Raw genomic sequence first — 57,671 nt, forward strand, 5'->3', positions numbered from 1 at the left:
TGGCCCAAGCACGGCGTAGCCGGCTCACCCGGGGCGGAGCTGCATCCCAGGATTCGAGGGCTGGGCATCGCCCATCACTTCAAAAAAGGTCAGTATTCTGCCGCCTACTCCGGATTCGAAGGCATCGAAGACAACACCGATCGGATCCAGAGCAGGGACGAGTTCACTGCAGCCAGATTATCCGGTGTCACCCTGGCCGACGCCCTGGCACAAGCTGGCGTCGACCAGGTGGACGTTGTCGGCATCGCCGAATCCCACTGTGTCAAGGAGACCGCCCTGGATGCCGCGAAACTCGGTTACCAGGTCACGGTCTTCGAGGATCTGACAGTCCCGGTCAGCGAGGATCAGGGCGTTGAGGCCCGAAAGGCCATGGCCCAAGCGGGCATTCGTCTGTTTTCCTCCAACGACGACTAAGGGCAGCGGCAGCGGAATTCACCAAGGCTGAATGGTGGGGCCTACGGTGAATTCCGATACATTGGTGTCCTCAGGCTGATCAATGGCGAAGGCCACCACCTGTGCCACCCGTTCGGGATCAATCTGGTAGCTGTCGTAGGTCTTGTTCATATCGGCCAGGGTCTGCTTGTCCGTGATGGTCCCCAGCAGTTCAGTCTTAATGGCCGCAGGATAAATAGTAGAGGTACGGATGTGTGTTCCCTCCTGGGCGGACTCCATCCTGAGCACCTCCATCAGATCTCGCAGGCCCCACTTGGTTGCTCCATAAACCGCTCCTTCCGGGTAGGCCTTGAGCCCAGCCACCGAAGAAGTGGCAATGAACTGCCCGTGACGCTGCCCGATGAACTCCGGCAGGGCCGCAGCAATGCCGTACAGTGCGCCTTTGAGGTTGACGTCAATGGTCCGATCCCACTCGTCCACATGGAGGGCCGACAAGGGCGAGTTAGGCATGAGCCCGGCGTTGAGGAATACCACGTCCACTCCACCGAACTGCTTCTTGGCGAAAGCCACGAAGTCCTCATTGGCCTGCCGATCGGTCACATCCAACGCCATGGAGGCCGCCTGGCCACCAGCCTGAACGATGTCGTCGACAATTGTGTCCAGCCGATCCTTACGGCGAGCGCCCAGCACCACCTTGGCCCCTCGCTGTGCCAACAGCCTCGCCGTGGCCTCACCTATGCCGGAAGAAGCTCCGGTGATAAGCACTGTCTTGTTCTCAACAGTCATAACAGTCCCACCTTTCCTTGATCTTCAATCGGCCTGATGGTACAACTTCGAGTCGCTGGAAGTGCAAGTCTTGCTACAGCCAAGTCCGAACCAACAATCGTGACCAAATGCGTGGCATGGGGCTGAAACTATTGAGAAGGACAGATCAGTCAGGACTGAGCTGGCCGGGCACATGTAGAATCGACGCAGTAATCCACGAAGAAAGGCGGCCGCACTGCCATGAGCGCAAGGAACCAGAGTCGCACTCCTTTTTCCCTCCTGATGGCGGTCTATGCCGGGGACACACCCTCCTTCGTTGCCCGTGCATTGAAATCCGACACCATTGAACAAACCCTCATGCCCAATCAGGTCGTCATTGTGCGCGATGGTCCATTGGGCAAAGAACTGGGCCAACTGGTTGATCAGTACCCGACTGAGCTGAAGAGACACTTGCTTCAGGCCGACAGGGCCGAGGAAATGCCCGAGTTTACAATCGTGCGTCTGCCGACCAACAGAGGACTCGCCCACGCACTGAATCTCGGGTTGAAGTCCTGCAAGTACGAACTGGTGGCCCGGGCGGACAGCGACGATATCTCCCTCCCATCGAGATTCAGCATTCTCATCCCCCTGTTGGCCTCATCGGGTTTAGATGCCCTGGGCAGCGCCATCCAGGAGTTTGCAAACGACGAGCACACTCCCGGTCGGATTCGCTATCTGCCAGGAGGAGGATCCGGACTTCGGACATATGCCACCCTGCATTCCCCTTTGCACCACCCCAGCGTGGCATTTCGCAAAACCAGCGTGTGCAAGGTGGGCGGTTATCCGGAGAATACCGGGCGCTTTGAAGATTACCGTCTTTGGGAAACCATGCTGGTCAGCGGCGAACATATCGGCAACATCAAGGAACCTCTTGTCCTATACCGATCCGATACGGCTATGTATCACCGCAGGGGCGGCATGCGCATGTTTCGGGACGAGCTGCGCCTGCAAGCCGATTTTCTGCATGATGGCTTCATCAGCCCTATACAATATGTCAGAAACATCCTCATCCGCGCCTGCTACCGTCTGTTGCCCGACCAAGTACGCAGCTGTCTGTATGCCATCATGACCACCCTGCTCAACCGGCTCCATGGGAAGTCGGTGAATGACAGCCGAAAGAGGTGAATCATGCAATCAACCCTGATGACCTGGCAACAATCCTTGCCGCTCTTGCTGTTCATCATCGCAGCCCTGTATCTACCCGGCTGCCTGCTGGTGGCAGCGCTGGGCAACCGTAAACCCATCTTCGTGGCGGCGCTTGGCCCTGTGGCCTCCATTGCACTGGCCGGCATTGATGGCGTGCTCTTCCAGCCGCTCGGCATATCCTGGAGCTGGCGCTCCTATGGACTTTCGGCCGTAATGCTCATTATCGTCATTCTTCTGGCACGCCAACTTTTCAATCATTTTCGTAATTCAGATGAAGTCGGCCGAGAATCCTGGGTACCGACTACCAATGTCGGAAAAACCAAACCTCGATTGAGGCACTTCCTTCCGGCACTTCCGGCAATCATCGGCACAGTACTGGCTGCTTGCAACATCGGCATCAGACTGATGCACGCCGCACCTTCGCCTGATCAGGTCACGCAAAATTACGACTCGGTCTTCCACTACAACGTAGTGGCACGAACTGTGCTCACTGGCCAGGCTTCATCACTGCATGCTCTTCCGCCCATCAGGGAAATATACCCAATCGCATTTCAGCAGTTCGCTGCCATGGGCGCGATGGCCTACAGACCTGCCACCGCAGTCAGCGCCGTCACCTGCACTTGGCTGGTCTTTGCTGCTCTGATATGGCCGATTTCCATGCTCTTCCTGATCAGAATCCTGCTGGGCAGACATGCCTGGAGCGATCTGCTCACACCGGTACTCGCCTCATGCTGCGCGGGTTTCCCCTTCCTCTTGCTGGATTGGGGCACCTTGTATTCCATGTTCGCCGGTCAGGTCATACTGCCTGTTTTCGTCGCGCTTACCTGGGCTTGGTGTACAGACGGGTGGCGGGAAGGCCGCCGATCCCTAGCCGGCCTTGCCTGGATTTTTCTCAGTGTCGTTGCCGTTTCCTTCTGCCATTTCAGGGTCATGATGACCGGCGCTCTTCTTGTACTGCCAGTGATTCTCATCTGGCTGATCAGGTCAGGAAGGCAACTGGCCCAAACCAACAGGCACCGTTTCCGTCTAGTCGCCGGGCTGTTGGCTGCCGGATTCCTGATCCTACTGGCTACAGGCCTCAAAATCTTTCACAACCTGTACCTGCGTGGTCCTGCCCGGAAAATATCGGATCATCTCAACGGCGGCCCGGCACAACCCACGGAAGACCTGCCATCCGCCATAGTGCGCTTTCTGCTGGGACAGCCCATTGATTCAGGCAGCCGTCGGCTGCCGGTCTACTGGCCCCTGGCCCTGGCCCTGATCCTGGCCCTGATTGTCCTCTGTCTGCACCACAGCCGAAAGGACATGCTCCTAGTGTCCTCCTTCATGCTGCTGGGCCTGGTCTTCGTCGCCTGTGCAGGCACCCACGCCGATTGGGCCAAGATCCTTACAGCCCTGTGGTACAAGGATCAACGCCGACTGTTCTCTGCCTGGCCTGTAGTAGCCATACCCATCATGGGCATGGCCTTGGAGCATGGCATAGGAGCCTTGAAAAGGTATACGCCTCAGGCTGAGAAAATGATATCAATGCCAATTATGATGTTGGCAGCCACGGTAGCTGTTCTGATCTGCGCCGTGAATCCGCAGTTGGACTCCATGGAGAAGACCTTGGGCTCAACATATGCCTTCGCAGCCAACGACGCCGATGCCCCGATGCTGTCAACCGACGAATTCCTGCTGATGAAGAGAATGGGCCGCCATGTCTCGACCAGCGAGCAAGTCCTGTCCGATCCATGGAACGGCAGCGGCTACATGCTGGCTGTCGGTGGCACCACACCCTTCTACGCCCATCTGAACATGAATTGGGACCAGGACCATGCCTATCTGGCCACAAACTTCGAGCACATCGACTCAGACCCGCAGGTGTGCAGGATCCTGACCGATCATCACATCGACTGGTATGCGGATATGGGCGGACCATACGTTGCCAACGACCCCCAGCATCAGATCTTCAATGGCCTTCATCCCGTCCCGCAAGCCCTCCAACTGGTCGACAGCCAGGGTCGGGCGAAGCTCTACCGAATTACCGCCTGCCGTCCCTGATCGACACGGTCTATCAGTGCCTGAGCTTCGGATTCCTGGGCAAACAGATCATGGTTGCTGCCAGGGCGTGTAGCCAAGCCGACTTTTAATCCTCGAGACAAGCAATGCAAGATCAGTCGCCGATCATGCGCCCTAATAAAGGTAAGAAGCCACCGTCTGCCAGTAGCAAGGAGCAGTGCAAGAAATTCAATCGTTGTGAAATTGCCCCTGCTGAATCGGAACATCCATATCTTGTTGCGCACCTCGTAAAAGAAGCGAGAACCCGGGTCGGCATCACTGGAGCCAAAGACCTTGGTCTTATGCCATACCCGACTGGCGGGAACGTAATAGCCGATACCCGTTTTCAGCAGTCTGGTGGTGTATTCGAAGTCGTCATTCCAAAGGAAGAAGGCGGCCCGTGGCAGGGTTCCTGCAGCTTGGATGGCCTTGACGTTCACCAGGCAAGAGACAAAGGACAAGGAGCGGACCTGGTAGGCATGGGCGCTGGTCTGCAACTGCGGCCTGCCTCTTCTGATCGGCAGACGTCGACGGGGCTTGTTCATCCCATGTACCCTGCCGTCCGTCCACACAGCCTCAGAGCCCAAAACAGCAGGCCAAGAGCCATTATCGCTATGAGCCTCGCAGGCAGCATCCAGCAAACCAGACAGGGCATTAGGCTGCGGCACCACATCGTCATCCATCAGCCACAGATAAGCTTCGCACTGATGAGGAATCTTCGCCAAGGCCGCTGCCATTCCAGCCACAAATCCCCCTGCACCGCCCATATTGTGATGCAAACGGATCAAGTCAGGCTTCAAGGGGTGTGACAAGACCACGTCCACCGGTCCGTCCTCGCTGGCATTGTCGACGACAAGGACCTGATCAGGCTTGCGGGACTGGCCACTTATGCCATCCAGGCACTCCTGAAGGAGTTTGGAGCGGTTGTAGGAGACAACAACAGCGACTACAAAAAACCTCATAGTCTGCATTGTAACGATAGGTAAGGGTCAAATATTGAACTATAATTAGTTCTTAAATTTCCCATAGTGGACATTCAGAACAGACGAGCCGCAGATCAATGGGAGCATACAAACCAAGCAGCAGTTGGCTAGTCCCGATTCCGCGAGAGGAAGGTCGCAGTCATGTCGACCACACCGACACAGCCCTCATCACGAAAACAGGCTGTCTATCCATACCTGATCGTGCTCTCGGGCATCGTCTTCACGGCCATCCCGGTATCGCTGGTCTGCAGTTGTGCGGGCATCTTCTTCACTCCTGTCAGCAGCTACTTCCATGTTCCCAAGGCCGCATTCACCGGATATTTCAGCATATTCAGCATCACCATGGTCATCTTCCTGCCGGTTGCCGGATGGCTGATGCACCGCTACGATCTACGCATAGTCCTGACGGCAAGCACCATCCTGGCCGGACTGGGCTGCCTGGGCATGTCCCGATCATCCGCCATGTGGCAGTTCTATCTATGCGGAGTGGTTCTGGGAATCGGCATGCCGCCCATACTCTATTTGTCAGTGCCCACGCTCATCAACGCCTGGTTCCGCAAACGGGTCGGGTTCTTCATCGGTCTGTGCATGGCCTTCACCGGCATAGGCGGGGTAATCTTCAACCAGATAGGCACCATGATCATCAGGTCCGCCCCTGATGGATGGCGGCGGGGATACCTGGTCTTTGCCATTCTGATTCTGGTGGTCACCCTGCCCTTCACCATTTTCGTCATTCGCGGCACGCCCGAACAGATGGGTCTGCATCCCTACGGCGCCACCGACCAGGAGCCTGCTGCGGCTGAGGCTGCCTCCAACAGCGCAGACACTGGAAGCAAAGACAAACAGGACTCAAAGCTTGCCGCGTCGACCGTGGGCATGACCGCTTACCAGGCCTTGCGCGCCCCTGCCTTCTGGGCGCTGGCGCTCTTCTGCGGCCTGATCACCATGAATCAGACCATCTACCAGTTCCTGCCATCCTATGCGGCATCCCTGCCATCCATGGCAGCATACACGGGCCTGATAGCGTCCTCCTGCATGGCCGGCCAGGCTATCGGCAAGATCATCCTGGGCATGGTCAATGACGGCAGCATCGTGGGCGGGCTATGCCTCGGCATCGGCGGCGGCATTCTCGGTGTCTGTCTCATGGTCGCCTTCCCCGGATTGCCCGCACTCCTCCTGCTGGGGGCCTTCGCCTTTGGCCTGGTCTACGCCTGCACTACAGTGCAGACGCCAATCCTGGTTACAGCGGTCTTCGGCTCGCGTGACTACACCAACATCTATGCCCGCATCCAGATGGTGGGGTCCCTGGCCTCAGCCTTCGCCGCTCTCTTTTGGGGCGCCATCGCTGACCAGCCCCATGGCTACCTCATCATGTTCGGCCTGAGCATCCTGATTATGGTTGCGGCCTTGCTCCTGGGCATTATCCCCCTGAAAGGTACACGCAAGTCGGTCACCCAAACCGCCTGACCGAGCCCTGCAACCAACAGCCTCCGCAACATCCCGATTTTCGTCATGCGCCGACAGGGGACGACAGACCGCCGCTATAGGGACCTCACGTTCCGCAGAGAAGCCGGGCCGCCCAGCTAGATCCGGGGGCTTGTCACCATCGCCGGCCTCGGTCTTGACCGACCTGTAGATCATCACCTCCAACGCCATCCGCTCACCTCTGACCGCAGCTATGGCAATAAATCCATAAGGGAAGAATCGTTCGTTCACCGGATCTCCAGCCATATGCATCGACGACCGTACAATCTGCAAATGCAGCTGCGAAGAACTTTTCTACCACAATACGACAAGTACATATACAAATAACCAAGCCCGATTTTTGAACCTGTCTCTACTTGTGCAATAACATTATCTTTACTACACTTACATTTGACATTGACGTGACGTTCTGGCCAAAACAACGACGTAGTAGGTTCCGGGCGGCCTCTTCTCCGGTTCATGGTTCAGTCGTCCATCATCACGTAGACGGCAAGGAGGCTTGTCTAGAATATGAAACGCATCATATCCATGGCCCTGGCGACAGTATTCGCCTTGGCCACCGCAGGGGCCGCGGATCCGGCCTTCGCAACCACGGGGAGTCAGCCCTACCACGCCAATGCTCCGTCAACCCTGGCAACAGGATCAGGGACAAAAACCAGAGCTGCTGGCACCAATCCACGGATCACTCCCGTCAATCCTGCAGACCACAAATGGACTCTGGACTCCTCCACCACCAAAGGCGGCGAGGTGCTGGAAAAGTCCAATGGCTGGCTGCACTTCAAGGCCTCAGCCGCCAATGGCAATTCCACGACAGCCAGCGAGCAGTACCCGGCCATCGCCCTGGACGCCACCACCTACGACTTCACCAGCCCAGGAGCTCTGACCTTGACCATGAGCTCACCCCAGCCTGGCACTGAGAACAGGTTCGGGTTCTACCTCGGGTATGCCAATCCCAACTCCGGTCTCTTCATCGGCTATGACTCGGGCGGCTGGTTCTGGCAGCGCTACGGCGGGGACGGCCAGTGGTACACGGGAACCAGACTTCCTGCACCGGCCCAGGATACCCCGACCACGATAGGAATCACTTGGACTGGTCAGCGCGCAGGACTCACCGTGGACGGACGTGCTGCTTTCGAGGATGTCGACTACGGCCCAATGGCTGGCGCGCTAACCGGAAGGTTGGCCATGAAGGCTGGCGTTTACCAAAACCAGATCACTGACGTCAAGCTCAAGCTCAAGGAAGACCCGGCTGATCTGCATTCGGTCGTCGGGCGAATCGTTGATGCAGACGGCGGAGCCATCGCCGGAGCCAAGGTCCATCTGACGGGAGCTTCGACATTGACAGACGTCGAAGGCGCCTTCACCCTGGAGCAGATCAAATCAGGCAGATACACCCTACAGATCGGCAAACAGGGCTACGAGGACGTTACTAAGGACATACAGGTGGACCGTGCCGACCTGAATCTGGGATCCTTGCAGCTGAACAAAGCCACCCCAGAGGCCAAGGTCACCCTGAGCACCCCCGAGATGAGCGTGCAGGTCAGAAAGCACTTCCCCTCAGTGGTTCAATACACCATGACCAAGCTGGACAACAGGGTCATGTACGGCCGACATCAGGATCTGCGTCGTCTGAACATCAATGGCATAGACATGGATCTGACTGATTCGGACGTGACTTTCACCCAGCAAGGGACAGACAAGGCCACCTACCAGCTTCACGCCCGCATGCCCGACCAGAATATCGATGCCACCGTGACAGCGGTCCTCTGGCTCAAGGCCAACACCCTGCACCTGGACATCACCAAGATCGAAAACGGTGCCGGAGAAGACCACCCCATCCAGACCATAGCCCTGCCCGGGCAGGATCTGGTATCCGTCAGCAGCGATCAGGACGGAGCTCAATTCACAGGTGCACGCATGTCCTCGAATACCCAGGTACCTGGCGACACCACCTTCCCCATCACTGACGACACCGCAGTCGATCCCAACAAGGCCGATTACACCTACGGATTCGTCTCGGGAGGATCGCTGAGCGCCGGGCTATGGAGCAACAGCGAACATGACGGCACCACGGCGGGCAGCTCAATGTCCGGAGGCGCTCGAAACACCCGCGTGCTCACAGACGTCAGCAGCGTTCATGGATCAACATCCCTCGGACTGTCCAGCCCTGCCTGGTACTACCATCGCCAGGTCCGGGACTCCAAGAACCGCTCTTTCACAGTCGCACAGACCGAAATGCCCAAGATGGCCGTGGCCATCACAGGCGACGAGAATCAGGACGGCAGGGTCGACTGGCAGGACGGGGCCATCGCCTACCGAGCCATCATGAACAACCCTTACGGAGCCCAGGAGGTGCCCGATCTGGTTTCCTGGCGAATCGCCATGAACTTCGGAAGCCAGGCCCAGAATCCCTTCCTCAGCACCTTGGACAATGTGAAGAAGGTAGACCTTAACACCGATGGGCTGGGTCAGTCCGTCCTGCTCAAGGGCTACGCCAACGAGGGGCATGATTCCGGCCACCCGGACTACGGGGACATCGGCACCCGGATGGGCGGCGCCAAGGACATGAACACCCTGATGAAGGAGGGAGCCAAGCATGGCGCCCGCTTCGGCGTACATGTCAACGCCGACGAGATGTACCCGGAGGCCAAGGCCTTCAACGAGGATCTGGTCCGCCGCCGGGCTGACGGCAGCCTCCAATACGGATGGAACTGGCTTGATCAGGCGGTCGGCATCGACGGCATCCACGACCTGGCATCAGGCTCCCGCCAAAGCAGGTTCGGCGAGCTTAAGAAAAAGGTCGGCGACAATCTGGACTTCGTCTATGTGGATGTCTGGGGCAATCAGACCTCCGGCAGCGAGGATTCCTGGGAAACCCGCAAGCTCTCGAAGATGATTACCGACAACGGCTGGCGAGTAGCCACCGAATTCGGCGCAGCCAACGAATATGACGCATCCTTCCAGCACTGGGCGGCTGATCTGACCTACGGAGGCTACACCAGCAAGGGGCAGAACTCCCAGGTCATGCGTTTCCTGCGCAACCATCAGAAGGATAGCTGGGATGGCGACTACCCCTCTTACGGGGGCGCAGCCAACGCCCCACTTCTAGGCGGCTACAGCATGAAGGACTTCGAAGGCTGGCAGGGCCGCAACGATTACGATGCCTACATAGCCAACCTTTACACCCATGATCTGTCCACCAAGTTCATCCAGCACTTCATGGTGACTCGCTGGGTCAACAATCCTCTGGACCAGCAGTCCCCCAAGGATCCTTCAGCCAACAACGGCCAGGAGCGGATAATCCTGAAGGACGACCTGGGTCACCAAGTGATCATCGACCGTGGTTCCAACGATCAGTCATCATCGGCCTACCGCGAGCGCACCATCACCCTTGACGGCCGAACCATCCTGCAGGGAGCGGTCTCGCCCGGCGACGGCAGTGGCCAAGGAACCGAGTCCTACCTGCTGCCATGGCTCTGGGACGCGAAGACAGGCAAGCCACTGTCTGTGAGTAACCAGAAGCTTTATCACTGGAACACCCGCGGCGGCACGACCACCTGGACCCTGCCCGACTCCTGGCACGATCTGTCTGCAGTCAAGGTCTACCGTCTGAGCGACCAGGGCAAGACCGACCCATTGGATATACCCGTAGTCAACGGGCAGATCACTCTGAACGCCAAAGCGGAAACTCCCTACGTGGTTCATCGCGGTGCCTCGGCCAATCCGGACATTTCCTGGAGCACAGGTTCCCATTTGGTCGACACAGGCTTCAACGGCGGCAAGAAAAGCCTTGAGGACAACTGGCAGACCAAGGGCTCCGGGAGCGCCACCATCGTCAAAAGTGCTTCCAGCAATCCCATGCTCAAGCTGGATGGCCGAATCGAATCGTCACAGACCATAAAGGATCTGGAGCCTGGTGCACGTTATGCCCTCTATGTGGGCGTGGATAACCGAAGCGACGGCCAGGCACGCCTGGAGGTCCGCAGCGGCGACCAGGTGCTGGCCACCAACTCCACTGGGCGCAGCATAGCCAGGAACTTCGTACAGGCCGATCCCCACAACACCAACTGCGCCACGGTAGACGGCAGCAGCCTCTTCCAGAACATGTACGTCTTCTTCACAGCGCCGGATCAGGGCAATCCGATTCTGACCCTTTCACATCAAGGTGAGGGATCCGCCTACTTCGACAATCTGCGCCTGGTGAAGAACGGGTACCAGGGTCTGGAAACCGACGCAGATGGCGGCGTGAAGACCTTGACCAATGACTTCGAGCACAACGCTCAAGGCATATGGCCCTTTGTGGTCTCGGGCGCAGAGGGCGTGGAGGACAACCGTGTCCATCTGTCCGAGCTCCACGCCCCCTACACTCAGGCGGGCTGGGACGTCAAGAAGATGGACGATGTGCTGCAAGGAGATTGGTCGATCAAGATCAACGGGTTGACTGAACGTAACACCTTGGTCTACCAGACCATTCCCCAGAATGCCCGGTTCCTGACCGGAGCCACCTACCGAATCTCCTTCGACTACCAGGCCGGATCCACCGGCTCCTACGCTCTGGCCATTGGGCAGGGCGAGTTCGACCCGGCCCGCACCCAGCTGAAACCCTTGGAGAAAGCCCTGGGCACTACGGCCCACTACCAATTCGAGCTGACTGGCGGACCTCGGGATTCCTCTTGGTTCGGCATCTACTCGACCGACAAGGCACCCGACCGCCAGGGTACATCTGGCGATGCGGCCAACTTCGGTGGGTATCAGGACTTCGTCCTGGACAACCTGCGCATCGAGCGGCTTCCGGACACGTCCAAGACCCAGGAAGAGGCCCGAGCCAAACTCAAGCAGGTGCGTGATCGCTTCGACGACAGCCGCGCAAAGTACAGCGACCAGGCTTGGCTGACCTACCTGCATACGGTGGATCAGGCCCGTCTGCTGATCGAAAAGGACGGCTCGGGACCGAAGGACTGGTCACATGCCTACGGAATCCTGACGGCCCTTGAGGACTACATGGCCACGGCACCTGGGTCGCAAGCAAGCGATGGCTGCGACATAGCCAAGGATAAGTATGCAGTCAGCGCAGGCAGTGAACAGCCCGATGCCGGCGGTGTCGAGGGACCAAAGGAGTATGCCCAGGATGGCAAGCCCTCAACCTACTGGCACACCAAGTGGGGTGCAAACGCCCTTGAGGACGGCTCAGCCTGGTATCAATTCGACCTGCAAGAGCCCACCACTGTCAATGGACTGCGTTACCTCCCCCGGCCGGGCGGCGATTCGGCCAACGGCAAGATCAAAGGCTACAAGATCACTCTGACCCGTAGTGGACAGTCGGAGCCGGTAGAGATAACCGGCACCTTCGACACGCAGACTACCTGGCAGAAGATCTCCTTCACCCCGGTATCCAATGTGATCAGAGTCAGATTGACCGCAATCGAGACCACGGGCCAAAGCAGCTCGGAAGCCAACCATTATGTATCGGCAGCCGAGCTTCGTCTGACCACCGATTGCACCCTGCCGACCTTGGCGGAACCTGTAGACAAGGGTGAGCTGCAGGATCTGGTGAATCAGGCTGCAGGACTCAAGGAGGCGGATTACACTCCAGACAGCTGGAAGACCTTGCAGGATAAGCTAGCCACAGCCAAGCAGGTGTTGGCCGACGAGCAGGCCACGGCCTATCAGGTGGCCTTGGCCGCCGCCAATCTGCAGACGGCCATCAGCAAGCTTCAGCCCGCAATACCCGGAACCGGCATAGGTGGTATCGGCAGCGGATCAGATACCGGAAAGAATCCGATCACCGGCACAGGCAATGGTTCTGGCCTCGGTGGCGGCAAGGGGAATACACAGCAGAAGCCAACCCATCCCAATGCTCACGGGCAGGACGGATGGCTATCGGCGACAGGCGTCGCGGTGACCTCCCTGCTGGTCGTAGTTATGCTCGGGCTGACGACTGGTCTCCTCCTGACCAGGCGCAGTCAAGGGAAACGAAGTTAACTAATAGCAGCAACTCTGGCTGAAAGGGACGGCGAGGCCTTATACCCCGCCGCCCCTTTTTGTATCTCTAACATGCAATTACAGCTGATACAAATTTATCAACAAGTAAACACCGACAGCCATGACCGACATGAAGGCGACAAAACCAAGACCATGGCGGGGAATTGATTTAGTGCCCAGGTAAGGAAGACCGATCCATGAATTGTAAATAGTGTTGACAATTAGACCTAATGTGTTAATCTGAAACTGGTCGTCTGGTGACGACGACGGCCATTTACCGTAAAGGAGCGGGAAATGATATCTGAAGGGAAACGACTACTCGCTGCGGTGACGTCTCTGGCGGCCCTGAGCATCGCCCTGTCGGGCTGTGGTTCATCGGGGGCGTCAAAGTCCTCATCTGAAAGTGAGTCTTCCAAGTCGGACGAAAAAGTGCAGATCACCTACCTGCATCGGCTACCGGACAAACCGAACATGACCCCCGTCAATGACATCGTCGCGCGGTGGAACAAGTCCCACCCCAACATTCAGGTCAAGGCAACCAAGTTCAACGGCAAGTCAGCCGAGATGATCAAGAAGCTGGAGACCGATGTCAAGGCCGGCAACGCACCGGACCTGGCCCAAGTGGGCTATGCCGAGCTGCCGGAGGTCTACACCAAGAGCATGCTGGAGGACGTGAGTGCCGAAGCCTCCAAGTACAAGGACAATTTCTCCCCCGGTGCATACAAGCTTATGGGCATTGATGGCAAGATGTTCGGCCTGCCGCAGGACACTGGCCCGTTGGTCTACTTCTATAACAAGGCCGAATTCGACAAGCTGGGCATTTCAGTGCCCACTTCCAAGGACGAACTGATCGAAACCGCCAAGAAGGCGGCTGCACAGGGCAAGTACATCATGTCCTACCAGCCCGACGAGGCCGGCAACATGATGCCAGGCCTGGCCGGTGCCACCAAGCCCTGGTACACCGTAAAGAACGATGCCTGGGTGGTGGACACCCAGACCGACGGCTCCAAGCAGGTGGCCGACGTTTATCAGCAGCTGCTGGACGCCAAGGCTGCTCCAACCAATCCACGCTGGGACCCCTCTTTCGATGCCTCACTCAAGAACGGCCAGCTTATCGGTACTGTGGGCTCCGCCTGGGAGGCACCTCTCATCGTTGACACCATGGGCGATACCGGCAAGGGTGAATGGCGCGTAGCCCAGCTGGGAGACTGGTTCGGCAACTCAGGCAAATCCAGCCCCGACGGCGGATCCGGCGTCGCTGTTCTCAAGGGCAGCAAGCATCCTGAACAGGCCATGGAGTTCCTCAACTGGTTCAACACCCAAGTCAAGGACCTGACCTCCCAAGGTCTGGTACTGGCTGCCACCACCGAGGAAGCGAAGACCCCCGAGAGCTGGTCATCCTACTTCGGCGATCAGGACCTCATGAAGGAATTCGCCACCGCCAACAAGAACATGGGCGACTTCACCTACATGCCGGGCTTCTCCTCGGTAGCTGCGGCCATGACAGAAACTGCCGCCAAGGCTGCCACCGGGCAGGCCAAAGTCGCTGACATCTTCTCGCAGGCACAGACCACCTCCATAGCCACCCTCAAGGACTACGGCCTGGCCGTCGCCAAGTAATCGACACCATCAGGACCGAGCGGGACCATTCCCGAGATTTGGGACCCGAAGCCGGTGAACGTGTTTCGGGTCCCAAACATGCTCGGTCATTATCTCATTTCTCTTCAAGACAAGGACAGGTGTACCCAGAATGAGTGCTACACGGCGGTCGTCAGCTGCCCGACCAGGCAGGGCGGGACGCTCGGATGCGGTGAAACGTGCCGAACGCACGGGTTGGGCTTTCATGGCCCCCTTCGGCATCCTGTTCATCGTGGTCTTCATCATCCCTATCATCTATGCCATTTACTCCAGCTTCTTCCAGGACGTCGCCTCGGGTGGCGGCGCCTACGGGGGCGGAACCATGGTCAATAAATTCGTGGGTCTGGCCAACTTCAGGTATGTGGTGACCTCGGCCGCCTTTTGGTCGGGAATCGGCCGTGTGCTGATCTATACCCTGATCCAGGTGCCCATCATGATTATCGCCGCCCTGGCCCTGGCCATGGTGCTGGATTCCTACATGGTCAAGCACGTGACCCCATTCCGTCTAGGCTACTTCCTGCCTTATGCCATCCCCGGGGTGGTCGCATCCATCATCTGGGTCTTCCTCTACAATCCGCAGATCTCACCCATCGTCAAGGGCCTATCCTCCATAGGCATCACCGTAGACTTCTTCGCCGGCAAGGTCGTCCTGGCATCCATGGCCAACATCACCACTTGGACCTTCACCGGGTACAACATGCTCATCTTCCTGGCAGCCCTGCAGGCCATCCCCCATGATTTGTACGAAGCGGCCCGCATAGACGGGGCCACCGGCTGGCAGATCGCCCTGCACATCAAACTGCCAAATGTGCGCGGCGCCGCCCTGCTGGCCATGCTGCTCTCCATCATCGGCACAATCCAGCTCTTCAATGAGCCCCAGGTCATGCAGACAGCCGATCCGGGCATCTCCAACTCCTTCACACCCATGATGATGGCCATGAACACCTCCCGTGGGACCTTAACCCCCAAGGGCAACGGACCAGCCTCGGCCATTGCCATCGTCATGGCCCTGATTGCCGGCGTGCTGGCCTTCCTCTACGCCTGGATTGAAAGGAAGGTGAATGAATAATGCGCATCTTTCACTCAAGAAGCGGTTCCACCCAGGAACTGCCACGTTCCATGCGCCCTTCCCACCTGGCCAAGATCATCACCGTGGCCGTCCTGATCATCACCCTGATCTACTTCCTCTTCCCCATCTACTGGGCCGTCATCGCCTCCACCAAGTCGCCTTCCCAGTTGATCGGCAGCAATGGCATCTGGTTTGCATCGAGCCTCAAGGACCTACCCGACGCCATTGCCACCAACTACAGCAAGCTGCTGGGCTGGACACATGCCAGATTCTGGCAGTGGGTTGCCAATTCGTTGATCTACTCGGGCGTATCCGCAGTGATCGGAACCATCGTCTCGGTCATGGCCGGCTATGGAACAGCCAAGTTCAACTTCCGCGGGAAGGGCATAGCGATGGCCGTCGTCATGGCATCCCTGCTCATGCCTGCAGCGCTGATGACCATTCCTCAGTACTCCATCTTCCAGGCCCTGCATTTGGACAACACCATGCTGTCCATCATCATCCCCTGCTCGGTCTCGCCCTTCGGGTTCTTCCTGGGAAGGGTATATGCGCAGAGTTCAGTGCCCACGGAACTGCTGGAAGCAGCCAGGATTGACGGAGCCGGCGAGGCGCGCATCTTCTTCACCATTGTCCTCAGACTGCTGGCACCGGCCATGGTGACCATCTTCCTCTTCCTGTTCGTGGCCACCTGGAACAACTTCCTGCTGCCATTGATGATGCTCTCCGGCGAAGGGCTCTACCCGGTGACCCTGGGTCTGTACGGCATGGTCTCCCTGCCCACCTTCAACGACAGAGGAGCCCTGATGATGGGGGCCCTGCTGGGCGTGCTACCGGTCATCATCCTCTTCCTGTGCCTGCAGCGGTTCTGGCAGGCTGGCCTTGCCGCCGGCTCTGTCAAGGGCTGAGGCTCACCCACCAACCAATTCATACATCCGCGAAGGAGCATGTTGATATATGAGCACCACAGGCCGATTCACCTTGCCTGGCGAGGAACACTTTGTCAAGCAAACCGAGGAGCTTTGCCAAAGGTGGGGGGCGGATGCCATCCGCAATTCCGACGGCACCAGTCTGGACAAAGAACTGCTCGGGCTGGGAAAGAAAGTCTATAGCGCCTATTTCCCAGCCAGGGGCTATAACGAGTGGATCCGCGAGCATATGGACGAGACACCTCAGGTCTTTCTGCTGACGGATCGAGTCCTGGCTCAGAACGGGCGGGTCGACATCGATCTGATGTCCGGCTTCTTCGACCAGCAATTCACCCCCAACCGCGACGACGACCCCCACCGATACTGGGAGGTGATCGACCGGACCACCGGGGCGGTGCTACCCGACGAATCCTGGAATCTTGACCCTGACTTGGACCGCGTCCATATCGAGGGCGCCATGCCAATGCATGAATACACAGTCACTTTCCTGGCCCGCATCATCTGGGATCCTGTGGAGATGTACAACCACCTGACCAACGACTGGGGCGATCGGGAGCACCAGATTCCCCTGGACATCTACCACCCCGCCACCCGCGACTTCGCCATGAAGGCCTTCGCCCGATGGCTGAGGGACAACCCTTCCACCGACGTGGTTCGCTTCACCACCTTCTTCTATCAGTTCACGCTGCTCTACGACCAGCATCAACAGGAAAAAATCGTCGACTGGCTGGGCTACGCCTGTACGGTCAGCCCTAGAGCCCTCGAGGATTTCTCACGGGAATATGGATACCGTCCACGTGCCGAGGACTTCGTTAGGGACGGCTCCTACAATTCCTCCTTCCTGGTCCCCACGCGAACACAGCGCGACTGGATGGATTTCATCAGCCGTTTTGTAAGGGCCAATGTGGCCACCATGGTCGACATGACCCACGCAGCCGGTAAGGAAGCCATGATGTTCCTAGGCGACCAGTGGATCGGCACCGAACCTTATCGGCCCGGGTTCTCCGATCTCAAGCTGGATGCCGTGGTCGGATCCGTCGGTGACGGAACCACCCTGCGCATGATCGCCGACATCCCCGGGGTCCGTTACACCGAGGGACGCTTCCTTCCATATTTCTTCCCCGATACCTTCCATGAGGGCAACGACCCCAGCATCGAGGGCCTGGACAACTGGAGGAAGGCCCGCCGGGCCATTCTGCGCAGTCCCATATCGCGCATGGGCTACGGCGGCTATCCTTCGCTGGCTATAAAGTTCCCCAAGTTCGTGGACACCGTGGCGGCCATCGCGGAGGAGTTCCGCGACCTGCACCGACACACAGGCAGCCGTCCTGCCGCCACCCAGCTGACCGTGGCGGTGCTCAACTCCTGGGGGGCCATGCGCTCCTGGATGGCCTACACCGTGGCCCATGCCCTGCCCAACCAGCAGACTGCCTCCTACTACGGCATCCTGGAAGCCCTCTCCGGCATGAGGGTCTCCGTCCGCTTCATCAGCTTTGACGGTCTTCTGAGTCAGGGCGTGGATCCGGACATCGACGTCATCATCTGCGGCGGGCCGGAAGGCACCGCTTTCAGCGGCGGAACAGTCTGGAAGAACCCCGAGTTGGTCCGAATCCTGCGCACCTGGACGGAAAACGGCGGCGGTCTGATCGGAGTCGGCCAGCCCACGGCTCTGGACTGGCAGGGACGTTTCTTCCAGCTGGCTGACATATTCGGCGTGGATCAGGAGCGCTACCGGACGCTTTCTGTGGACAAACACTTCTCCCCAACCATACAAGACCACTTCATCACCCATGACCTGCCGGGGAATGCCCCTGCTGACTTCGGCCACCCGATTCTCGACACCTACCCTATCGATGGACATACAAGCCTGCTCAGGGCCGATGGCGGTCAGGTCCAGCTGGCGGTGCGTGACTACGGCAGCGGACGCGGAGTTTATCTGTCTGGACTTCCCTATTCGGCAGTCAATGCCCGCCTGCTGGAACGAGCTCTGTTTTGGGCGGCCCACAAGGAGGAGCGGTACCGGAAGTGGAGCAGCGACAATCCTGAATGCGAAGTGGCCGTCTTTCCTCAGTCGGAAACCTTCTGCGTGATCAACAACAGCGAAATGGCGCAGAGGACAGAGATTCGACTTCCCGGTGGAGCAAGCCGAGTCCTTGACCTGGGCCCCTCTGCCATAGTCTGGCAGCCGTTGCCTTCGGAAAAGAGGGATAATGAAGATTGATGAGAGCGCACTGCGTCAGGTGGCAGAACACTTCGCCATGGAGGGCAACCTGGAGGACGTCACCCCCTATGGCAACGGGCATATCAATGTCACCTACCTGGCCAGGACCGACCGGCACCGGTACATCTTGCAACAGATGAACACGACGGTCTTCCCCGACACTGCGGCTCTGATGCACAACATCGAGCTGGTCACCGACTTCCTGCGCTCGCAGGGACAGGAAACCTTGGACATCGTACCCACCGACCAGGGCACCTCCTGGTACCGAAACGCCCAAGGGGCCTGGCGGGTCTACAAATTCATCGAGCACACCCGATCCTACGAGATGGTGCCCAACCCCCAGGTCTTCCGCAACGCCGGAGATGCTTTCGGGCGGTTCCAGAATTATCTGGCCGACTTCGATGCCTCCCAGTTGAACGTGACCATCCCCCATTTCCATGACACGCCCAAACGCTTCCGTAACCTGATGACCGCTGTCGAGGATGATCGCCGAGGCCGGGTCAGGGAATGCCAGGAGGAGATTGACTTCTTCCGACAGCGCGCAGACCGTTACGGCATCGTGATGGAGGGCCTGGCAGATGGGACCATACCCCTGCGGGTGACCCATAACGATACCAAGCTCAACAACATTCTCATGGACGAGACCACCGGCCGAGCCAGGGCAATCATCGATCTGGACACGATCATGCCCGGCTCCATGCTCTTCGACTTCGGGGATGCCATACGCTTCGGGGCCTCCACTGCGCTGGAGGACGAGCAGGACTTGGAAAAGGTGCACTTTGACACCGATCTTTTCCAGGCCTACGCCCAAGGGTTCATTGGAGCGGTCCGCTCAAGCATCACTGATCGGGAGGCCAGTCTGCTTCCTCTGAGCGCCTTGCTGATGACCGAGGAATGCGGCATGCGATTCCTGACCGACTACCTGCAGGGAGACATTTACTTCGCCGTCGCCTATCCTGAGCACAATCTGGTGCGCTGCCGCACCCAGGTGACCCTGGCCCGTCAGATGGAAAAATCAACAGATCAGACTGCCAGCATGGTCGGCCAGGTCATGGAGGCCACCAGATGAGCCCACAGACCGATTCACGGGAGTCCGAAAAACAACCTGCCCTGGATGCAGACCTGGATGCCCTTCTGGACTTTGCCCGCCGACATCTGGAATTGGACGAACGCGACACGGATTGGACGCGCAATCGCCTGCTGGCACTACTGGATTTGGACTCCTATACTCCTAGCGACCGAGCTTCCGCCCGTCAATCGACAAGCCAAGGCTCCACAGCCGAAGAGATCACCGACCTGCTGGCGGCTTTTCGCCGGGATGCCCACGCTGCGGGTGTATTCACAGCCGATCGGGATGCAGCGGTCACTGATCGCCTCATGGGCCAGATCACGCGTTCCCCATCCCAGGTGGCTGACAGGTTCGCCGCCGTTGAGGCAGAAAAGGGATCCATGGCCGCCATGCGCTGGCTTTATGACTACGGGATCGCATCGACCTACATCAAAAAAACCGACCTGGATCGCAACCCCAGGTTCGAATCCCAGGGCCTGATCATCACCATCAACCAGGCCAAACCCGAGTTCCGCACCATGGCCAAGGCTGCAGCCGGCAATCGGGTGGGCAGCGGTTACCCGGCATGCACCATATGCAGGACCAACGAAGGCTTCGCCGGACGAGGCAGAAGCACCCTGCGCACTCTGGGCATGACCCTTGGCGGTCATCCCTGGTTCTGGCAGTTCTCCCCCTACGGCTACTTCGACCAGCACGGCATCTGCGTCAACGCCGAACACAGACCCATGCGTGTGGACCGGGAGACTTTTGGCAATCTTCTGGACTTCGTGGATCGTTTCCCAGGCTACTTCCTGGGCTGCAATGCCGCCCTGCCGGGAATCGGCGGGTCGGTGCTGGCCCACGACCACTACCAGGGCGGAGGGGAGATCCTGCCCCTGCATAAGGCGCCAGCCAGAATGGCCATGTCCCTGCCGGGCACGTCTGGCATGCTGATCGAGATTCCGGACTGGCCAGGCACGGCCATCCGCCTGATAGATCATGACCGGGAAGCCATCATCGAGGTAAGCGACCTGATCCGGCGTGGCTGGATCGATTACTCAGACGAAGCTCTCAACATCCGCCCACAGGGTCCCCGGGGCCGTCAATCAGCGCTCTCACCCAGTGTGCTCATCACTGAGCGGGGATACGAGATGAACCTGATTCTGCGCAACAACGGGGTCAGCGAGCAGTATCCGGACGGCATCTTCCACGTTCATCCTGAGTTCTACGCCATCAAGCAGGAGCCCATCGGATTAATCGAAGCCCAGGGTCTCTTCGTTCTGCCAGGTCGCTTGGTGCCGCAGCTGACGAGACTTGCCCGGGCCCTGGAAGATGGCGAGGATCTTCCAGAGTCCTTGAAAGAATTCCGCAATCAGTGGGATGAGCTGACGGCCATGCTGGGTGGATCACGCGATCCTCAACAGATTCGTTCGGCCATACGCCGGGAATTGGGCGATGTCTGCAAACGGATCCTAGGCAACACCGCAGTATTCAAGGATCCCATGCAGACCAGGGCCTTCCTGCTCGGACTGGGATTCATCGATCGATAGCGTGGGCATGCCATCCCATAGGATGGAATACGACAGCACATCTCTATAAAGGAGTGGATATGACTGATCGTCTACAAGGCAAGGTAGCCATCATCACCGGAGGAACCGGCGGCATGGGCGTGGGCATCGCCGAATGCTTCGTCCGTGAGGGAGCCAAGGTGGCCCTTACCGACATCAAGGAGAGCGATGCCTCCCGCAGCTTCATGCAGGAGCACCCCGGGCAGGTCGTCTTCCACACCTTGGACGTGACCGATGAGGATCAGTGGGTCTCCACCATCGACACCGTTGAGAAGGAGCTGGGCCAGCTGACCACCGTGGTCAACAACGCCGGCGTCGGCGACAAAGGTGTCACCATGGACGAGGAAAGCTACGATGACTGGAAGAAGATCATCGCCATCAACCTGAACGGAACCTTCCTGGGCACCAAGCATGGCATGCGGGTCATGAAGGGCCGCGGCGGATCAATCATCAACATTTCCTCCATCGAGGGCTTCGTGGGCCTGAGCCGTGCCGGAGCCTACAACGCCAGCAAGGGCGGCACCAGGCTGCTGACCAAGTCCGCCGCCCTGGATTCCGCCAACAACGGTTACGGCGTTCGCGTCAACTCGGTCCATCCTGGATTCATCAAGACCCCTCTGATCAGCCAGAGCCTTGAGGACAGGATGAGCAAGCTGACGCCCCTGGGTCATATCGGCGAGCCCCGGGACATCGGTGAGATCTGCATCTATCTGGCCAGCGACGAATCCAAGTTCGCGCTGGGTGCCGAATTCGTTGTGGACGGCGGATTCATCGCCCAGTAAGGAATTCCATTAAGGAATTGCCCCAACCCCTTCTTCTGCCAGTCCGCCTCACAGCAATGCAAGCGGCTAGGCTGAGGGAGGGGTTCACTTATGCCCCCAACGAGGGGGCGTCATGCGACTGTGGCATCAGGATCTGATCCGGCTGCTTCCCAGACAGCAGCTGCTGGGCCAGCATCGGGAGATCACCGCCCTGCGTGGACTGGGCTGGGGTCGACGGCATGCCACCGTCGACTATGTCTTCCGCCACTGCCCATACAAGCTCTTTCAATTTCATCTGCTGGTCATGGCAACGATGCACGAGCGCGGCTACCATCCTGACCCCGCCTGGTATGATCCGCTTTACCGCGGCAGGCACTGCCCGCCATACGAGGATTTGACTGCCGTGCCGTTGACGAACCCCATCTATCCCGAGCACGATGCCGCCTATCTGCAGGAATGCTTAGAGAACCTGGCGGGGAAGGGCATCCATCTGACCTAAGGCGATACTCAGGACCGCTGTCGACTGACTACTGTGGCCACAAAATTCACTGACGTGTACGGCAATATTCGGGAACGGCTGTTTGAATCCGAGTATCTGCCCAGAGACCGTACTTCGCCCGACAACCGGTTGGTGGAGTTCTGCCAACCGAAGAGCATCATTGCCGAGTGAGTCTGGACACCGTGGGCACCAGGAGGGAAACCGCCGCCAGCAAAAGGGCCAAAGGCAACAGGGCCGGCCTGACACCGGTATGGTCGGCCAGAAACCCGATGGCCGGAGGAATGATCCAGGAGACTCCGTAGTAGGCAGTGGAGATGACCGAAGCACGCTGGGCCGCCACGGCTGGATCCTTGGTTGCCAAAGTAGTGACAATGGGTACGCCCAGAGCAGCTCCGACACCCCAGATTCCAGCGCCCACAAGACTCAACACAAAAGAGGGCGAAAGAGCATAGACCAGGATGCCCAGAGCCGAAACCAGGAGGGTCAGGACCAGCGAGCGCATGTTCCCCAACCGCTCGATCAGATGCGTCCCCAGCAACCTTGAGACGATCATGGCTGCAGCGAAGATGGTGGGAGCAAGACCAGCTTGAGACTCAGGGACACCGAAGGCATCGACCAGGCCAATGCCGCTCCAATCATTGACGGCACCCTCGCTGGCCTCCAGGGCCACGTTGATCAGGGCAAGTATGAGAACCAGGGCATCGCTCCAGGCCGCCAACTGCTTGCCGAAGGCAGACGATCGCCCTTCCCCCTCCTGCCGATCCGAGCGTTCGTCGTCAGCGCCACCCTTGTAATCCCCTAAGGGCTGAGCCGGGCAGAGCCGAACGCAGGCGACCACCAGAGCCAGGCTGACCAACGCATTGACCGCCAGGTGCGCGCCTATGGCCACACCCAGATGAGACAGGAGCGAGCCCAGTCCCAGGGCAAGAAACATGCCCAGGCTATATGAGGCATGGAAGCGCGGCATTATCGACCGAGAGGAGAAACGCTCCACTGCGCCGGCCTCAACGGTGTTGACCGTTCCCCAGAGGCTGATCCCCGCCGAATTGAAGAGCAGCCCTAAAACCACCCCAGGCACTGATCGCAGAGTGACGGCCAGGGCCGCGATTACCATGCCCAGGCACCAGGTGGACGCAGCCAGCAGCATGGCCCGCCGCACACCCAGCCGATCGGTCAGAACCCCTGAGACCAGCATGCCGACCAGAGCGCCACAGCCGCCCAGGATGGTCATCAGAGCCAGGCCCGAAGGTTGCAGACCGAGACAGGCCTTGACTGTTGGCAGTCGAGAAATCCATGCCGAAGTGCCGATGCCCATGATGATGAAGAACCCATAAACAGCCGACCGCTCACGCATTCCATGACCCGGGAAATCGGCCATCGAGAGCCCATGATGATCCCGTTCACTCATGCGGGCCTCCTTGCTTTGTTCTTGGTTGACCCTTTTTCCCGGAGGCGCACAGCAATAGCGGAATCATAGCCAATGATTCTGTATACTGTTCCACAGCACTATTATCGGATGACTCGAGAACCATCGTAGACAATCGACCGGATGACCTGAAGGGAATGCCCGGCCCGACGCCCCAAGCGGTCGTCGGCGCTCAAAAGGAGAAACGTGGCAAAGGGTAATTTGAGCGGTAAAGTCCTGGCCGGCCTGATGGCTATGGCCATGTTGATACCCACCATGGCCATAGCCGACAGTAAGCAGACGGCTGATGCCCAGACCGCCGCATCCATATCAACATCCCCAACAACACGTGTACAGCAGGCGACTGCGACAAACCAGACGTCGTCCACGTCGACCCAAACCTCTACTCCACAGTTGGACACTGCCACATCCGGGGCAGCCCAAACCACTCAGAAGTCGAAGTCAACCCCATCGAACCAGGCCGCGCCCATACAACCCGGCAGAAGGCCGACCGCCAGATCGGCAATCAAGGACATGCTGGACACCGACGACGCCGTGGTCACCACCCTGTCCCAGACCTCACGCTCCACCGGCACGGCTCCTTTCGACAAGGACAACAACCCCGGCAATGACCACGATGCGGACAATGACATAGTGCGCACTTTCGATAAGTTGTCCTACACCTACTCTTTTGCCGTAAATACCCGCAGCGAGACAACCAGCTACCGCCGGGGCCGAATAGGCTTCCAATTCAAACTGAGCCAGCCTGAGGATCAGGTCACCTTTGATGTGGATTCCATGGGCTGGGTGGACAATACTCCGGGGTACCAGCCAAAGCGAACTACAGAGACCATCGACGGTCATCCGACACAGGTGCTTACCGTTTACAGGCTACTCACCGCAACACCGACTTTGTCTACCGTTATCCCGGGATCCTCCAGCGTCACTCTGGTCCTCCGGGTCCGCAGCATGGCCAATGGCAGCAAATTCGCCCCCGAGATCCAGGCCTGGGGCGCTCCGGATACTACCACCAAGACCGATCCTGCTTCGGCCACGTCCGAACCAGTCACCGTATCAGCCAAGCTTAATCTGAACCTGCGAATCACCGGCGGAACCAATGAAGGCTCCGGCAACCAGACCTTCGACTTCAACACCCCAGCCGCCAGCAATTACCCCAACCATGAGCTGGGCAAGCGCAAGGGGATCATCAGCAAGTTCAACTGGGCCGTTGACATGCGTTGGCCCGATCGGACCAAGGGTCTCAAGGGTCTGGAGGTTCCCACTGGCCCCATTACCTTTTCCCTGTCACTGAGCAATTTGTGGCAGACCGCTGGCGGAGATGCATATCCGAAGATAGAGGATCTGCAACCCTACTTCTGGGACATCGGCACCATCGACGGCGACTTCAACAACAGCGGGCGCAACACCGGCGATCAGGGCTGGAGACCCACTCTCAGCAACTATGGCTATGCCCGATCCACGGGTGGCACGGCTGGGAAGGACCGAGTCCAAGGCAATGGTCAATACACCGTGGCTGAACAGCGCAGCAGCCAGGGCCTCAGGCTGGACCTGACTTTGAAGGACTATGAAACCAAGGACCCCTTCCCCTACCTGGGACACACCTATGCACTAGACGCCAAGTGCACGCCTGCCCTGGCCTCGACTGACTGCACGCGACAGGAAGTGGCCGAAATCTCCACTGGTTACCTATATGTTTTCAACCCCTCCACTGTCGGCGGCAAGGACGTAGCCAACTACTATAACCAGACCGGTCTCAGCTTGCAGAGCAAGGTCGACGACGGCAACCTGAGTGCGAAATCGCTATCAAACCAGTCTTTACCCTCTGCCACCGGCCCCACGGACACGTCAAACCAAGCCGACCAGTCCGATGATATGTGGCACAACGTTATCTTCGCGCTAGGCTCCAGCACATCAAAGGCAGGCATCAGCAACATCATTCAGTACAGTTGCATGACGGCGTCTAACTATTTCGATAACGGCGTGGATTGCGGATGGTGGACTGCTCCTGACAATCTACGGGGGACCGACTCAGCAGTCGCAGGGACCAAAGTGCGGGTAACGGCCGGCTTTAACTTCAAAACCAGCAAGGCCGATCTGCCTCTTTTGGGAATGTCCTTGGTCAAAATCGACCCAAAGGTCGTTAGACTGCCGGACCCCGCAGGTCTGGATCTTCCCTGGGTCAGTGGCATCTGGCAGAACAGCAAATACGATAAATACGAGCCAACGAGCGATCAAAAACCGTCACAGGTCCTGGTCATGTACGCCACCAAACCCGATGGAAAGGACTGGAAAAACGACACCGAGCAAGCCAATGCCGACATAGAGGATCTGAACTTTTATAGCACGCAGAAGGACGCAAAGAAGCATGGCACGGTTGTAGGCATGCTGCTGGGCGGGCGCACTGCCGCGCCCACCAGCTTTGCCGAACTGAATTCCCGATTCGGCTTCGGCGGATTTGTGATCAACGTCCTCCCCGACGCCAAAGTAGGTTCTGTAGCCCAGCTGACATCAGTTTCGCGCACCTTCACCCGCAGCCAATTAGCAGCTATGGCCGGGCTGAGCCCCGAGAACTCCAGCGATCAGGAATGGGAGGACTGGGCCAAGAAACAGAACCCCTACGATTTGGCCAAAGCCGTACCTCCCGACTTAGCCACATCCGTCGGAGGCTATACCAAGGCCCGCTATGATCAAATGAACGGTTACCTGGGCGGAGACACCGGCGGCAATGAACACGGAGACAGCCTCTATGTAGCCGGCGAAACCAACACCATCTCCAACGCCGTAGCACAGACAAGCACCAATTCCAAACCCAAAGAATACTTTGACATAGACAGCGATCAACGGTTCGTTGACTGGCGGCTAACCATCAACACCGGCACTTCAGCTTCCCAAGCCAACAAGGGCGCCCAAACCGAACTCTACATCACCGACAAACTGCCGGCAAAGCTCCACTACATCCCCGGCAGCGCCCGATTGGGCGGCACATATACGGAAGCCACGCCTGAAATGGGCCACATAGAGGGCGGAACCGCATGTGAGCCATCAGTGAGCACGGACTCCGCAACCGGAATCACCACTTTGTCCTGGACACTGACCAACATCCCTGTGGACGGCAACAGCCGGGTCATCCACTTCTCCACCTCCCTAGGCGACCTGACTGACCCTGGCAAAGACATCGGTCCCAACGAGGACCTGACGACCTCTGCCACAGTCCAGTCAAAATACAATATGTCCCAGCCCAACACATACTTGAAGACTGCCGACTCCTTCACCATCCACGCCTGGCGGACCAACACCACCAGCCTTTCCACTTCGGCCGTACAGGATACCAATGAAGCCGGTGCACCAATCGGCTTCACCAACATGCTGAGCAGCACCCCAGGCAGTGGCAAGCAGCATCACTATGCCATCGACATCATGCCGTACACGCAGACAAGCGGCAAACCCGACTTCCACGGGGAACCTACTTTTGCCGATATGAGCATAAAAGCTTCGGCGGGGGCTAGTCTGAGCGGAGTCACCATCCGCTACACCACAGATTCTCGATGGCGGGTGAATGACACGAGTTCCATACAATCCCAGGATTACCTCTCTTGGAACGAGGCTGACTTCAACACAACAAGTGGCGAAGTGAAAATGCCTGAAAACGTAGTCGCCTGGGCCTTCATCATCAATGGGCAGCCCAACCAATTCCGCTATGACATTACCTTCCATATAAACCCTGGAAACAACTCCTCCGGCGACCGCTATCGGAATCGCTGGGGCAATGCATTGAACCAAATGCCTGCCCAGGCCATGGTTGTCCAGCGTTCCATCAGTGGCATCGTATGGTACGACGTCAATGGGGACGGCATCCGCTCCTCGGAAGATATTCTGCTTAAGGATGTCAAAGTGACCCTGCTCAACGATACTGACGACAAGCCCGTCAAGTCGGTCGTCACCCCACATGATGATCTGAGCACAAAATCTGATTCCCAGGGCCAGTACGAACTGACCAATATACCGGCAGGGAAATTCCACCTGCGCTTCGACCCCGCTCCGAACACGAACTGGACCCACCTGACTACAACAATCCAAAAGGCCGGCACAGCCACCCAGAGCGAAAACTCCTCAGCCAGCGACTTTCTGGAGGACGGGACCATGAAAGGCGCCGTCATCAACGATATTGAGTTCCAGAAGGCCAAGGATATGGTGGACGCTGCCAGCCAATCCCTGGATTTCAACAACTGTGGCCTGACAGGAATGATGGACACCGATGAAGTGTCTGCCGGAGTCGAAGTACGGATCCAAGGCAGGAACTGGCTCGGTACAGACTCCTTCGCATTGAATGTCAAGCCCCTGGATGGCGCACCGTCCGCAGCGTTGCCCAGCCAAATCACCATCAACGCCGACAACCAAAATACCCAGGTGCCCGTCAACGTGTATGCTTTGCCCGGCGATGGCAGCTACAGGTATCGTATCCACCAGGAAACCGGCTCCATTCCTGGCCTGACGTATGATCAGAACGCTGCAATCCTGACCATCACTTTGACAACCGATGCAGCTCGGTTACACCGTACCGCCAAGGCGCAGTGGACCGACAGCAAGGGCAGCAAGATAGACACGGCGGTCTTCACCAACACCTACCAGGCCAAGCCGGCCACGGTCAAGCTCACAGCCTTCAAGCACCTGGAAGGCCGGGACCTGAAAGCCGGGGAGTTCGACTTCCTCCTGCAGGACAAGAAAGGCGGGAAGCCGGCCCAAGCATCCAACAAGGCCAACGGGACCGTCGAATTCCCCGACCAGACCCTGTCCGAGGCCGGCGACTACACGTACTGTGTGAGCGAGGCCCAGGGCAGCCTGCCCGGCATCACCTACGACCGGCACAAGGCCACGGTCGACGTCCACGTCACCGACGACCAGCAAGGCCAGCTCCAAGCCACCATCACCGGCAAGGACACCATCTTCACCAACACCTACCAGGCCAAGCCTGATAAGCCGGATCAACCAGATAACCCCGCCGACCCCGGCAACTCCGGCAACTCCGGAGAGCATGACAAGCCGAATCCGCCGGTAGAACCGAGCAAGCCGAGCGAGTCCGATCGTGCACCCAGCAAACCGGATCAAACCGGTTCCAATAGCCAAAAGACGGCACCGGGAAGCCAATCTTCTGATGGCCAGGCGAAGTCCTCTACGGATTCCCCGGCCCTAGCCGCCTCAGGCTCAGACCCAGTCATGCCTGCAGCGCTGACTTTCGGCACTGCCGTCCTCGGCCTGGCGCTGATGTGCTTGCTTCGGCATCGCAGGAATCGAGAGGCCGACCTGGGCTGATAGTTTACCGCATGCGAACACAGTCGGACACGTTTCTCACTAATGACAGCCGCCTATGGCGAACCTCACGGTTCCCTGCCCCTATCTGCAGACGAAATTTGGTATTCTTGCAAGTGGAAGGAATCTTGCATCCAGAGGTCACCGTCGACGATGGACGGTCACCTGAACGGTCATGGCCCTGCACGGTCATGATGTCGATTGTCACACGTGCAGGCCGTCACACAGAAAGGTCAGTCATGGTAGACGATACAGTCATTGTTGTTGATACTTCCATGTTCGGAAAAGATGCCGCCGCGAAGACCGCCAAGGCCAACGAGGTCGCCCGCAAATACGGCATCAGCGACGAGGCCCTCAAGAAGGTCGAGGATTACAAGGATCAGTTGAGCTACCACCAGGCATGGGACCTGCCTTTCCTGGGCTACGTGGACGAGGACGGCTATGGATACGCCTACGTACCCAACAAGGCTGTCGCGGCCGACGGCTGGGATGCCCATAAGGCCTTCCTGGACCTGCCCGATGATGCCCAGACGGCATTCGCCATCCGCATGCTCTTCACCCATCGCGACGTCGACCGCCATGGCGCAGAGATGTTCCTTCACCACGGCCGCGGGCTGACAGTCCGCTTCCAGGAGCCCACCTCAGCCAGCTACTGAGCTCGAGCTACCTTAACCAACTCGCCCCCGGTCCTGTCGTAATAACCCCCTGACAGGGCCAGGGGCTTTTCCATGCCGACGATCAAGGCAGAAGCCCCATCCAGGCAGGCGCTAACACCCCGATGCAGGCTCCGACGATCGGCCCGACAAAGGGTATCCAGGCGTAGCTCCAGTCCGCATCCTTCTCGCCGGACATGGGCAGAAGGCAGTAAGCCAATCGAGCGGAAAAGTCACGTGCAGGATTCATGGCCGCACCAGAAACCCCGCCCAGGGCCATGACCAGAACCGTGATGACCAGGGCTACGCCCAAGGGCCCGACCTGGGTAGGTGTCCCTCCATTGAGGAAAACCCAGGTAACGAGGATGGCCGTACCGATGGCCTCCGATGCCAGATTCCAGAAATTCGAACGTATGGCCGGTTTGGTGCAGAAAACCATGAGTTTGGTATCTGTATCGGTCGGAAGTTCGAAATGCTTGCGAGTGCCCAGGTAGCCCAGGCAGGTGCCGAAGAAAGCCCCCAGGAACTGGGCGGAAACGAAGATGGCCACATTGGCTAAGGTGACCGGAATACCGCCCTTGCCCATGGCCAGACCGTTCAAGGTCGCCTGTGGATCAATCCAGTGACCGACCACCCTGGCCAGGGTCACGGCAGGATTGAGATGGCCGCCCGTTCTCCACCCCGCATATACGCCTACATAGACAGCAAGACCCCAACCCAGCGAAGCGTTGATCCAGTCGGCTCGATAGGCCCCTGTCCTGGGGAGCGACCTGCTGGCTGCAACCATGAAGGCGATGGCCATCATAAGGGCCGTGCCCATGAACTCTGACCAGAACATCTGCGCGCCGCTGATCATGCTCTCTCCTCCAGCTTCCCATCATCAAAGGAGCTGAAAATGGCCAGGCTCCCATAACCCGATAATCGACCGCCGCCGAACCGACAAAACACCGAAGGGGCAGCCGTCAATCTGCTCATGCACATAGTCTTTCGATTTGACTACCGCACCAAGAATAACCGGACCATGGCCCAAGGGTCTCGCAATTGATGATGCCGCCGCATTCAAGACCACCGACCATGAGATTCGAGTGGATTCACATCCTGACGCGATCACAATCAGCCCAGCAGTGCCAGGAGGTCTTTTCTGCTCAGTCTGGCCACGCCGGCGGCGCCGGTGGAGGCGGCGGAATCGACGAAGCGCGATGCCAGGTCACTCTTGCTGTGCTGCAGGTTGAGGATGCGTTCCTCGATGGTGTCCTTGGCGACGATCTGGTAGACGTTGACGTCCTGGGTCTGGCCGATCCGGTGGGCGCGGTCGTTGGCCTGCTCCTGGGCTGCGGCGTTCCACCAGGGGTCCGCATGGACAACTACACAGGCTCCGGTCAGGTTGAGCCCGGTGTTGCCGGCCTTCAGGGAGATCAGGAAAACCGGCGTGGCATCCCTATTGAACTGTTCCACCAGCTCCAGCCGCCGCTTCTTGGATGTGGCGCCGGTGATCAGATCATAGGACACGTCCAGCCGACGTAGGCGTTGGGCTATCAGGTCCAGGTAGGAGGTGAACTGGGAGAAGATCAGCATCTTGCGCCCGGCGTCCTGGCAGGAGGCCACCAGATCCTCGATGGCGTCCAGCTTGGCCGAATCGCCACGCCGGTCCCGACCCTGATCCTGGTAGACCAGACGCGGATCGCAGCAGACCTCCCGTAGCCTGGTCAGCTGGGCCAGGACCTGGATTTTGCCGACCTCGTACTCCTGATCCCTCTCCTTGTTGAGGGTAGCCCTCAGCTCCTGTTCCAGGGCCGCATAGAGCTTGCGCTGACGACCCTGCAGGGGCACGCTGATCACGTTTTCGATCTTCTCGGGCAGATCCGTCAGCACCTGTGACTTGAGCCGGCGCAAAATGAAGGGTCCCACCAGGGCCTGGAGCCGGGACTGGGCATCCTGGTCGCCGCTGAGTATGGGCATTTCGAAGCGGTCCCGGAACCGGGAGTAGGGGCCCAGCATCCCAGGCATCAGGAAGTCGAAAATGCTCCAAAGCTCGGAAAGCCGGTTCTCGATGGGTGTGCCCGTCAGGGCGAACCGGTGCAGGCTGTCCAGAGCGCGCACAGCCCGGGCGGCCTTGGTGGCATGGTTCTTGATGTACTGGGCCTCGTCCAAGACCAAGGCATACCAGGGCAGTCTCCGATACCGATCCAGGTCCCGCCTGAGCAGATCATATGAAGTAATCAGCAGGTCGTAGGACCTGGCCTGATCCAGCAGATCCTGACGCTGGCTGCGCCCCCCGGCCAGGACCGCCACCCGCAGATCCGGCGTAAAACGGCGGCATTCAGCCTCCCAGTTGTAGACCAAGGAGGCCGGACACACGATCAGCGAAGGTCCACGATCCCTGGCCTGATCCCGACGGGAGAGCAGGTAGGCCAGCATCTGTATGGTCTTGCCCAGGCCCATCTCGTCGGCCAGAATACCGCCGAATCCACGGTCGCTCAGGGTGCATAGCCAACGCAAACCTTCGACCTGGTAGGGTCTGAGCTGCCCGCGCAGTCCGTCGGGGACCCTGAACCCCTGAGGGTCGGGCCTGCGCTCCTTCAGGTAGTCGCGGAAGCTGGAATCGCGGTCCTTCTCGGGCACCAGCGCATCCAGGTAGCCGAGCTGGAAGTCAGGCACCCGGACCGGCCCCTTGGCCAGATCAGCCGGGTCGATGCCCAGGTCCTGGGCCAGGGTGTCCACAGCCTCGGTATCCAAATCAGCCAGCTCGACGAAGGCCCCGTTGCTCAGACGATGGAAACGCCGACGGCGGCGATGGTCAGCCAGGATGGCAGCAGCCTCCTCGGGCCGTACCTCATCGGCGATGGGCGAGATCTCAACCAGACCGGAACGTACTCGCACACCCACGCGGATCTGCGGATGAGAGACGACGCTCAGCCCGTCGAAGGCCGGGGTGGAAAAGACCCGTCCCAGGCCCTTGAGCACGGGCAGGCCACGGGTCAGCAGGGTATGTATAGCCTCCTCGTTCTCCTCGGGGATGCGCGCCAACCCATCCTCCATTAAGGGGAAATAGCGGCGGACCGTCTGCCGGGCCAAAGACTCGCTCTCCCGGTCCCTGCCGGGTTCATCCTCCGAGGCAGGGTCGACGCCGACGGACAGAAGACGGTCCCCGTAGCGGGCCCTGAGGTCACAGCTGACCCCCTGCCAATCCCTGTCCAGGTAAAGCTCGATCCTGCAGGGCGGCCGCCGCCGGGCATCCAGCTCCTCGGGCAGACTGGCGGAGAGCCCGGATCCTTCCCGGGCACCCTGATCAAGGTCGGGCAGGACGGTCAAGGCGAACAGGTCCAGGTCGTCTGCATCCAGATGCAGATCCCGATCCTCACCAGGGCGGCAGAGGGTCTCCAACAGGTCCCGATGACGCATGAAACGCGCGCTGCAACGGTGGATGACCGGCCCCGGATCCAGCCCTAAGCCCGGCTGCGAGGGGCGCACGATAACGAAGGAAGAGGCCTGGCCTAGGATGAAGCGCTCCACGGCCAGGGCATGGGTGATTCGATAGCCGTCCGCCTCCTTGCTGACCGCGATACCCGGGTCCGGGTCTCCGCCGACCACGGGGGCAGGCATGGTCTGCAGGAAGGAGTCCTCGGGAGGCGTGTAGTCCAGGGTGAGCCCGGAATCCACAAACAGGTCGAGGATCTGCGCCACCTCGTCGTCGCTGAGCCGGATCCCCGCCAACCCTGCGCGTGTAAGACGGCGGCGCATGCCCCCCTCCTGTTCGGCCAGGCTACGGCGGATGGCGCCGGCCCTTTCCAGAATGGTCAGCAGAGCCTGGGCCCGGTCGTCAAAGGTGTCACGGGAGTGGATGAAGGCCAGCCGCCGACCGTAAGACATGAATTCGCCCTGATCCACGGCGCGCAGCAGGGCCGGGAGGTCCTTGACCAGGTAGACGACCCCGTGTGAGGACAGGGTGATGTGCAGACGGACCAGCCAACCACCGCGCTCACTGGTCAGGTCGGGAATCAGCCCGACCGATCCGATGGGCAGGTGACGGCCGCCGACCGGACCGTTCTCCTGCTTGAGCAGGTTCAGCTGGCGGTCACGGAAGGCCTGCCGCCGCCGACCCTCCTGCCGGTGCATGTAGGCCGCCAGGGGTCCCGAGGTCGATCGGGTGGACCGGGATCTACCCTGGTCGCCGGTCCAGTCATCCGATCCCGAAAAGGCCTGACTGGACTCGTTGTAGGCCATGATCAGGGCGACTACATGCTTGCAAGCAGGACCCTGACGCCCAAATGCCCGGCAGGTGCAGGAGGAGTCGATGACCCGATGGGCCTGCTCGTCCAGCCGAGCCTGAACCATGCAGTCACCATCCGGCTGATAGGTGGCGGGCACACGCCCCTTGAGAACGGTCAAAGCCCCCAGGTGCCGCAGGCGCAGGTCTGTAAAGCGGCGGTCATCCAGCAGTTGATGGGCACGGAAGTAGGCCTTGCCGCCCAACCGGCGCAGAGCGGCGTCAGAGATGGTGTCCGGGTCGCCAAAGGTCCGTACCTCCTCCTCATCGCCCGGATCATAGAAGCCATGGCCTCCTGAACCACCCGCTCTTGACCCGTAGACCGCTGCATGCCAATCCACACACACCCTCCTTATGGTCTCTGACGACCATTCCCGAGCATAACCTTTTCCGTTCCAATGCGGCACGCCTTCGGCGAAGCGAGTAGACATGCCGACTTACGAAAAAATGACCGCCTCCCTAAGATGGCGTGCTGTTTGTCTGAAGAAGGAGATCATTATCGTGCAAAACACGTCCACCTCTGCCTCCGTTCACCGGTCACGCCCGGCCGTCCCCCATCCCTGGCCGGCCATCGCCGCGCTGATGATCGGGGCCTTCGTGGGCATGCTGAGCGAGACCTCGCTCAATATCGCCCTGCCCAACCTGATGGAAAGCTTCCGGATCCCCGCTGCCACCGTGCAGTGGCTGGTCACGGGATACATGCTGGTCATCGGCATCGTCCTGCCCTTCTCCAGTCTGATCTCCAAGTGGTTCACCACCAGGCAGACCGTGATCTTCGGCCTGGTCGCCTTCCTGGCCGGCTCGGTTGTTTCGGCCATGGCCCCCACCTTCCCTGTCCTTCTGACAGGACGGCTGATCCAGGGCATCGGCACCGGCCTGATCCTGCCGCTCATGTTCACCGTGGCCATGCTGATCTTCCCGCCGGCGCGACTGGGCACGGTCATGGGCATGTGCGCCCTGGTCATCATGTTCGCCCCCGCCATCGGCCCGACCCTGACCGGAATCATCCTGGGCAAGCTTACCTGGCACTGGATCTTCTGGTTCTTCACCCCATTCCTGGTTGTAGCCCTGATCTTCGCCGTCGGCTTCCTGAAGAATGTAGGGACCATCACCCATCAGCGGCCCGACCTGGCCTCTATTCTGGAGTCCATTGTCGGCTTCGGCGGACTGGTGGCAGGAGTCAGCCTGGCCAGCCGGTACGGATGGCTCTCCCCCGTCACCCTGATCATCCTGGTTGTGGCCCTCGTAGCCCTGGTCCTCTATATTCGTCGTCAGCTGGGCCTGGAACACCCGGTGCTCAACCTGCGCATCTTCTCCATCCCGGCCTTCCGTTACGGAGCCACCCTGGTCATGCTGGACTTCGCAGTCATCCTCTCCTCCATGTATCTACTGCCCCAGTTCCTGCAGCGGGGGCTGCTCCTGCCCGTGGCCATGACCGGCATCCTCATGCTGCCCGGCGGGGCCATCAACGCCCTGGTCTCGGCCTTCGCCGGCCGGCTCTATGACGGCTTCGGGGCCCGTATGCCCGTCCGCTGCGGATTCCTCATCGCACTGGTGGGCACGGTCATCCTCCTGTTCACCGGCCCGCACACGCCTGTGGCCCTGGTGGTGGCAGCCCACATCATTTTGATGATCGGCTGCCCCCTGGCCATGTCACCGGCCCAGACCTACGCGCTCAACTCCCTGAGCGGCCCGCAGTCCGGCGACGGAAGCACCATCATCAACACCATGCAGCAGATCGTGGGAGCCGTGGCCACGGCCATCACCACCTCCCTGCTGGCCATGGGCGAAGGGCAGGCAGCCGGAGTTGATAAAGCCCAGGCCTTCACCAGGGGCACCCACTACGGATTGATCTTCACCCTGGTGCTGATTCTGGCCGCTCTGGCCGTCTCCCTGAAGGTGCGCAACTTCTCCCACGCCGAGCAGCCGGAGGCCGAGCAGGACATTCAGCAAGCTCCAAGTTCGCACCGCTAGCTTGGGAGCGTCCCTGGCTAGACTGGAGGACGACGACCGGACTTAAGGACCGTCATGGAGGGCCGCCCGGTCATCCCTGGAACGCTATCAGGAAGGGTGTCATGTTCGTTCTCAAGAACGCCTGGTTCACCATCAGGCGGCATGCGGCGCGGAGCCTGGTCATGGTTCTGGCCTGCCTGGTCGTGACGGCGCTGGCTACGACGGCGGCCACCGTGCTCCAGGCTGACACCAAGGCACGTACCACCGACTACGAATCCCAACAGGTGGATGCCGTCATCAGCCCGCGCAAGGGGACCAAGGTCTCCCCCCTGGGCTGGAACGAGTATTCCAAGTACGCCCAGCGCCTGCAGATGGATGGCATGCAGTACAAGGCCTACTTCCATGAGACCGCCGACATCAGCCCGGAGGGGCTGCCCCAGTCAGGCACCTACTCCCTGGTGGGCGTCTCCGACAAGGCGGCCGAACCCACCTTGCCTCACGGCCCCTTTGTGCTGGACCAAGGCAGGGGACTGGATTACGCCTCTCAGAATGCCTCCGGCGCCCAGACCGTACTGATCTCCAAGCAGATGGCACAGGCCAACAAGCTCAAGGTGGGCGACACCCTGACCATCAAGGATCCCCGTCAGCAGGATCAGCAGGTCAAGCTGACCGTCTCCGGCATCTATCACTACCGCGAGGCCGCCGACAAGGCAGCCAACCGGGCCATTTACACGGCCTATCCCACCTTTGCCATGCTGGGGCTGGATACGGCCAGCAAGCCGGGAGACCCTGGCCATGAACTACTGGTGGCCTTCGTCCTGGATTCGCCGAGCACCTACCATAAGTTCATCAAGGAACTGCGCAAGGACGGGCTCAAGGCCTCGCAGTACGACATCGACTCTCCCAGCCTGAAGGACTACCAGCGGCGGATGGAGCCGGTCCACCAGGCTGCCGACCAGGCGCGAACCACCATCATCCTGGTCTGCCTGTTGGGCGGACTGATTCTGCTGGGCTGCCTGATCCTCATGCTGCGCGGCCGTGCCAACGAAATCGGCATGGCTGTCACCATCGGGGTCCACAAGGCCCGGCTGGGCTGGCAGTTCGCCCTGGAGACCCTCTTGCCCACCCTACCCGGACTGGCCCTGGGCCTGGCGCTGGGTGCCGCAATCAGCCGACCGCTGGGCCGGTCGCTCTTCCGGCTGGGAAGCCTGGCCAGCATGCCTCATGCCGGTTTGATCTGGAAGATGATCCTGATTGGCCTGGCCGTCTGTCTGGTCCTCGCTTTGTCGGCAGCCGCCAGGGTAGCGGCCTTCAGAACCGCCCAGCTATACACCAACGACCTGGAGGACGAGGCATGAGCGAAAAGACATCGGACCAGCAGCCGGACGAAAAGTCCCAGGAAAAGGCTGCGACCACGGCCGCTGACCAGACAACGCCCGATCAGAAGCAACCCGCTCGGACTGCGGCCGACGCTGAGCAAAAGGCCGACGAGAACACCAGCGCCGAACCTCTGTCTGAAGCCGGGGAAAAGGCAGCCGCTCAGACGGACGAAAAGTCCGAGGAGGATGGTTCTTCGGAAGAAGATGCCTCACCGGCTGCCTTCAACGTGGTCATCGAGCATGAAGATGCCGAAGATCTCGACGGCGATCAGGAGGACCCGCTGTTGGAGACCGATGACCAACGGGTGCTGGTTCCTGGCGGCTACCCCGTGCTTTCCCTGAAGCATGTGGATTACACGCGCAAGGTCCAGGGCCGCCCCGAACAGATCCTGGACGATGTCGATCTGGATTTCCAGCGCCGCCGCATCTACTCGGTGGAGACCACCTCGCCTTCCGGACGAGCCGCTCTGATGGCCCTGATGACAGGCCTGCGCGCCCCCACACAGGGCAGCGTGCTCTTCCGGGGCACGGATCTACGCCAGTTGCTGGCCTCCGACTATCGCGGCCACCAGATCGGGGCCATCTTTGGCACCGATGCCCTGAGGCGCGACCTGACCCCCGTGCAGAATCTTGTCTACACCATGGATGCCAGCGGGCGCACCTTCCTGGGCCCCAAGGACAATCTGGCCCGTCAACTGCTGGATGAGGTGGGCTTCCCGGAGCGTCTGCAGGACACGCTGACCGCTGATCTGGGACACCTGGACTTCCGTCTGGCCTCCGTGGCCCGCGCACTGTGCTGCGAGTGCGACGTGCTCATCGCCGACGAACCCACCGAGGGGCTGGAGCCTGGCGACTGGGACACCCTGCTGGCCACACTGAAGCGGGTCTCCCGCCGTCATGACTGCACCGTGATCATCCTGACCTCGGGCGGTTCGGACACCGTGGACGAGGGCACCTACGACGACCGATTCATCGTCGATTGAGCCCCGGCTTTCCGGACCGGGGATGGACAGCACTGCACTAATCTGTTCGGTCATCACCCATGAGGAGTGGATTCCCCGGGTCATGGCCGAACAAATCGATTCGTGCAGCAAGGACCCACGCCGGCAGCGAAGCATCATCCTGCACCATCACCATGGATTCGGACCTGTTCGGGAGGTCGGCGTCAGGGAGGCCATATGGATTACCCCTGGGTTGCTGATCGCCCAGAACGCCTGGCTGGCATCCCAAGGTCGTCCCTCATGGGCCCTGTCAGCACCACCGACCATGTGGCTGGACGGGCTGGACCAGTCCCTGACCGGACGCAGGATTCTGACCGTGACGGCCGCAACCATCCTGGCCTGGCGCCGACTGCCATCGGGCCTGGGGCAGCGCCCCTGGTCGCAGCTGGCCGCCGGCCGGGTATCAGGCCTGCCTGCAGCCCGACGAACCCTTGAAGACCTGCAACGCAATCTACGGACAGCCCCTCCGCAATCGTTGATTCGCATCCAGACCCACCTGCCCAACATCCATGAGGAATGGCGGGTCATCATCGACAGGGATCGAATTGCGGCCTCCAGCGGATACTGCCTGCATGAGGGCGAGGACTCCAGGGTCATCACCACGGTCTTTGACGGTGCCGTCTTCGATCCAAGACATCGAAGAATCGCCGAAGACTGCGCCCTCCAGGCAGCCAAGGGTCGATCTCCTGCCCCAATCAGCGTGGATCTGGCCTTCCTCCGTGGGTCGGATCGGCCTCTCGTCCTGGAGGGAAACCCGGTCTGGTGCGCAGCCCCTTACGCTTACGGACCACAGGGCATGGCCTCTTTCCTGAAAGCCGTTGCGGCCTGCCGGACCGATCCAGTCAACCCCTATCGACCAGACCCGTGGATGCTGCGCGAATTCGGCGGTCGCTTCCGCAGTTCCTGGGGGCCGGTCCGGCAGGATCAGACGATGGTCATGCCATAGTGCTTGGCCAGGGGCTGCAGGTCCGGCACCCCGTACCGGGCCACCAGTTGCCTCCATCGGGCCAGGTTGTCGGGACCATACTTGGCTGTGCGCTTGGCGGCGGTGGGCTCGGAGACGAAGATGGGCGGCTGATGCTTGCTGTGGAACTTGTCCGCATACATGACCACCTCCTGCTCAGGGTTGACCGGCAGGTAGTCGTCCGGCGGCAGGTTCAGATGTTCCTCCTCCACCTGGCGACGGGTCAGCCCCACCCCGGTGTGGTTGCGGGCGAACTGGGCCACCGACTCGTCCACCCCGGCATGCAGCAGCAGACGATAACCCTCCAGGCCGTGCTCGATGTACCGCTCGCCCTGGAAGGTCAGCGGCCGGCCCTGGGAGCCGTCATCCTTGAGGATCCGGTAGGTGCCGATGTCGTGCAGCAGGGCACCTGTGCGTACCAGGTCACGATTCAGGGGCCGCTCGGGCAGGATCGCGTCAGGGTCATCATCACGCAGCAGGCGTTCGTTGACCCGGTCGGCCATACGCACCGCGAGGGCGGCGATGATCTGGCAGTGGGTGTGTATCAGTTCATAGGCGGCTCGGGAGGGCGCGTACTGACAATGCAGGGCCTCGGCCATGGGAACATTGGGAATCATACCGACCATTCTAGGGACCCTGCCGCAAATGTGACCTTTGCGACGCTATGCACACTTCAGCGGATAATCAGCCCTGCCCTTCCACTGCCGACAGTAGACTGGGAGCCACGGTATTTCACGAGGAGCACTATGGACACTTCACCACTTGTGCGCTCCGCCGACCAGCCCGCTCCCCCCGACGAGGACGGCGGCCGACAGGCGCCTTGGCACAACCCCCTGCTGGACCCGCGCGATCTGCGCATGCCGCGCATCGCAGGACCCAGCTCATTGGTCATCTTCGGCGTCACCGGCGATCTGGCCAAGAAAAAGCTCTTGCCGGCCGTCTATGACCTGGCCAACCGGGGATTGCTGCCAGCCAGCTTCGGGCTGATTGGTTTCGGGCGGCGCGATTGGAGCGACCAGAAGTTCGTCGCCTTTGCGGAGGAGAACGTCCGCGCCCACTGCCGCACACCCTTCAACGAGTCCACCTGGCGACATCTGAGCCAGGGCATGCGCTTCGTCACGGGCAGCTTCGACGATGCCGAGGCCTTCCGCCGCCTGTCGGCCACCGTCTCGGAGCTGGACCGGGTCCGGGGCACCCGTGGCAACCATGCCTTCTACATGTCGGTGCCGCCCAAGGCCTTCCCCCAGGTTGCCCGTCAGCTGGCCGAGTCGGGACTCTCCCACTCCACTGAAGGGGCCTGGCGCCGCGTCATCATCGAGAAGCCCTTCGGTCACGACCTGGCCTCTGCCAAGGAACTTGACCGGGTGGTCTCCGAGGTCTTCGAACCGGATTCGGTCTTCCGCATCGACCACTACCTGGGCAAGGAGACCGTGCAGAACATCCTGGCCCTGCGCTTTGCCAACATGATGTTCGAGCCGGTCTGGAACTCCAACTACGTCTCCCACGTGCAGATCACCATGGCCGAGGACATGGGCATCGGCGGCAGGGCCGGCTACTACGACGGAATCGGAGCAGCCCGGGACGTCATCCAGAACCACCTGCTGCAGCTGATGGCCCTGACGGCCATGGAAGAGCCTGTCTCCTTCTCGGCGTCAGATTTGACTGCTGAGAAGACCAAGATTCTTTCCGCCGTCCGCCTTCCCAAGGATCTGGCGGCCCACACCGCCCGGGGCCAGTACACGGCAGGCTGGCAGGGCTCCCAGCATGTGGTCGGTTACCTGGATGAAGACGGGATCGACCCCTCCTCCGCCACCGAGACCTATGCGGCCATCAGGCTGGATGTGGACACCCGCCGCTGGGCCGGCGTCCCCTTCTACCTGCGCACGGGCAAGCGCCTGGGCAAGCGGGTCAGCGAGATCGCCATCGTCTTCAAGCGTGCCCCCCACCTGCCCTTCGAGGCCACGGCCACCCGGGAACTGGGCGCCAACGCGGTGGTCATCCGCGTACAGCCCGACGAGGGTGTGACCCTGCGCTTCGGGGCCAAGACCCCCGGATCGGCCATGGAGGTGCGTGACGTCAACATGGACTTCTCCTACGGGCGTTCCTTCACCGAGGCCTCTCCCGAGGCCTACGAGCGGCTGATCCTGGACGTGCTCCTGGGAGACCCGCCCCTCTTCCCCACCACCGAAGAGGTCAATCTCTCCTGGAAAATCCTGGACCCCATCGAGGAGTTCTGGGCAGGACAGGGCCAGCCCCAGCCCTACCGTGCCGGTACCTGGGGTCCGCGGGAGGCTGATCTGATGCTGGCCCGCGACGGATACCACTGGAGGATGCCATGATCGTCAGACTGAACAACACCACCACCTCCGCCATCGCCCGGGAGATCGACGAACTCCACGTCGAACGCGGGGAGGCCGCCCAGGGGCGAGTGCTGACCCTGGTCATCGTCACCGAACAGGCCCATCTGGAGACGGCTCTGGAGACCGTAAACGCCGCAAGTCGCGAACACCCCTGCCGGGTCATCGCCATAGTGACCAATGCCGAAGACCATCAGCCCGGACAGGAGACGGACCAGCGGACCGCTACGGCACAGTCCTACGAAGACTGCGTCTCCTACAAGGACACCGACCATGACGGTGACCGCACACTGGATGCCGAAATCCGGTTCGGCTCGGATGCCGGTGCCGGCGAGGTGGTGGTCCTGCGACCAGTGGCGGCTCTGCTGGACCATTCCGATGCTCTGGTCATCCCCCTCCTGGTGCCGGATGCCCCTCTGGTGGTCTGGTGGCCCACCAATCCGCCCCTGGATCCCTCGCAGGATCCCATCGGGACCATGGCCGCCAGCAGAATCACCGATGCAATGGATTCCGACGATCGCCAGGCCACCTTCGCCGGGCTGCTGGCCCATTCGCGCGATCAGGACGTGGACCTGTCCTGGACCAGGATCACCATCTGGCGAGCACTGCTGACCTCCATGGTGCAGCAGCCGCCCCACCTGCCCATCCGTTCAGTCAAGGTGACCGGCCAGGCCCACTACCTGCCATTGGAGCTGCTGGCCTCGTGGCTGGCCCTGAAATTGCAGGTGCCGGTCTCTGTCGAGCGTGACCCGAAGGCCCAGGCCGTCACCGGCGTCTACTTCGAACGCCCGGACGGGATCATGAGCATGGAGCGTCATCACGACGACCAGGCCCGGATCAACCAGCCCGACCAAGCCCCACAGACCATCTCCATGCCCCTACGCACTGCTGTGGACTGCATGAGCGAGGAACTGGGTCGGTTGGATCCTGACGAGGTCTATCAGGAGGTCATCCACACCGGCTGGGGAATGGTCGACCACCAGTAGGCGCCCCGCAGCGACTCAATTCAATGCAAATGCCCGGGTGTAGGCTGAGGCCAGCATCACCTGCATGCAAGGAGGATCAGATGACCGATCGTCGTACCGTGACCTATGCCACAACCAAGTTGCTCAACCAGGCTACAGCAGCCCGCATCCTGCTGGAGCTGGGAGACCTCCTGGCCCGTCAGGATCGGGCCGACCTGGCGCTGACCGGCGGGCGGGACGCGGCGGATGTCTATGCCCTGATGGGCGCTGATCCCCTGAGCCAGAGCGTGGACTGGAGTCGGGTCCACCTCTGGTGGAGCGATGAGCGGTTCGTGGGCCTGGAAGACCCGGACCGCAACGACGAGCAGGCACGACGGGCCTGGTTCGGCGGGCTGATCGACCAGGGGCTGCTGCCGCAGGCCAACGTGCATTCCATGCCCGTGGATACCCGCAGCCCAGCCCAGGTTGAGGCCGCCGACCAGGAGGAGAACGAACGGGCTCTGACCCAGGCGGCAGCCGCGTATCAACAGGAGATCATCGACCAGCTGGGGCCTGAGGGCCGGATGGATCTGGCCGTCTTTGGCGTAGGCCCCGACGGTCACTATGCCTCCCTCTTCCCCGACCGCCCCGAGGTCAGGTTGCAGGACGACGCTCTGCTGGTGACGGGTGTCAGTAATTCCCCCAAACTGCCCCCGCTCAGGGTCACCATGACCACGCCATTCATCCGCCGGACCCCCAAGGTCTGGCTCTTCACCTCAACTGCAGAGAAGGCCTCGGCCGTGGCTGCCGCCCTGGGAACCACGGACGATCCCCATGTCCCCTCCTCGTATGCCAGGGGCACCCTGGAGACCCTCTGGCTCCTGGACGCTGATGCCGCCTCGAAACTGAGCTGAACCCTCTGCGCCAAGAGCCTCTACAGACCTGGGGACTCCGAAGATTCCCTATCCGTAGCGCGAGCGGAGTCTTCTGAGTCCTTTCGTGTCATTTGTTCGACAGCCCGATCGGATTCGTCGACGATCCAATCCATGGCATGCCTTGCCCCCTCTGCGTCGCCCCGACGTATCAGGGCAGCCACGTCGCCGTGCAGCCGCAGAGCCTTCTCGTCGGCCCTCCTGGGCATAAGCTCATGCCGGGTCCGCCCAGACAGCACTGAGGCAATCACATCGCCCAGCGCCGCGAACATGGCGTTGCCCGATGCCTCAAGCAGGGTTCGATGGAAGGTTTCGTCAGCCTGAAGATAGTCCGGCCCGTCGGCTCGGTCAGCGTTGGCCACCATGTCTATAGCGGCCCGCGTCAGCTTCGCCCATTGATCATGATCAGCGTGGCTGGCCGCCAGCTGGGCAGCCATGGGCTCCACGCATGCCCTGAGCTCGGACAGCTCATGCAGGGTCCGCCCCCGGTCAGGTCCGCGCAGCCTCCACTCGATCACCCGAGGGTCATAGATATTCCAGAGCCGGCAGGGGTTGACCGTGGCACCGACCTTGCGTTTGACAGTGACCAGACCCATGGCCTCAAGAACCCTGGTGACCTCCCGGGTCACTGTGCGCGAAGGCCTCTGGCTATCCAGGTCCGGGGCGGGCAGCCTGTCACCCGGTGCGATGGTGCCGTCGACGATGGCCGCCCCCCACTGGTCCAGCAGCCGGTCATGCAGGGTGCCTTCTGTAGCCGTTTCGTCATCAGGCTTGCTCGCGCTTTCCACGAATTCCACTCTAGCAACCGGGCCCGTGCCCAGAGCGATCAGACGATTCTGCAAACAATTCGAGACTCAATCCTGCCCTCAGCATGCCATCTTCCAATCCGTCCCAGGTTCGTGTAAGATATTGTCTGTTAAGGCATACTTAATATCACGCTGTCGATATTAAGTAATGCAAAAATAAGAGCCGGAAAGCTGATCAGGCCGGACGGTTCGCATCCTCAGAGAAGAGGCAGCCATGCTTTTAGCGTCGCAGCCGACAGCCGACGGGTACCTGACCCTGGCGGCGAGTCAGGCCGTTTCCCTGAACACCACCCAACTGGGCATCAGCCTGGTGCTCAGCCTGGCGGTGCTCATTTTCCTGGTCACTGTCGTCAAACTTCATCCCTTTGTCTCCCTGCTGGGTGCCGCCCTGGTGGTCGGCATCGGTTCCGGCTACGGTCCCGTGGCCACCCTGACCAGCTTTACCGGCGAATTCGGCTCCACCATGGGCTCCGTGGGCATTCTGATCGGTCTGGGAGCCATGATCGGCAAGGTTCTCATGGACACCGGAGCCACCGACCAGGTGGTCAACACCCTGGTGGCCAAGTCCAAGCCCGCCACCATCCCCTGGATCATGGCCCTGATCGGCGCCCTGATCGGCCTGCCCATGTTCTTCGAGGTCGGCCTGGTCATTCTGGTCCCGGTCATCATTCTGGTGGCCCGCCGCACCAAGCTCCCCCTGATGCGGGTGGCCATCCCCACCCTGGCAGGCCTGTCCATCATGCACGCCTGTGTGCCTCCCCACCCCGGTCCCCTGGCCGCCCTGAGCCAGTTCAAGCAGACCGGCAACGTGGGCCTGACCATGATGTTCGGCATCCCCTTCGCCCTGATCACCCTGGTCGTCGTGGGCCCGGCCTTCTCCCGGCTGGCCTCCCGCTGGGTGCCCATCCAGGCACCGGCCGACTTTGTGGCCAAGAGCGAGCAGGCGGGCAAAGAGGAGACCCGGCTGCCCTCCTTCGGCCTCTCGGTCTGCTGCATCCTGCTGCCGGCAGTCCTCATGCTGCTGACCTCCATCTTCGAAATCGCTGTTCCGGGGTTCAAGAATCGCACGGACGGCCTGGCACAGACCATAAACTTCATCGGCAACCCGGTCATGGCCCTGGCCATAGCGCTGATCGTCTCCATGCTGGTCCTCAAGGCCGCCTCGGGCATCTCCTGGAAGACCGTCAATGACTCCCTGGGAGCCTCGCTGCCCGCTGTGGCAGGCATCCTGCTGATCGTGGGCGCAGGCGGCGGCTTCAAGGGTGTTCTGGTCTCCACCGGCATCGGCAAGATCATCGGTACCTTTGTCGAGCACTCCAACATCTCCATCTTCCTGCTGGGCTGGGTCATCGCCGTCTTCGTGCGCATCGCCACAGGCTCGGCCACCGTCTCCATCCTGACCACGGCCGGCATCCTCACCAACGCCATGACCATGATGCATGCAGGCTCCACGGCCACCACCCTGCTGGTCATCGCCATCGGCGCCGGGTCCATATTCCTCTCCCACCTCAACGACGCGGGCTTCTGGCTGATCAAGGAGTACTTCGGCCTCAGTGTCGGCGAGACCCTGAAGACCTGGTCGGTTCTGGAATGCCTGCTGTCGGTAGTGGTCCTGGTCCTGGTCATGATCGCCAGCATCTTTGTGCCCATCACCGCCTGAGCATCATTGTCGGATCACTTTTCAGAAAGGTTGCACATGGTCGACACATCGTTGAAGAATTCCGACGCGCTGAGCGCAGAAGACCACCCGGAACCCCAGGTGCCCTCAGCAGTGGACAACACGGTTCCCCCGGATTACTTCCAAGGCCGCACCCCTGTTCTGGTCATCATGGGGGTCGCCGGCTGCGGCAAGACCACCATGAACGAGCACCTGGGCAACAAGCTGGGTTGGGACATGGCCGAGGCCGACGACTTCCACCCCCAGGCCAACATCGACAAGATGGCCCGTGGCATTCCCCTGAACGACCAGGACCGATGGCCCTGGCTGGACAGCATCCATGAATGGATTGAGGACCACATACGCCGTGGGGTGCCTGGGACCGTCACCTGCTCGGCCCTGAAGCGGATCTATCGTGACCGGCTGCGGATGCCGGGCGTGGTCTTCATTCACCTGAGCGGGGACTACGACTCCATCATGGAACGGCTCTCCAAGCGGAAGGGCCACTTCATGAAGCCGCAGATGCTGCGCTCCCAGTTCGATGACCTGGAGCCCCTGGGACCGGACGAGGTTCATTTGACCATCGACGTGGGTCTGCGCATGTCTCCTGAGATCGAGGCCGAAGAGGTCATCGACACCCTGGGCCTGCAGTGCGACGTCAAGGCGCACACCGCCCAGGTCCAGGCCGAGCGCGCCCGACAGGCAGCCCGCAAGTAGCACCGACAAATCGGCCCGACCGCGGCCGAGCACCAACCATCGCGGTCAACTTCACACTGTTGCAGTCAATGGAGAGGAACTGACACTATGAAGATTGGCATGATCGGCCTGGGACGCATGGGCAAGAACATGGCGGACCGCCTGCGCACCGGCGGCCACCAGGTGGTCGGCTACGACATCGCGCCGGACTCGGGCAGGGATGTGGACAGCCTTGGGGCCCTGGTCCAGGCCCTGGAGGCCCCCCGGGTAATCTGGGTCATGGTCCCGGCCGGCAAGCCCATCGAGTCCACTCTTGATCAGTTGGGCGAGCTGATGGAGCGCGGCGACCTGGTCGTGGATGGGGGCAACACCCGCTTCACCCAGGACCAGGAGCACGCCCAAGCCTTGGCCGCCAAGGGCATAGGCCTGGTGGACGTGGGCACCTCCAACGGCATCTGGGGCAAAGAGAAGGGCTATGCCCTGATGGTCGGCGGATCGGACCAGGACGTGGCCCGGATCCAGCCCGTTATGGACACCCTGAAGCCCGAGGGCGACTATGGTCTGGTCCACGCAGGAGGCACCGGTGCAGGCCACTATGCCAAGATGGTCCACAACGGCATCGAGTACGGAATGATGCAGGCCCTGGCCGAGGGGTATGCGGTCCTGGAGGCCTCCGACCTGATCAAGGAGCCGGGCGAAGTGGTGGAGTCCTGGCGCAAGGGCTCGGTCATCCAGTCCTGGCTGCTGGACCTGCTGGCCCAGGCTCTGAAGGAGGACCCGCACCTGAGCGGAATCGCCGGCAAAGCCGATGAGACCGGCGAGACCAAGTGGATGATTGCGGATGCCCTGGAACTGGGAGTACCCACACCGGCCATCACCTCGGCCCTCTACGCCCGCCAGTCCTCCAAGATCGAGGACCCCATGACCATGAAGGTGGTCTCCGCCCTGCGCAGCGCCTTCGGCGGCCACCCCATCGTCAGGGAGTGACCGGATTCCGGGCCGGATACCAGTAGGATCCCACCTGCGGACGGACCTGGACCAGGGCGCCGTCATCAGTGAAGTCCAGGGGTGCAAAGACGATTTCGCGATGGCAACCGTCACCCTGGCCGTCCCTGGCGAATCTGTGGTAGGCCACAATCCAGTCGTCCCGGCCCGGCACACGGGTGATGCAGTGGTGCCCAGTGGCCAGAATCCCCTTGGCATGATCGGCCTTTATCAGAATCTGGGGCGCGCTCCAAGGCCCATCCAGCGATGGCGCACTGGACCAGCGGATCCGGTAGCTCGGATCCCTGGTATCGTTCTCCGACCAGGAGGCATAGTAGGTGTCCCCACGTCGGCAGATGGTGACGGCCTCGCGGAAGTTGTCAGGCACGGCGGAGCGCACTGAGCCATCTTCCAGACGCAGGCCGTCCGGACTCAGTCGCGCCATGTAGGCACGGCCATTGCCCCAGAGCAGATAGGGCACATCATCGTCATCCACAAAGACCGAGGGATCGATGGGCAGGCAGTCGTAGTCCCCCCGGGCGATGAATGGCTCCTGGGCCGCCCGGAAGGGACCGGCTGGCCCAGGAGCGACGGCCTGGCCGATCTGCCCGTCGGCCACAAAATACAGGATGCAGCGTCCCCGGCGCACCAACAGGCAGGGAGCCCAGGCACCCTGTCCCCCATGCCACCAGGGCACCTGGTCCAGGTCCAGGACTTTTCTACGGGTCCAGTGGCACAGGTCCCCGGATTCATAGACGTAGAAGGCATGCGAGGACCATCCGGGCAGACCATCCTCGGTGCAGTAGAGGTACCAGCGGTCCCCGACCATGACCAGATCCGGGTCCGCGCAGTAGCGATGCAGGGGGTTGCTCGCCAATCCCGTCCCCTCCGACCCTTGATGTGCGTTTGCGAATTCCTCCATGGACTGTGACTCCGATCCTTCATGAATGTGGCGGCCGGAACCTCCGACCGCCGCCATTGACTACGACCTTCCGACTGGCCGCCTTATCCCTTGACCGCGCCGGCAACCAGCCCGGAGACGATCCACTTCTGACAGAAGATGAAGAAGACGAAGACCGGTATCAGGGCCAGGACCGTAATGGTCATGAAGCTGGGCCAATCAGTGGTGAACTGGCCGACTGCGTTGTAGACCTGCAGAACGATGGTGCGCAGGTTGGAGCTGCTGATGAAGACGTTGGCCGTCATGAAGTCGTTCCAGGTCGACATGGTCTGGAAGACCACCACCGTGGTCAGGATGGGCCTGATCAGGGGCAGGACGATGCTCCAGAAGATCCTCAAGGGGCCGGCACCGTCGATTCTGGCGGCCTCGATGACCTCGAAGGGCAGGGACTGCATGTATCCCACGATCAGGAAGTAGCAGAAGACCGCCCCGCCCAGGTACATGATGATCAGACCCAGGAGCGTGTTGACCAGCCCCACGCTGGACTCCATCCGGTAGAGGGGAATCAGGGTGGACTGGGTGGGAATGACGAAGGCGATCATGAGGATCACCCCGATGACCGAGGTGAAAATCGACTTGCGCAGGATCATCCCGTAGGCGGCCAGGGCTCCGATCAGCACCTGGAAGAGCACGCCGAAGAAAGTGACGATCAGCGTGTTGACCAGGCTGCGGACGATGGGCACCGTGGCGAAGGCCCGCGTGTAGTTGCGCAGCGTCCACTGCTTGGGCAGGCCCAGCGGATTGGTGGCCATATCGGGCACGGTCTTGAAGGTGTTGATCAGGATGTACCAGAGGGGTACGGCGCAGATCAGGGCGATGATCAGGACCACCACGCTCCTGACCACCGAACGCCGCCGTTCCCGCTGGCTCAGAGTCAGGGTCGAGCTCTTGCTGCTGCTCATTGGAACCTCCTGGAAATCAGGCTGGCGGCGCCCATCTGAGCGAAAACCACCAGGGCCGTGGCCACGGTGAACAGGACCGCCAGGGCCGAGCCCAGCCCGTACTGGGACTGGCCGATGCCCTGCTGAATGATGGACTGGGTCACCGTATAGGTGGAGTACCCGGGACCGCCCTTGGTCATGGTGTAGGGCAGGTCGTAGACCTTGAGGCCTCCCGACATGAGCAGGAAGCTGGAGGTGACGATGCCTGGGATCAGCTGGGGCAGGGTGATGTGGACGAACTGCTGGCGGCTGGTGGCCCCGTCCACCGTGGCCTGCTCATAGAGGTCTCCGGGAATGGACTGCAGGAAGGCCAGGTAGAGTGTGGCATGCCAGCCGATCTGCGCCCAGACCGCGATGAAGATGACACAGCACCGGGCCAGGGTCGAATTGGACAGCCAGGGCACCGGTCCCAGGCCGAAGACACCCAGGATGGTGTTGAAGACGCCTGACTTCATGGGCGAGAAGATGTACTTCCAAACCATGCCCATGATGGCCAGCGAAGGCACGCTGAAGAAGAAGAACAGGGAACGGGCGAAGTTGCGGCCCCAGAACTTCCGGTTCAGGGTGACGGCCAGGGGGATGGCGAAGATGGTCACCAGAACCGTCTGGGCCACGGCATACAGGATGGTGAACACCAGACCCTGCATGGTCGAGGAATCGGTGAACACGCTGTGATAGTTCTTCCAGCCCACATAGTGCATGTTCAGGCTGTAGCCGTTGAAGTCGGTCACCGAGTAGATGATGGTCTGCACCAGCGGCACCGCGAAGAGGATGACGAAGACGGCCAGGATGGGCAGGAGGAACCAGAAAGAGGTCAGATCCTGCCGCAGGCCGACCATGCGCCGCCGATGGGCGTTGGCACGTTCTGCCGAGGATTGGGAAGCCATGATCCAGCCCTTCCTACTTGACCGAGGCCATCTTGTCGTCGATGGCCTTGGCCCACTGATCCAGATTGATGGACCCCTGCACCAGCTGCTGGGTCTCGGACTGGCGGACCGTGGTCAGCACATCAGGCTTGGCATAGAAGTTCATGAGCAGGAAGTAGTGGCCTGGCTGCACGTTGGCCCGGTAGACCTGCTCGTACTCGGGCTTGACCTTGGCCTTGAACCCCTGGACGGTGATGGCATCCCCGTTGTCGGCCGAACGCTGCAGGGCCCAGTGGCTGTCCATGAAGGTCAGGAACTTCCGGGCCGCCTTGAGCTTGTCGCCCTTGAGGTGGGAGTAGATGGCGTAGGCAGGCGATGGCGATCCCTGGGCGTAATTGACCATGCCCTTCTCCATGAGCGGCATGGGGGCCATGCCATACTTGAGCCCGGCCTGGGCGATGGATGGCAGGTCCCAGGGGCCGGTGCAGATCATGGCCACCTGGCCATTGATGAACTGGGTCTTCATGTCGTCGCCGCTGATGCCGACCGTGTCCCGGGTGACCAGACCCTGGTCGTACAGCTTCATCCAGGCCGCAGCCGCCTCGCGTTGGTCGCTGCCGGGCTTTTGAGGGCGACGGTCGATCAGACTTGTCACATCGACCTTGTCCCTGTCGAACTGCGAGCCCATGAAGGCATCGGGAATCCTGCTGGGGCCATCGGCGGTGGACTCCAGGAAGGGCGTGACCCCGGCGGCCTTGAGCTTCTTGCACAGCTGCAGGAACCCGTCCCAGGTCTCCGGAACCTCCTTGGCGCCAGCCTTGGCCAGCAGGTCCTTGTTGTAGACGATGCCGGAGGCCCAGGAGGACACGGACATACCGTAGACCTTGCCCTCATGACTGACGAAGTCCTTGTTGGCCTGGGAGATGTTGCGCATGAAGGGCTCGTTGGTCAGGTCCCGCACGTAGCCGTTCTTGATCAGGTCGGCCTTGTTCTCGGAGGTGATGATGAACACATCCGGGGCCTGGTTGCCGACCAGTCGGGTCTGCAGGGTCTGGATGTACTCGGGGGTCGGCGGCGAGTAGCTGAAGTCCACCTTGATCCCCGGGTTCTGTTGCTCGAATTGGTCGATGTATGGCCTCATGACCTGTTCGTTGTTCCATGACAGGAAGGTCAGCGTGGTCTTGGACCCGTCAGCGCCACCAGCCCCGCAGGCACCCATGGCCGACACCAACACGCCGACCCCCAACGCCGCAGCTATGCCCTTCCATGCTCGCTTCAGCTTCATGACTCCTCCTTGCAATCAATCCTCTGAACATCCGTCCGGGCTGTTCAACGTCGAAACCCGGGAATTGACACGATTCAACTGCTGTCACAATATGGTATAGCACGTTGGTTGAATCGTGTCAATTACATGCTGACAGGACCACACGCGCGCCTAAGATGATGACTGAACCCCGGGAAAGGTGCGAGATGGTGACGATGAGCGACGTGGCCAAGGAGGCGCAGGTCTCTCGGGCCACTGCCTCCTATGCCCTTCGAGGCGATAGACGCATAGCGGATGACACCAGGCGCAGAGTCCTGCTTGCCGCCCGCAAGCTCCGCTACTCGGCCAATCTGTCAGCCAGAAGCCTGCGCTCAGGCAAGAGCGGCATCATCGGCGTGGCCATCTTCGAGCTGGACAAGCCCTACCCCGCGCAGATGAGTGCGGCCATCTCCCGGCAGATCAACGCCCACGGCATGCAGGCCATCATCCAGCAGACCTCCAACTCCAAACAGGACGAGGTCTCCATCCTCCGGCATGTGACCAGCCAACTCTGCGACGGCACCATCTTCAGCCCAGGCAGCATCACCAATGAGGAGATGCAGGAGCTGGCCGATGGCAAGCCTCTGGTCCTGCTGGACGACCCCTCAGCCGAGCCGGTCTTCGATTCGGTCATGACGGCCGGATTCGAGGGAGCCACCATGGCCGTGCGGCACCTGTTGGACTGCGGATGCCGACGGATAGGCGTGGTGGGTGCCGACATGGCGGACAGCACCGATCCGGTCCAACGGCACTCGGTCCGTGGCCGCAGGGTGGCCGGCTGCCTGAAGACCCTGAAAGCCGCCGGAATCAAGGCCCAATCTAAGGACTTTCTGTCCCTGGAGCGCTGGGACGGGGAGATGGCCCGCGACCTGGGCCATCATCTGGCCGACACGTCCGACCTGCCCTTTGACGGCATCTTCTGCATGACCGACTCCCTGGCCCTGGGCCTGATCCGAGGACTGCACGAATGCGGCGTGGAGGTTCCCCGGGACTTGGCCGTTGTGGGATTCGACGGCATCCAGGAGGGAGAGTCCTATATCCCTTCGCTGACCACCATCAGCACCGACAAGGAGGACCTGGCCCGCAAGGCGGTGGATGCCCTCCTGGCCCGTCTGCAGGGCGAGGACGATAATCGTCCTCCCACCCGGACGACTGCCGACTGCCGGCTGGTGGTCCGGGAATCCACAGCCAGGATCCGCTGACAGGATGACAAAAGGGTCCGCGCAGCCGTTTCAGCGGCTGTGCGGACCCTTGCGGTTCCGGCGAGAAGCTCAGTCCTGCTTGATCTCGGACTTGTCCTCGGCCCAAAGGGTGTGGAAGGCGCCTGGCTGATCCACGCGCCCATAGGTGTGGGCACCGAAGAGGTCGCGCTGGCCCTGGATCAGGGCGGCAGGGAGCCTATCGGAACGCAGCCCGTCGTAGTAGGACAGGGAGCTGGCGAAGACGGGGATGGGGATGCCGGCCTGGGTGGCACGGGCCACAACACGCCGCCAGGAGTCCTGGGCCTGCTCGACCGCCTGCTTGAAGAAGGGGTCGAAGAGCAGGGAGCCCGGCTCACGGCCGGAGGCGTAGGCATCGGAGATCCGGTTCAGGAACTTGGCCCGGATGATGCAGCCGCCACGCCAGATGCGGGCGATGGCACCCATGTCCAGCTTCCAACCATAGACCCGGGCGCCCTCCTGCATCTCGTTGAATCCCTGGGCATAGGCCACGATCTTGGAGGCGTAGAGAGCCTGGCGGATATCCTCGATGAAGGACTTGCGGGCCTCGGGGTCGGCAGCCAGATCAGCCATGACGGCCTTGGGCTGCGGACCCTTCAGACCCTCCTGGGCCGCCTGGCTGCGCAGCTCAGGCGAAGAGGAGAGTCCCCGGGCGAAGACGGCCTCGCCGATGCCGGTCACGGGCACGGCAAGGTCCAGTGCGGTCTGCACGGTCCAGGTACCGGTGCCCTTCATGCCGGCCTGGTCGGTGACGATGTCGATGAAGGGCTTGCCTGTGGTGGCATCGGTGTGATGGAGCACCTCGGCGGTGATCTGCACCAGGTAGGAGTTCAGATCCCCCTGGTTCCACTCCTCGAAGACCTGTGCGATGGCCTCGGGCTCCATGCCCAGGCCCCGGCGCATCAGGTCATAGGACTCGGCGATCACTTGCATATCGGCATACTCAATGCCGTTGTGGACCATCTTGACGAAGTGGCCCGCCCCATCGGTGCCGATGTGGGTGACGCAGGGTTCACCATCGACCTTGGCCGCGATGGACTCCAGGATGGGCCCCAGGGTCTTCCAGGACTCATCGGTCCCACCGGGCATCATGGAGGGTCCCAAGAGGGCGCCCTGCTCACCGCCTGAGACGCCACAGCCCACGAAGTGCAGCCCACGGGCCCTAATGGCCTTTTCACGGCGGATGGTGTCCTTGAAGTAGGCGTTGCCGGCATCCACGATGATGTCACCCGGCTCCATGAGGTCGGCCAGATCATTGATCATCTGGTCGGTGGGATCCCCGGCCTTGACCATGATGATGGCCGTGCGGGGCTTGGTCAGCGAGGCCACGAACTCCTGCAGGGTCTTGGCCGGAACGAAGTGGCCCTCCTGGCCATGATCGTGGATCAGGGTCTCGGTACGCGAATAGTGGCGGTTGTAGACCGCTACGGTATTGCCGTGCCGTGCCAGGTTCCTGGACAGGCTGGCACCCATGGCGGCCAGACCCACGACTCCGATATTGGCTTGAGCTTGTGTCATCACATCACCTTTCGACGGTAGCCCGGAAAGGCCGGGCACCAGGTTCCATGCCGTCAATTCTATGGCCCGGACCCGATTTGGGCCAGGCTGGATAGGGTGAGATTCCACTCACTCAGCCCTTGTGATGCTTGCCGCCCTTGATCTTGCGGGATGGCAGGACCACGCGCGTCAGCTTGGGAACCGCCCGCGTGGAGACGAACAGGGGCTGCACCTCCACGATGGGGTTGTAGGGAGCCAGGCCGAACCACTTGATCGGCGAGCCCGCCACCTTGCGGATGGCGTACTTGACCTTCAACGAGAAGGCGCCGCGGGAGTCGATCTTGGACTCGGGCATCAGGGCCTTGTGGACCAGCACATAGGTGACGGTACCGATCTGTGGGTCCTCGTCCACCTTGGGGTAGATGGAGGGCTGCTTGGGCAGCTCGCCGCTATCGATCAGCTCGTGCATGATCTGGTGCAGGTAGGTGGCCACATTCTGGTCCACCTTGAAGCCCAGCCTCATGCGCACGCGGAAGAGATAGTTGGTGCCGAAGTTCTCCACCGAGTACTTGCGGGTGTAGGGGGCGTCCGTGGTCTGGACCGAGACGGCCCACCAGGCCCGGGCCCGCTTGGGTCGGTTGGCGAAGATGGAGAAGAAGATGTCGGTGTCCAGCCGCCGCATCTCCGCGTCCGAGGTCAGATAGACCAGGTTGTCCGCATAGTAGGGGACGCGGAAGTCGTTGTGGAGCATCTCCAAGGCGGGCAGGCACTCCTTGGCCGTCATATGCCGCCGCTGCGAGCGCTCCACCTTGGTGCCCACGTCCCAGGTGTACATGATGTAGAGGATGGCCGCGGTCAGCAGCATGGTGAACCAGCCACCGTGCATGAACTTGGCCATGGAGGCCATGAAGAAGAGAATCTGGATGGCCAGGAAGACCAGGGCGAAGAGCAGGGAGAGCGCCCTCTTGCCGTCGTGCCAGATGTAGTCGGCCAGCAGGACGGTTGTGGTGATCATGGTCACCGTCAGGGCCAGTCCGTAGGCGGCCGAGATATGTTCGGAATCCTTGAAGATGGCCAGCACAGTCAGCGTGGCCACGCACAGGACCCAGTTGATGGTGGGGATGTAGAGCTGGCCGCGGGTACGCGCCGGGTAGCGCACCTGCAGGTGGGGCATCCAGTTGAGTCCGGTGGCCTCCGAGACCATGGTGAAGGCGCCCGTGATGAGGGCCTGCGAGGCGATGACACCGGCCGTCACCGACAGGAGGACCGCCACGTAACGCACGGTGGTGGGCATCATCTGGAAGAAGGGGTTGAGCCCGTCCACACCCTGCAGGGCCTTATTGTCGCTGTTGCGCAGGATCCAGGCCCCCTGGCCGAAGTAATTGAAGACCAGGGCGACGTTGATGAAGGGCCAGGTGGCGTAGATGTTGCCGCGGCCTACGTGGCCCATGTCGGAATAAAGAGCCTCGGCTCCCGTGGTCGACAGGAAGACCGTGCCCATGATGGTCAGGCCCACCGGGTTCTGCGGACTGAAGAGGAAGCGGATCCCGTAGACCGGATTCAGGGCCTCGAAGATAGACCAGTCGTTGCCGATGCAGTAGATGCCGATCAGGGCCAGGAAGGCGAACCAGACCATGACCACGCTGCCGAAGACCTTGCCGATCCGCTCGGTTCCGCGCGACTGGACCGCAAACAGGATCAGGATGATCACGAAGGTGATGACCATGGTCAGATTTCCGTTTTCACGGAAGATCGGAGTCAGGACGGGGATGGTCTTGAGGCCTTCCACTGCCGAGGATATGGAGACCGCGGGGGTCAGCACCGAGTCAGCCAGGAAGGCTGCGCCGCCGACCATGGCAGGGATGGCCAGCCATTTGCCGTAGTGCCGGACCAGGGTGTACAGGGCAAAGATGCCACCCTCGCCCTTGTTGTCGATGCGCATGGCCACCAGCACGTATTTGACCGTGGTGATCAGCGTGATGGACCAGAAGACCAGGGAGAGCATGCCAAGCACGGCCGCCCTGTCCACGCGGGCCATGCCGCCCTGCCCGGCCACGAAGGCCTGCATGGTGTACAGGGGCGAGGTGCCGATGTCGCCGTAGACCACGCCCAGGGCCACGATGCACATGCCCAGGCTGATTCTGTCCGGCGAGGACTGCACCCGCCGCCACCAGCGGCCCAGAGGGCCCTTCGGCGGGGTACGGCGACGCTGGGCCGCCCTCTGGGCTTCGCGCCGGACCCGCTTGAGCTCGTTCTCCTCCTCGCGCGTGCGGGACTTGGCTGAGATCTTGGGAGCCTTGGTAAAGCTCTCCGGAGGAAGTATCGATTCTTTCGTCAGCCGACCCTTACGAGAGGCTGCCGTCGGCTTCGCCGCTTTTTCACCGGATAACCGGGGTGGTTCGTCAGCGCCCCTGCCATCATCCTGAGCCGCCAACTCATGCCGCTCATCCGCCATAGAGCCCTCCATCGGCCAATGCCTTCACTCATCTACTTCCGGGTGCCGTATGTTGCTGTTTGCGCACACGTGCGACGACAACCGTAGCACTCTCCCCCCACACTTGGCAGGGGCGATTCAGACCGCGACACACCATTAGCTTAATCCCGGTCCGGCACCGTCCGTCCAGCATCCCTCACAGGCCGTAAACCCGGCGCGTGGTGGCTGCCGTCGCTTTGGCCACCTGTTCCAGGGGGCAGTCCAAGGCATCGGCCATGGCACGCAGGGTGTAGGGAATCATGTAGGGGGAGTTGGTGCGTCCCCGGTAGGGCATGGGACTCAGGTAGGGTGCATCAGTCTCCACCATGATGTGGTCTATGCCGACCACGGACAGGGCCAGGCGGATTCCCTCGTTGCCCTTATAGGAGACCGTCCCCGAGAAACTCAAATACCAGCCATGCTCGGCAGCCACCTGGGCCATCTGTGCATCCCCCGAATAGGAGTGGAATATCGTACGTTCGGGAGCGCCGTCTTCCAGCAGGGTCTCAATGACCTGGCGG

Annotated in this window: 40 protein-coding genes (2 of these 40 running past the window's edge); 26 read left to right on the forward strand and 14 right to left on the reverse strand. The window is 60.9% G+C overall.

Annotated elements, in window-relative coordinates:
- Positions 1 to 414, forward strand: the 3' portion of a protein-coding gene (locus H3V04_RS06170) for an isochorismatase family protein (RefSeq protein WP_198183609.1). The gene continues 207 nt to the left of window position 1, outside the view; 414 of the gene's 621 nt are visible here — the last part of the coding sequence; the start codon falls outside the window, past its left edge; it ends in the stop codon at positions 412 to 414.
- Between the two features lie 18 nt (positions 415 to 432).
- On the opposite strand, the gene H3V04_RS06175 is transcribed toward H3V04_RS06170, so the two are convergent.
- Positions 433 to 1,179, reverse strand: coding sequence for an SDR family oxidoreductase (locus H3V04_RS06175; RefSeq protein WP_198176897.1), 747 nt, complete (start codon positions 1,177 to 1,179; stop codon positions 433 to 435).
- A gap of 219 nt (positions 1,180 to 1,398) precedes the next feature.
- On the opposite strand from H3V04_RS06175, the gene H3V04_RS06180 reads away from it, so the two are divergent.
- Together H3V04_RS06180 and H3V04_RS06185 are read left to right on the forward strand one after the other, a co-directional pair.
- Positions 1,399 to 2,322, forward strand: a complete 924-nt coding sequence (locus H3V04_RS06180) for a glycosyltransferase (protein ID WP_198183607.1) — start codon at positions 1,399 to 1,401, stop codon at positions 2,320 to 2,322.
- Between the two features lie 18 nt (positions 2,323 to 2,340).
- Entirely contained in the window at positions 2,341 to 4,386 is a 2,046-nt protein-coding gene (locus H3V04_RS06185; protein WP_232342609.1) for a DUF6541 family protein, read from the forward strand.
- Here H3V04_RS06185 and H3V04_RS06190 read toward each other — a convergent pair.
- Positions 4,359 to 5,354, reverse strand: coding sequence for a glycosyltransferase (locus H3V04_RS06190; RefSeq protein ID WP_198187566.1), 996 nt, complete (start codon positions 5,352 to 5,354; stop codon positions 4,359 to 4,361). The two genes, H3V04_RS06185 and H3V04_RS06190, sit on opposite strands and share 28 nt — an antisense overlap.
- Before the next feature lie 153 nt (positions 5,355 to 5,507).
- Here H3V04_RS06190 and H3V04_RS06195 point away from each other — a divergent pair, with 153 nt between their 5' ends.
- The 10 genes from H3V04_RS06195 to H3V04_RS06240 all read left to right on the forward strand — a co-directional run bounded on the left by H3V04_RS06195 (position 5,508) and on the right by H3V04_RS06240 (position 22,563).
- Complete coding sequence (locus H3V04_RS06195; protein WP_198187567.1) at positions 5,508 to 6,833, forward strand: MFS transporter; 1,326 nt, start codon at positions 5,508 to 5,510, stop codon at positions 6,831 to 6,833.
- Between the two features lie 528 nt (positions 6,834 to 7,361).
- Complete coding sequence (locus tag H3V04_RS06200; RefSeq protein WP_198187568.1) at positions 7,362 to 12,833, forward strand: endo-alpha-N-acetylgalactosaminidase family protein; 5,472 nt, start codon at positions 7,362 to 7,364, stop codon at positions 12,831 to 12,833.
- Between the two features lie 294 nt (positions 12,834 to 13,127).
- Positions 13,128 to 14,453, forward strand: coding sequence for an ABC transporter substrate-binding protein (locus tag H3V04_RS06205; RefSeq protein ID WP_198187569.1), 1,326 nt, complete (start codon positions 13,128 to 13,130; stop codon positions 14,451 to 14,453).
- 130 nt (positions 14,454 to 14,583) lie between these two features.
- Entirely contained in the window at positions 14,584 to 15,540 is a 957-nt protein-coding gene (locus tag H3V04_RS06210) for a carbohydrate ABC transporter permease (RefSeq protein WP_198187570.1), read from the forward strand.
- Positions 15,540 to 16,445 (forward strand): carbohydrate ABC transporter permease, encoded by a 906-nt coding sequence (locus H3V04_RS06215; RefSeq protein WP_198187571.1) that lies wholly within the window; start codon positions 15,540 to 15,542, stop codon positions 16,443 to 16,445. The genes H3V04_RS06210 and H3V04_RS06215 overlap by 1 nt, the downstream gene beginning before the upstream one ends.
- A gap of 49 nt (positions 16,446 to 16,494) precedes the next feature.
- The gene (gnpA, locus tag H3V04_RS06220) at positions 16,495 to 18,687 is read left to right on the forward strand and encodes a 1,3-beta-galactosyl-N-acetylhexosamine phosphorylase (protein ID WP_198187572.1); all 2,193 of its coding nucleotides are present in this window, start codon (positions 16,495 to 16,497) and stop codon (positions 18,685 to 18,687) included.
- On the forward strand, positions 18,677 to 19,756 hold the full coding sequence (locus H3V04_RS06225) for a phosphotransferase enzyme family protein (RefSeq protein WP_198187573.1): 1,080 nt from the start codon (positions 18,677 to 18,679) through the stop codon (positions 19,754 to 19,756). The genes gnpA and H3V04_RS06225 overlap by 11 nt, the downstream gene beginning before the upstream one ends.
- A complete protein-coding gene (locus H3V04_RS06230; protein ID WP_198187574.1) occupies positions 19,753 to 21,285 on the forward strand; it encodes a galactose-1-phosphate uridylyltransferase in 1,533 nt (510 codons plus the stop codon). The genes H3V04_RS06225 and H3V04_RS06230 overlap by 4 nt, the downstream gene beginning before the upstream one ends.
- A 59-nt stretch (positions 21,286 to 21,344) precedes the next feature.
- Positions 21,345 to 22,085, forward strand: a complete 741-nt coding sequence (locus H3V04_RS06235; protein ID WP_198176909.1) for an SDR family oxidoreductase — start codon at positions 21,345 to 21,347, stop codon at positions 22,083 to 22,085.
- Between the two features lie 112 nt (positions 22,086 to 22,197).
- On the forward strand, positions 22,198 to 22,563 hold the full coding sequence (locus tag H3V04_RS06240; protein ID WP_198187575.1) for a TIGR02328 family protein: 366 nt from the start codon (positions 22,198 to 22,200) through the stop codon (positions 22,561 to 22,563).
- Positions 22,564 to 22,720: 157 nt separating this feature from the next.
- Here H3V04_RS06240 and H3V04_RS06245 read toward each other — a convergent pair whose 3' ends face one another.
- On the reverse strand, positions 22,721 to 23,971 hold the full coding sequence (locus H3V04_RS06245; RefSeq protein ID WP_198187576.1) for an MFS transporter: 1,251 nt from the start codon (positions 23,969 to 23,971) through the stop codon (positions 22,721 to 22,723).
- A 204-nt stretch (positions 23,972 to 24,175) separates the two neighbouring features.
- On the opposite strand from H3V04_RS06245, the gene H3V04_RS10545 reads away from it, so the two are divergent.
- Positions 24,176 to 29,299, forward strand: coding sequence for a Spy0128 family protein (locus tag H3V04_RS10545; protein ID WP_198187577.1), 5,124 nt, complete (start codon positions 24,176 to 24,178; stop codon positions 29,297 to 29,299).
- Between the two features lie 236 nt (positions 29,300 to 29,535).
- Positions 29,536 to 29,952 (forward strand): glycerophosphodiester phosphodiesterase, encoded by a 417-nt coding sequence (locus tag H3V04_RS06255; RefSeq protein ID WP_198187578.1) that lies wholly within the window; start codon positions 29,536 to 29,538, stop codon positions 29,950 to 29,952.
- An 82-nt stretch (positions 29,953 to 30,034) separates the two neighbouring features.
- Here the strand turns inward: H3V04_RS06255 and H3V04_RS06260 are convergent, their stop codons facing one another.
- Together H3V04_RS06260 and H3V04_RS06265 are read right to left on the reverse strand one after the other, a co-directional pair.
- Positions 30,035 to 30,805, reverse strand: a complete 771-nt coding sequence (locus tag H3V04_RS06260; protein WP_198187579.1) for an MIP/aquaporin family protein — start codon at positions 30,803 to 30,805, stop codon at positions 30,035 to 30,037.
- Between the two features lie 257 nt (positions 30,806 to 31,062).
- Positions 31,063 to 34,557, reverse strand: coding sequence for an SNF2-related protein (locus H3V04_RS06265; RefSeq protein WP_198187580.1), 3,495 nt, complete (start codon positions 34,555 to 34,557; stop codon positions 31,063 to 31,065).
- 160 nt (positions 34,558 to 34,717) lie between these two features.
- Between H3V04_RS06265 and H3V04_RS06270 the strand changes: the two genes are divergently transcribed.
- From H3V04_RS06270 to H3V04_RS06285, 4 genes are all read left to right on the forward strand, one after another.
- Positions 34,718 to 36,190, forward strand: a complete 1,473-nt coding sequence (locus tag H3V04_RS06270) for a DHA2 family efflux MFS transporter permease subunit (RefSeq protein WP_045934960.1) — start codon at positions 34,718 to 34,720, stop codon at positions 36,188 to 36,190.
- A 101-nt stretch (positions 36,191 to 36,291) separates the two neighbouring features.
- A complete protein-coding gene (locus H3V04_RS06275) occupies positions 36,292 to 37,527 on the forward strand; it encodes an FtsX-like permease family protein (RefSeq protein ID WP_198187581.1) in 1,236 nt (411 codons plus the stop codon).
- A complete protein-coding gene (locus H3V04_RS06280; protein WP_198187582.1) occupies positions 37,524 to 38,531 on the forward strand; it encodes an ATP-binding cassette domain-containing protein in 1,008 nt (335 codons plus the stop codon). The genes H3V04_RS06275 and H3V04_RS06280 overlap by 4 nt, the downstream gene beginning before the upstream one ends.
- Before the next feature lie 22 nt (positions 38,532 to 38,553).
- The gene (locus H3V04_RS06285; protein WP_198187583.1) at positions 38,554 to 39,495 is read left to right on the forward strand and encodes a hypothetical protein; all 942 of its coding nucleotides are present in this window, start codon (positions 38,554 to 38,556) and stop codon (positions 39,493 to 39,495) included.
- On the opposite strand, the gene H3V04_RS06290 is transcribed toward H3V04_RS06285, so the two are convergent.
- The gene (locus H3V04_RS06290) at positions 39,474 to 40,139 is read right to left on the reverse strand and encodes an HD domain-containing protein (protein WP_198187584.1); all 666 of its coding nucleotides are present in this window, start codon (positions 40,137 to 40,139) and stop codon (positions 39,474 to 39,476) included. The two genes, H3V04_RS06285 and H3V04_RS06290, sit on opposite strands and share 22 nt — an antisense overlap.
- Before the next feature lie 231 nt (positions 40,140 to 40,370).
- On the opposite strand from H3V04_RS06290, the gene zwf reads away from it, so the two are divergent.
- The 3 genes from zwf to pgl all read left to right on the forward strand — a co-directional run bounded on the left by zwf (position 40,371) and on the right by pgl (position 43,728).
- Positions 40,371 to 41,852 (forward strand): glucose-6-phosphate dehydrogenase, encoded by a 1,482-nt coding sequence (zwf, locus tag H3V04_RS06295; RefSeq protein WP_232342638.1) that lies wholly within the window; start codon positions 40,371 to 40,373, stop codon positions 41,850 to 41,852.
- On the forward strand, positions 41,849 to 42,856 hold the full coding sequence (locus tag H3V04_RS06300; RefSeq protein ID WP_198187585.1) for a glucose-6-phosphate dehydrogenase assembly protein OpcA: 1,008 nt from the start codon (positions 41,849 to 41,851) through the stop codon (positions 42,854 to 42,856). The genes zwf and H3V04_RS06300 overlap by 4 nt, the downstream gene beginning before the upstream one ends.
- 80 nt (positions 42,857 to 42,936) lie before the next feature.
- Complete coding sequence (gene pgl, locus H3V04_RS06305) at positions 42,937 to 43,728, forward strand: 6-phosphogluconolactonase (RefSeq protein ID WP_198187586.1); 792 nt, start codon at positions 42,937 to 42,939, stop codon at positions 43,726 to 43,728.
- A gap of 20 nt (positions 43,729 to 43,748) precedes the next feature.
- On the opposite strand, the gene H3V04_RS10170 is transcribed toward pgl, so the two are convergent.
- A complete protein-coding gene (locus H3V04_RS10170; RefSeq protein ID WP_198187587.1) occupies positions 43,749 to 44,534 on the reverse strand; it encodes an FCD domain-containing protein in 786 nt (261 codons plus the stop codon).
- A gap of 232 nt (positions 44,535 to 44,766) precedes the next feature.
- Here H3V04_RS10170 and H3V04_RS06315 point away from each other — a divergent pair, with 232 nt between their 5' ends.
- Genes H3V04_RS06315 through gnd form a run of 3 tightly spaced genes read left to right on the forward strand, consistent with a single transcriptional unit; the run spans position 44,767 to position 47,892 of the window.
- Positions 44,767 to 46,212 (forward strand): GntP family permease, encoded by a 1,446-nt coding sequence (locus tag H3V04_RS06315; RefSeq protein ID WP_198187588.1) that lies wholly within the window; start codon positions 44,767 to 44,769, stop codon positions 46,210 to 46,212.
- Positions 46,213 to 46,248: 36 nt separating this feature from the next.
- On the forward strand, positions 46,249 to 46,926 hold the full coding sequence (locus H3V04_RS06320; protein WP_232342612.1) for a gluconokinase: 678 nt from the start codon (positions 46,249 to 46,251) through the stop codon (positions 46,924 to 46,926).
- 9 nt (positions 46,927 to 46,935) lie between these two features.
- Complete coding sequence (gnd, locus tag H3V04_RS06325; RefSeq protein WP_373564711.1) at positions 46,936 to 47,892, forward strand: phosphogluconate dehydrogenase (NAD(+)-dependent, decarboxylating); 957 nt, start codon at positions 46,936 to 46,938, stop codon at positions 47,890 to 47,892.
- Here the strand turns inward: gnd and H3V04_RS06330 are convergent.
- The 4 genes from H3V04_RS06330 to H3V04_RS06345 all read right to left on the reverse strand — a co-directional run bounded on the left by H3V04_RS06330 (position 47,882) and on the right by H3V04_RS06345 (position 51,942).
- A complete protein-coding gene (locus tag H3V04_RS06330) occupies positions 47,882 to 48,811 on the reverse strand; it encodes a family 43 glycosylhydrolase (protein ID WP_198187590.1) in 930 nt (309 codons plus the stop codon). The two genes, gnd and H3V04_RS06330, sit on opposite strands and share 11 nt — an antisense overlap.
- A gap of 83 nt (positions 48,812 to 48,894) precedes the next feature.
- A complete protein-coding gene (locus H3V04_RS06335; protein WP_029677600.1) occupies positions 48,895 to 49,752 on the reverse strand; it encodes a carbohydrate ABC transporter permease in 858 nt (285 codons plus the stop codon).
- Complete coding sequence (locus tag H3V04_RS06340) at positions 49,749 to 50,678, reverse strand: carbohydrate ABC transporter permease (protein WP_082069311.1); 930 nt, start codon at positions 50,676 to 50,678, stop codon at positions 49,749 to 49,751. The genes H3V04_RS06335 and H3V04_RS06340 overlap by 4 nt, the downstream gene beginning before the upstream one ends.
- A gap of 13 nt (positions 50,679 to 50,691) precedes the next feature.
- Positions 50,692 to 51,942, reverse strand: coding sequence for an ABC transporter substrate-binding protein (locus H3V04_RS06345; RefSeq protein WP_198187591.1), 1,251 nt, complete (start codon positions 51,940 to 51,942; stop codon positions 50,692 to 50,694).
- 185 nt (positions 51,943 to 52,127) lie between these two features.
- On the opposite strand from H3V04_RS06345, the gene H3V04_RS06350 reads away from it, so the two are divergent.
- On the forward strand, positions 52,128 to 53,162 hold the full coding sequence (locus H3V04_RS06350; protein WP_198187592.1) for a LacI family DNA-binding transcriptional regulator: 1,035 nt from the start codon (positions 52,128 to 52,130) through the stop codon (positions 53,160 to 53,162).
- A gap of 69 nt (positions 53,163 to 53,231) precedes the next feature.
- Here the strand turns inward: H3V04_RS06350 and gndA are convergent, their stop codons facing one another.
- From gndA to H3V04_RS06365, 3 genes are all read right to left on the reverse strand, one after another.
- Positions 53,232 to 54,698: an NADP-dependent phosphogluconate dehydrogenase gene (gndA, locus tag H3V04_RS06355; RefSeq protein ID WP_198187593.1), complete on the reverse strand. Its 1,467-nt coding sequence runs from the start codon at positions 54,696 to 54,698 to the stop codon at positions 53,232 to 53,234.
- 112 nt (positions 54,699 to 54,810) lie between these two features.
- Positions 54,811 to 57,132, reverse strand: coding sequence for a KUP/HAK/KT family potassium transporter (locus tag H3V04_RS06360; protein WP_198176931.1), 2,322 nt, complete (start codon positions 57,130 to 57,132; stop codon positions 54,811 to 54,813).
- Between the two features lie 175 nt (positions 57,133 to 57,307).
- Positions 57,308 to 57,671: the end of a TatD family hydrolase gene (locus H3V04_RS06365; protein WP_198187594.1), read on the reverse strand. 593 nt of this gene lie beyond the right edge of the window; the window shows 364 of its 957 coding nt (coding positions 594-957); its start codon lies off the right edge, out of view; the stop codon is at positions 57,308 to 57,310.

The sequence above is a fragment of the Bifidobacterium sp. M0353 genome, assembly GCF_016100645.1.
GTDB classification, from domain to species: Bacteria; Actinomycetota; Actinomycetes; order Actinomycetales; family Bifidobacteriaceae; genus Bombiscardovia; species Bombiscardovia choladohabitans.

Bases quoted from the DNA above. Each gene is read 5' to 3' on its own strand.
- H3V04_RS06230 (WP_198187574.1), top strand. From the start codon at position 19,753: ATGAGCCCACAGACCGATTCACGGGAGTCCGAAAAACAACCTGCCCTG.
- H3V04_RS06345 (WP_198187591.1), bottom strand. From the start codon at position 51,942: ATGAAGCTGAAGCGAGCATGGAAGGGCATAGCTGCGGCGTTGGGGGTC.
- H3V04_RS06300 (WP_198187585.1), top strand. From the start codon at position 41,849: ATGATCGTCAGACTGAACAACACCACCACCTCCGCCATCGCCCGGGAG.
- H3V04_RS06290 (WP_198187584.1), bottom strand. From the start codon at position 40,139: ATGGTCGGTATGATTCCCAATGTTCCCATGGCCGAGGCCCTGCATTGT.
- H3V04_RS06185 (WP_232342609.1), top strand. From the start codon at position 2,341: ATGACCTGGCAACAATCCTTGCCGCTCTTGCTGTTCATCATCGCAGCC.
- H3V04_RS06350 (WP_198187592.1), top strand. From the start codon at position 52,128: ATGGTGACGATGAGCGACGTGGCCAAGGAGGCGCAGGTCTCTCGGGCC.
- H3V04_RS06215 (WP_198187571.1), top strand. From the start codon at position 15,540: ATGCGCATCTTTCACTCAAGAAGCGGTTCCACCCAGGAACTGCCACGT.
- H3V04_RS06260 (WP_198187579.1), bottom strand. From the start codon at position 30,805: ATGATCAGCGGCGCGCAGATGTTCTGGTCAGAGTTCATGGGCACGGCC.
- H3V04_RS06285 (WP_198187583.1), top strand. From the start codon at position 38,554: ATGGACAGCACTGCACTAATCTGTTCGGTCATCACCCATGAGGAGTGG.
- H3V04_RS06225 (WP_198187573.1), top strand. From the start codon at position 18,677: ATGAAGATTGATGAGAGCGCACTGCGTCAGGTGGCAGAACACTTCGCC.
- H3V04_RS06275 (WP_198187581.1), top strand. From the start codon at position 36,292: ATGTTCGTTCTCAAGAACGCCTGGTTCACCATCAGGCGGCATGCGGCG.
- H3V04_RS06330 (WP_198187590.1), bottom strand. From the start codon at position 48,811: ATGGAGGAATTCGCAAACGCACATCAAGGGTCGGAGGGGACGGGATTG.
- H3V04_RS06315 (WP_198187588.1), top strand. From the start codon at position 44,767: ATGCTTTTAGCGTCGCAGCCGACAGCCGACGGGTACCTGACCCTGGCG.
- H3V04_RS06360 (WP_198176931.1), bottom strand. From the start codon at position 57,132: ATGGCGGATGAGCGGCATGAGTTGGCGGCTCAGGATGATGGCAGGGGC.
- H3V04_RS06335 (WP_029677600.1), bottom strand. From the start codon at position 49,752: ATGAGCAGCAGCAAGAGCTCGACCCTGACTCTGAGCCAGCGGGAACGG.
- H3V04_RS06280 (WP_198187582.1), top strand. From the start codon at position 37,524: ATGAGCGAAAAGACATCGGACCAGCAGCCGGACGAAAAGTCCCAGGAA.
- pgl (WP_198187586.1), top strand. From the start codon at position 42,937: ATGACCGATCGTCGTACCGTGACCTATGCCACAACCAAGTTGCTCAAC.
- H3V04_RS06190 (WP_198187566.1), bottom strand. From the start codon at position 5,354: ATGCAGACTATGAGGTTTTTTGTAGTCGCTGTTGTTGTCTCCTACAAC.
- H3V04_RS06255 (WP_198187578.1), top strand. From the start codon at position 29,536: ATGGTAGACGATACAGTCATTGTTGTTGATACTTCCATGTTCGGAAAA.
- H3V04_RS06200 (WP_198187568.1), top strand. From the start codon at position 7,362: ATGAAACGCATCATATCCATGGCCCTGGCGACAGTATTCGCCTTGGCC.
- H3V04_RS06245 (WP_198187576.1), bottom strand. From the start codon at position 23,971: ATGAGTGAACGGGATCATCATGGGCTCTCGATGGCCGATTTCCCGGGT.
- H3V04_RS06340 (WP_082069311.1), bottom strand. From the start codon at position 50,678: ATGGCTTCCCAATCCTCGGCAGAACGTGCCAACGCCCATCGGCGGCGC.
- H3V04_RS06240 (WP_198187575.1), top strand. From the start codon at position 22,198: ATGCGACTGTGGCATCAGGATCTGATCCGGCTGCTTCCCAGACAGCAG.
- H3V04_RS06180 (WP_198183607.1), top strand. From the start codon at position 1,399: ATGAGCGCAAGGAACCAGAGTCGCACTCCTTTTTCCCTCCTGATGGCG.
- H3V04_RS06320 (WP_232342612.1), top strand. From the start codon at position 46,249: ATGGTCGACACATCGTTGAAGAATTCCGACGCGCTGAGCGCAGAAGAC.
- H3V04_RS06210 (WP_198187570.1), top strand. From the start codon at position 14,584: ATGAGTGCTACACGGCGGTCGTCAGCTGCCCGACCAGGCAGGGCGGGA.
- zwf (WP_232342638.1), top strand. From the start codon at position 40,371: ATGCCGCGCATCGCAGGACCCAGCTCATTGGTCATCTTCGGCGTCACC.
- gndA (WP_198187593.1), bottom strand. From the start codon at position 54,698: ATGACACAAGCTCAAGCCAATATCGGAGTCGTGGGTCTGGCCGCCATG.
- H3V04_RS06175 (WP_198176897.1), bottom strand. From the start codon at position 1,179: ATGACTGTTGAGAACAAGACAGTGCTTATCACCGGAGCTTCTTCCGGC.
- H3V04_RS06235 (WP_198176909.1), top strand. From the start codon at position 21,345: ATGACTGATCGTCTACAAGGCAAGGTAGCCATCATCACCGGAGGAACC.
- H3V04_RS06205 (WP_198187569.1), top strand. From the start codon at position 13,128: ATGATATCTGAAGGGAAACGACTACTCGCTGCGGTGACGTCTCTGGCG.
- H3V04_RS06195 (WP_198187567.1), top strand. From the start codon at position 5,508: ATGTCGACCACACCGACACAGCCCTCATCACGAAAACAGGCTGTCTAT.
- gnpA (WP_198187572.1), top strand. From the start codon at position 16,495: ATGAGCACCACAGGCCGATTCACCTTGCCTGGCGAGGAACACTTTGTC.